The 56,137-nt window shown below is 53.3% G+C and carries 59 protein-coding genes and 4 pseudogenes (2 of these 63 cut by a window edge); 24 read left to right on the top strand and 39 right to left on the bottom strand.

Going from position 1 to position 56,137, the window contains the following annotated elements; genetic code table 11:
- The 4 genes and pseudogenes from KTE_RS50420 to KTE_RS46820 form a co-directional block, all read right to left on the bottom strand.
- Window positions 1-314, bottom strand: a pseudogene (locus KTE_RS50420) (GNAT family N-acetyltransferase); it reaches 126 nt to the left of the window's first position.
- A gap of 81 nt (window positions 315-395) precedes the next feature.
- Window positions 396-1,256, bottom strand: a complete 861-nt coding sequence (locus KTE_RS46830; protein ID WP_201394390.1) for an NmrA family NAD(P)-binding protein — start codon at window positions 1,254-1,256, stop codon at window positions 396-398.
- A gap of 14 nt (window positions 1,257-1,270) precedes the next feature.
- On the bottom strand, window positions 1,271-1,441 hold the full coding sequence (locus KTE_RS46825; protein ID WP_201394388.1) for a zinc-binding alcohol dehydrogenase family protein: 171 nt from the start codon (window positions 1,439-1,441) through the stop codon (window positions 1,271-1,273).
- 238 nt (window positions 1,442-1,679) lie between these two features.
- Window positions 1,680-3,194 (bottom strand): PLP-dependent aminotransferase family protein, encoded by a 1,515-nt coding sequence (locus tag KTE_RS46820; RefSeq protein ID WP_201394386.1) that lies wholly within the window; start codon window positions 3,192-3,194, stop codon window positions 1,680-1,682.
- Window positions 3,195-3,544: 350 nt separating this feature from the next.
- Here KTE_RS46820 and KTE_RS46815 point away from each other — a divergent pair, with 350 nt between their 5' ends.
- From KTE_RS46815 to KTE_RS46805, 3 genes are all read left to right on the top strand, one after another.
- Window positions 3,545-4,492, top strand: a complete 948-nt coding sequence (locus KTE_RS46815; protein ID WP_201394384.1) for an NADP-dependent oxidoreductase — start codon at window positions 3,545-3,547, stop codon at window positions 4,490-4,492.
- A gap of 321 nt (window positions 4,493-4,813) precedes the next feature.
- A complete protein-coding gene (locus KTE_RS46810; protein WP_201394382.1) occupies window positions 4,814-5,308 on the top strand; it encodes a cupin domain-containing protein in 495 nt (164 codons plus the stop codon).
- A gap of 144 nt (window positions 5,309-5,452) precedes the next feature.
- Window positions 5,453-6,169 carry an alpha/beta fold hydrolase gene (locus KTE_RS46805; protein WP_201394381.1) on the top strand — a complete coding sequence of 239 codons (717 nt, stop codon included), beginning with the start codon at window positions 5,453-5,455 and terminating at the stop codon, window positions 6,167-6,169.
- 224 nt (window positions 6,170-6,393) lie between these two features.
- On the opposite strand, the gene KTE_RS46800 is transcribed toward KTE_RS46805, so the two are convergent.
- A complete protein-coding gene (locus tag KTE_RS46800; protein ID WP_236601071.1) occupies window positions 6,394-6,924 on the bottom strand; it encodes an IS3 family transposase in 531 nt (176 codons plus the stop codon).
- A gap of 11 nt (window positions 6,925-6,935) precedes the next feature.
- Complete coding sequence (locus KTE_RS46795) at window positions 6,936-7,232, bottom strand: transposase (protein WP_201394378.1); 297 nt, start codon at window positions 7,230-7,232, stop codon at window positions 6,936-6,938.
- A gap of 228 nt (window positions 7,233-7,460) precedes the next feature.
- Here KTE_RS46795 and KTE_RS46790 point away from each other — a divergent pair, with 228 nt between their 5' ends.
- The 3 genes from KTE_RS46790 to KTE_RS46780 all read left to right on the top strand — a co-directional run bounded on the left by KTE_RS46790 (window position 7,461) and on the right by KTE_RS46780 (window position 10,400).
- Complete coding sequence (locus tag KTE_RS46790) at window positions 7,461-7,646, top strand: IS3 family transposase (RefSeq protein ID WP_255553099.1); 186 nt, start codon at window positions 7,461-7,463, stop codon at window positions 7,644-7,646.
- A 469-nt stretch (window positions 7,647-8,115) separates the two neighbouring features.
- Window positions 8,116-8,832 carry an alpha/beta hydrolase gene (locus KTE_RS46785; protein ID WP_201394374.1) on the top strand — a complete coding sequence of 239 codons (717 nt, stop codon included), beginning with the start codon at window positions 8,116-8,118 and terminating at the stop codon, window positions 8,830-8,832.
- A gap of 1,322 nt (window positions 8,833-10,154) precedes the next feature.
- The gene (locus KTE_RS46780) at window positions 10,155-10,400 is read left to right on the top strand and encodes a DUF2071 domain-containing protein (protein WP_236601039.1); all 246 of its coding nucleotides are present in this window, start codon (window positions 10,155-10,157) and stop codon (window positions 10,398-10,400) included.
- Between the two features lie 342 nt (window positions 10,401-10,742).
- On the opposite strand, the gene KTE_RS46775 is transcribed toward KTE_RS46780, so the two are convergent.
- The gene (locus KTE_RS46775; RefSeq protein ID WP_201394372.1) at window positions 10,743-11,249 is read right to left on the bottom strand and encodes a ClbS/DfsB family four-helix bundle protein; all 507 of its coding nucleotides are present in this window, start codon (window positions 11,247-11,249) and stop codon (window positions 10,743-10,745) included.
- Window positions 11,250-11,583: 334 nt separating this feature from the next.
- Between KTE_RS46775 and KTE_RS50415 the strand changes: the two genes are divergently transcribed.
- Both KTE_RS50415 and KTE_RS46765 read left to right on the top strand, forming a co-directional pair.
- On the top strand, window positions 11,584-11,889 hold the full coding sequence (locus KTE_RS50415; RefSeq protein WP_201394639.1) for a DUF5372 family protein: 306 nt from the start codon (window positions 11,584-11,586) through the stop codon (window positions 11,887-11,889).
- A 1-nt stretch (window position 11,890) separates the two neighbouring features.
- Window positions 11,891-13,903, top strand: coding sequence for a recombinase family protein (locus tag KTE_RS46765; protein ID WP_201391430.1), 2,013 nt, complete (start codon window positions 11,891-11,893; stop codon window positions 13,901-13,903).
- A 24-nt stretch (window positions 13,904-13,927) separates the two neighbouring features.
- On the opposite strand, the gene KTE_RS46760 is transcribed toward KTE_RS46765, so the two are convergent.
- Together KTE_RS46760 and KTE_RS46755 are read right to left on the bottom strand one after the other, a co-directional pair.
- Window positions 13,928-14,089 (bottom strand): hypothetical protein, encoded by a 162-nt coding sequence (locus KTE_RS46760; RefSeq protein WP_236601038.1) that lies wholly within the window; start codon window positions 14,087-14,089, stop codon window positions 13,928-13,930.
- Window positions 14,090-14,123: 34 nt separating this feature from the next.
- Window positions 14,124-14,615 (bottom strand): hypothetical protein, encoded by a 492-nt coding sequence (locus tag KTE_RS46755; protein ID WP_201394368.1) that lies wholly within the window; start codon window positions 14,613-14,615, stop codon window positions 14,124-14,126.
- Window positions 14,616-14,955: 340 nt separating this feature from the next.
- Here KTE_RS46755 and KTE_RS46750 point away from each other — a divergent pair, with 340 nt between their 5' ends.
- The 8 genes and pseudogenes from KTE_RS46750 to KTE_RS46715 all read left to right on the top strand — a co-directional run bounded on the left by KTE_RS46750 (window position 14,956) and on the right by KTE_RS46715 (window position 19,974).
- Complete coding sequence (locus KTE_RS46750) at window positions 14,956-15,465, top strand: MarR family winged helix-turn-helix transcriptional regulator (protein WP_201394366.1); 510 nt, start codon at window positions 14,956-14,958, stop codon at window positions 15,463-15,465.
- A gap of 114 nt (window positions 15,466-15,579) precedes the next feature.
- Window positions 15,580-15,954, top strand: coding sequence for a DoxX family protein (locus KTE_RS46745; RefSeq protein ID WP_201394364.1), 375 nt, complete (start codon window positions 15,580-15,582; stop codon window positions 15,952-15,954).
- Window positions 15,955-16,074: 120 nt separating this feature from the next.
- Entirely contained in the window at window positions 16,075-16,548 is a 474-nt protein-coding gene (locus tag KTE_RS46740) for a hypothetical protein (protein WP_201394362.1), read from the top strand.
- Between the two features lie 210 nt (window positions 16,549-16,758).
- The gene (locus KTE_RS46735) at window positions 16,759-17,199 is read left to right on the top strand and encodes a nuclear transport factor 2 family protein (protein ID WP_201394361.1); all 441 of its coding nucleotides are present in this window, start codon (window positions 16,759-16,761) and stop codon (window positions 17,197-17,199) included.
- 16 nt (window positions 17,200-17,215) lie between these two features.
- Window positions 17,216-17,485, top strand: a complete 270-nt coding sequence (locus tag KTE_RS46730; protein WP_307812084.1) for a helix-turn-helix domain-containing protein — start codon at window positions 17,216-17,218, stop codon at window positions 17,483-17,485.
- Window positions 17,437-17,835: pseudogene (locus tag KTE_RS46725) on the top strand (IS630 family transposase); the annotation flags it as partial. The gene KTE_RS46730 and the pseudogene KTE_RS46725, both read left to right, overlap by 49 nt.
- A 126-nt stretch (window positions 17,836-17,961) precedes the next feature.
- The gene (locus KTE_RS46720) at window positions 17,962-18,672 is read left to right on the top strand and encodes an IS6 family transposase (protein WP_201394637.1); all 711 of its coding nucleotides are present in this window, start codon (window positions 17,962-17,964) and stop codon (window positions 18,670-18,672) included.
- Between the two features lie 75 nt (window positions 18,673-18,747).
- Entirely contained in the window at window positions 18,748-19,974 is a 1,227-nt protein-coding gene (locus KTE_RS46715; RefSeq protein ID WP_201394357.1) for a macrolide family glycosyltransferase, read from the top strand.
- A gap of 429 nt (window positions 19,975-20,403) precedes the next feature.
- Here KTE_RS46715 and KTE_RS46710 read toward each other — a convergent pair whose 3' ends face one another.
- From KTE_RS46710 to KTE_RS46665, 11 genes are all read right to left on the bottom strand, one after another.
- Complete coding sequence (locus KTE_RS46710; RefSeq protein ID WP_201394355.1) at window positions 20,404-21,120, bottom strand: IS6 family transposase; 717 nt, start codon at window positions 21,118-21,120, stop codon at window positions 20,404-20,406.
- A gap of 95 nt (window positions 21,121-21,215) precedes the next feature.
- Window positions 21,216-21,677 (bottom strand): helix-turn-helix domain-containing protein, encoded by a 462-nt coding sequence (locus tag KTE_RS46705; protein WP_201394353.1) that lies wholly within the window; start codon window positions 21,675-21,677, stop codon window positions 21,216-21,218.
- Window positions 21,678-21,779: 102 nt separating this feature from the next.
- A complete protein-coding gene (locus KTE_RS46700) occupies window positions 21,780-22,526 on the bottom strand; it encodes a hypothetical protein (RefSeq protein WP_201394351.1) in 747 nt (248 codons plus the stop codon).
- A gap of 18 nt (window positions 22,527-22,544) precedes the next feature.
- On the bottom strand, window positions 22,545-23,354 hold the full coding sequence (locus tag KTE_RS46695) for an ABC transporter permease (RefSeq protein ID WP_201394349.1): 810 nt from the start codon (window positions 23,352-23,354) through the stop codon (window positions 22,545-22,547).
- Window positions 23,351-24,331: an ATP-binding cassette domain-containing protein gene (locus tag KTE_RS46690; protein ID WP_201394347.1), complete on the bottom strand. Its 981-nt coding sequence runs from the start codon at window positions 24,329-24,331 to the stop codon at window positions 23,351-23,353. The genes KTE_RS46695 and KTE_RS46690 overlap by 4 nt, the downstream gene beginning before the upstream one ends.
- Before the next feature lie 165 nt (window positions 24,332-24,496).
- The gene (locus tag KTE_RS46685) at window positions 24,497-25,108 is read right to left on the bottom strand and encodes a TetR/AcrR family transcriptional regulator (RefSeq protein ID WP_201394343.1); all 612 of its coding nucleotides are present in this window, start codon (window positions 25,106-25,108) and stop codon (window positions 24,497-24,499) included.
- 521 nt (window positions 25,109-25,629) lie between these two features.
- Entirely contained in the window at window positions 25,630-25,764 is a 135-nt protein-coding gene (locus KTE_RS49215; RefSeq protein WP_255553082.1) for a hypothetical protein, read from the bottom strand.
- 56 nt (window positions 25,765-25,820) lie between these two features.
- The gene (locus KTE_RS49210) at window positions 25,821-25,952 is read right to left on the bottom strand and encodes a hypothetical protein (protein WP_255553081.1); all 132 of its coding nucleotides are present in this window, start codon (window positions 25,950-25,952) and stop codon (window positions 25,821-25,823) included.
- 207 nt (window positions 25,953-26,159) lie between these two features.
- Window positions 26,160-27,434 (bottom strand): CynX/NimT family MFS transporter, encoded by a 1,275-nt coding sequence (locus KTE_RS46675; protein WP_201394342.1) that lies wholly within the window; start codon window positions 27,432-27,434, stop codon window positions 26,160-26,162.
- Window positions 27,435-27,680: 246 nt separating this feature from the next.
- Window positions 27,681-27,869 carry a hypothetical protein gene (locus tag KTE_RS46670; protein ID WP_201394340.1) on the bottom strand — a complete coding sequence of 63 codons (189 nt, stop codon included), beginning with the start codon at window positions 27,867-27,869 and terminating at the stop codon, window positions 27,681-27,683.
- A 290-nt stretch (window positions 27,870-28,159) separates the two neighbouring features.
- On the bottom strand, window positions 28,160-30,142 hold the full coding sequence (locus KTE_RS46665) for a serine hydrolase (RefSeq protein ID WP_201394339.1): 1,983 nt from the start codon (window positions 30,140-30,142) through the stop codon (window positions 28,160-28,162).
- A 332-nt stretch (window positions 30,143-30,474) separates the two neighbouring features.
- On the opposite strand from KTE_RS46665, the gene KTE_RS46660 reads away from it, so the two are divergent.
- Both KTE_RS46660 and KTE_RS46655 read left to right on the top strand, forming a co-directional pair.
- Window positions 30,475-31,203, top strand: a complete 729-nt coding sequence (locus KTE_RS46660; RefSeq protein ID WP_201394338.1) for a helix-turn-helix domain-containing protein — start codon at window positions 30,475-30,477, stop codon at window positions 31,201-31,203.
- A 278-nt stretch (window positions 31,204-31,481) separates the two neighbouring features.
- Window positions 31,482-31,778, top strand: a pseudogene (locus tag KTE_RS46655) (IS6 family transposase); the annotation flags it as partial.
- Window positions 31,779-32,028: 250 nt separating this feature from the next.
- Here KTE_RS46655 and KTE_RS46650 read toward each other — a convergent pair.
- The 7 genes from KTE_RS46650 to KTE_RS46620 form a co-directional block, all read right to left on the bottom strand.
- Window positions 32,029-33,183 carry a hypothetical protein gene (locus KTE_RS46650; protein WP_201394337.1) on the bottom strand — a complete coding sequence of 385 codons (1,155 nt, stop codon included), beginning with the start codon at window positions 33,181-33,183 and terminating at the stop codon, window positions 32,029-32,031.
- A gap of 104 nt (window positions 33,184-33,287) precedes the next feature.
- Window positions 33,288-34,205, bottom strand: a complete 918-nt coding sequence (locus KTE_RS46645) for an ABC transporter permease (protein ID WP_201394336.1) — start codon at window positions 34,203-34,205, stop codon at window positions 33,288-33,290.
- A 2-nt stretch (window positions 34,206-34,207) separates the two neighbouring features.
- Complete coding sequence (locus KTE_RS46640; protein WP_201394335.1) at window positions 34,208-35,179, bottom strand: ABC transporter ATP-binding protein; 972 nt, start codon at window positions 35,177-35,179, stop codon at window positions 34,208-34,210.
- 130 nt (window positions 35,180-35,309) lie between these two features.
- On the bottom strand, window positions 35,310-36,026 hold the full coding sequence (locus KTE_RS46635; RefSeq protein ID WP_201394334.1) for a hypothetical protein: 717 nt from the start codon (window positions 36,024-36,026) through the stop codon (window positions 35,310-35,312).
- A gap of 194 nt (window positions 36,027-36,220) precedes the next feature.
- Window positions 36,221-36,535, bottom strand: coding sequence for a PadR family transcriptional regulator (locus KTE_RS46630; RefSeq protein WP_201394332.1), 315 nt, complete (start codon window positions 36,533-36,535; stop codon window positions 36,221-36,223).
- A 405-nt stretch (window positions 36,536-36,940) separates the two neighbouring features.
- Complete coding sequence (locus KTE_RS46625) at window positions 36,941-37,360, bottom strand: VOC family protein (protein WP_201394330.1); 420 nt, start codon at window positions 37,358-37,360, stop codon at window positions 36,941-36,943.
- Between the two features lie 155 nt (window positions 37,361-37,515).
- Complete coding sequence (locus tag KTE_RS46620; RefSeq protein WP_201394328.1) at window positions 37,516-37,950, bottom strand: CU044_2847 family protein; 435 nt, start codon at window positions 37,948-37,950, stop codon at window positions 37,516-37,518.
- A 178-nt stretch (window positions 37,951-38,128) separates the two neighbouring features.
- On the opposite strand from KTE_RS46620, the gene KTE_RS46615 reads away from it, so the two are divergent.
- The 4 genes from KTE_RS46615 (at window position 38,129) to KTE_RS46600 (ending at window position 43,760) form a co-directional block, all read left to right on the top strand.
- The gene (locus KTE_RS46615) at window positions 38,129-38,938 is read left to right on the top strand and encodes an FAD-dependent oxidoreductase (RefSeq protein ID WP_307812083.1); all 810 of its coding nucleotides are present in this window, start codon (window positions 38,129-38,131) and stop codon (window positions 38,936-38,938) included.
- 311 nt (window positions 38,939-39,249) lie between these two features.
- On the top strand, window positions 39,250-41,526 hold the full coding sequence (locus tag KTE_RS46610) for a PAS domain S-box protein (protein WP_201394326.1): 2,277 nt from the start codon (window positions 39,250-39,252) through the stop codon (window positions 41,524-41,526).
- 598 nt (window positions 41,527-42,124) lie between these two features.
- Entirely contained in the window at window positions 42,125-42,601 is a 477-nt protein-coding gene (locus tag KTE_RS46605; protein ID WP_201394324.1) for a peroxiredoxin family protein, read from the top strand.
- 391 nt (window positions 42,602-42,992) lie between these two features.
- Window positions 42,993-43,760, top strand: coding sequence for a cold shock domain-containing protein (locus KTE_RS46600; protein WP_236601070.1), 768 nt, complete (start codon window positions 42,993-42,995; stop codon window positions 43,758-43,760).
- 1,631 nt (window positions 43,761-45,391) lie between these two features.
- On the opposite strand, the gene KTE_RS46595 is transcribed toward KTE_RS46600, so the two are convergent.
- The 4 genes from KTE_RS46595 to KTE_RS46580 form a co-directional block, all read right to left on the bottom strand.
- Window positions 45,392-46,789: a mercuric reductase gene (locus KTE_RS46595; RefSeq protein WP_201394319.1), complete on the bottom strand. Its 1,398-nt coding sequence runs from the start codon at window positions 46,787-46,789 to the stop codon at window positions 45,392-45,394.
- Between the two features lie 109 nt (window positions 46,790-46,898).
- Window positions 46,899-47,240 carry an IS1 family transposase gene (locus KTE_RS50410; RefSeq protein WP_374226895.1) on the bottom strand — a complete coding sequence of 114 codons (342 nt, stop codon included), beginning with the start codon at window positions 47,238-47,240 and terminating at the stop codon, window positions 46,899-46,901.
- 8 nt (window positions 47,241-47,248) lie between these two features.
- The gene (locus tag KTE_RS46585) at window positions 47,249-47,404 is read right to left on the bottom strand and encodes a hypothetical protein (protein WP_201394316.1); all 156 of its coding nucleotides are present in this window, start codon (window positions 47,402-47,404) and stop codon (window positions 47,249-47,251) included.
- Window positions 47,405-47,947: 543 nt separating this feature from the next.
- Window positions 47,948-48,886: an NADP-dependent oxidoreductase gene (locus tag KTE_RS46580; protein WP_201394314.1), complete on the bottom strand. Its 939-nt coding sequence runs from the start codon at window positions 48,884-48,886 to the stop codon at window positions 47,948-47,950.
- 501 nt (window positions 48,887-49,387) lie between these two features.
- On the opposite strand from KTE_RS46580, the gene KTE_RS46575 reads away from it, so the two are divergent.
- A complete protein-coding gene (locus KTE_RS46575; RefSeq protein ID WP_201394312.1) occupies window positions 49,388-49,738 on the top strand; it encodes a transposase in 351 nt (116 codons plus the stop codon).
- A gap of 22 nt (window positions 49,739-49,760) precedes the next feature.
- Here the strand turns inward: KTE_RS46575 and KTE_RS50405 are convergent.
- The 4 genes and pseudogenes from KTE_RS50405 to KTE_RS46555 form a co-directional block, all read right to left on the bottom strand.
- A pseudogene (locus KTE_RS50405) lies at window positions 49,761-49,901 on the bottom strand (hypothetical protein); the annotation flags it as partial.
- Between the two features lie 284 nt (window positions 49,902-50,185).
- On the bottom strand, window positions 50,186-50,839 hold the full coding sequence (locus KTE_RS46565; RefSeq protein ID WP_201394311.1) for a hypothetical protein: 654 nt from the start codon (window positions 50,837-50,839) through the stop codon (window positions 50,186-50,188).
- Window positions 50,840-51,129: 290 nt separating this feature from the next.
- Entirely contained in the window at window positions 51,130-51,813 is a 684-nt protein-coding gene (locus KTE_RS46560) for a PadR family transcriptional regulator (RefSeq protein WP_201394310.1), read from the bottom strand.
- A 29-nt stretch (window positions 51,814-51,842) separates the two neighbouring features.
- Window positions 51,843-52,166: a PadR family transcriptional regulator gene (locus KTE_RS46555; RefSeq protein ID WP_201394309.1), complete on the bottom strand. Its 324-nt coding sequence runs from the start codon at window positions 52,164-52,166 to the stop codon at window positions 51,843-51,845.
- A gap of 263 nt (window positions 52,167-52,429) precedes the next feature.
- On the opposite strand from KTE_RS46555, the gene KTE_RS46550 reads away from it, so the two are divergent.
- On the top strand, window positions 52,430-53,248 hold the full coding sequence (locus KTE_RS46550; RefSeq protein ID WP_201394308.1) for an IS6 family transposase: 819 nt from the start codon (window positions 52,430-52,432) through the stop codon (window positions 53,246-53,248).
- Window positions 53,249-53,447: 199 nt separating this feature from the next.
- Here the strand turns inward: KTE_RS46550 and KTE_RS46545 are convergent, their stop codons facing one another.
- The 4 genes from KTE_RS46545 to KTE_RS46530 all read right to left on the bottom strand — a co-directional run.
- Complete coding sequence (locus KTE_RS46545; protein ID WP_201394307.1) at window positions 53,448-54,287, bottom strand: class I SAM-dependent methyltransferase; 840 nt, start codon at window positions 54,285-54,287, stop codon at window positions 53,448-53,450.
- Window positions 54,288-54,425: 138 nt separating this feature from the next.
- Window positions 54,426-55,610, bottom strand: a complete 1,185-nt coding sequence (locus KTE_RS46540) for a sigma-70 family RNA polymerase sigma factor (protein WP_201394306.1) — start codon at window positions 55,608-55,610, stop codon at window positions 54,426-54,428.
- 247 nt (window positions 55,611-55,857) lie between these two features.
- Window positions 55,858-56,028, bottom strand: a complete 171-nt coding sequence (locus KTE_RS46535) for a hypothetical protein (protein WP_201394305.1) — start codon at window positions 56,026-56,028, stop codon at window positions 55,858-55,860.
- A protein-coding gene (locus tag KTE_RS46530) for a hypothetical protein (protein WP_201394303.1) crosses the window boundary here: on the bottom strand, window positions 56,025-56,137 show its final stretch. Its footprint extends 1,060 nt past the window's final position; only the last 113 of its 1,173 coding nucleotides appear in the window; the start codon falls outside the window, past its right edge; the stop codon is at window positions 56,025-56,027. The genes KTE_RS46535 and KTE_RS46530 overlap by 4 nt, the downstream gene beginning before the upstream one ends.

Genomic DNA, 56,137 nt, shown 5'->3' with positions numbered 1-56,137 from the left:
GCCCACTCTGTAACAGCCGCAATCAATGCGCGGGCGATGCCCTTACCACGTGCTTCCTGGGCGGTGAAGAGGTCCTGAAGATAGCAAACATCCGGCCCCGACGTATTGGGATGGATGAAGAAGTGTGTGATGCCAACAAGTCTGCCATCCAGCCTCGCCCCGAAGGCGTGCAGACGCGTATCCTCCTGAAACTCACACCACGCTCGTTCGTACATCTCGGGCGGCACAACCCACTGGTAAAAGTCGATATATGCGCGGAACAAGTCTTCCCAGACAGCCCTGTCGGAGGGCTCTAGCTTACCGATACTGATCATAGAGTGCTCTCCAAGTTATATGATGATACAATCATCCTAGCGCGCTTTCTTCTCCTGCACAAGCATCCAAATATGCTCTCTTCAGGCAGTCTGGAAGCTCTGTATGTGCTCAGAAATGAACGCGGCGGCCGTACAAGGCTTGTGGCCTGTAACCTCATCCACAACCGGGGTAACAAGGTCCCCACCACCCTGACGATAAAACTGTAGCAACGTCACAACCGCGTGCGCCGTCCAGGGGGAGTAAAGCCCCAGGAGTGCTTTTTCTGCCTCCTCGTCAGAGATGGTTGCGTAGCAAACCGGGGTATGCAATAACGAAGAGAATATCTCCGCCAGTTGTGTGCACGTGATCGCCTCTGGACCGGTCACATCATATTCCTTGTACTGATATTTCTCCTCGCCGAGCAGATGTGCCGCAACAACGCCGATATCACGTGCATCAACGTAGCTCATACGCGCATCCGCCAGCGGAGCATACATCATCCCCTGAGTGATAATTGGCCGGGCATACATTAGCTCAAAGTTTTGCATCAGAAAAAGTGTACGTAGAATAGTGTACGGTACCCCTGAGGCACGAATTGCGTCCTCAGCTTTCCCATGATATTGCAGTAATGGGCTCAACGATTGAGGGTCCGCCCCTATTTCAGATTGTTTGACGAGGTGACGTATACTGGCTTTTTTACTTTCCTGCGCCCATAGCACCTCGGTTTCTAAGAGATGCTCTGCGACCGGAGTAATGAGATAAACACTCTCGATTCCTTGGAGCGCCTGCGCAACGCTTACTTTCTTCGTCATATCACCTAAAAAAGCTTCCACCCCCTGAGCTTGTAGTTTCGCAGCATCAACAGGTTTACGCACGAAGGCACGTACTGAAACCTTCCTTGCCAGAAGCTCTTTGATAACGGCCTTCCCAACAGCACTTGTCGCACCTGTCACAAGAATCATCGCTCATATTCCTCCTATCCTTCATTCGGTGTTTTCCAGGTTTCCGACCAGGTAGGTTCCTGCCACATCACACTTGTCGCATGGACACGAATCAGAACTTCTCTCATTCCTGGCTGAAGTTGTGGTGCATCTTCGAACACCATTTGATCAGGACCACGCTGAGCATACAGGCGAATAGCTTTCATCGCTCACATGTCCCCTTGTTATTCCTCATTTCTCCAGCGCATTTCCAGACGGATCTCTCCAGCAGGACCGACACATGACCCAACGAAATGCCGCAGACGCTGAAAAGCCTTGAGCTAAAGGGGAGCTTCTGAATGGATATGTGCCTGCATGTGGCGCTGAAATACTTTACATGGCAAAACTGTAGCATGATGATGGCCCTCCTACAAGGGCTATTTTTGGTAAAAGTATGGGGCCATTTTATAAGTGAAGCACGTGTGCCAGTTGATGAACGCCAGCCTGAATCTCCTGCTCATTCACTGCCCCATAGCCAAGCACGAGACCACCTCGCTGAGGTGATCCCAGCGCCAACCTGGAAAGAGACATGACTTCAAGTCCACGTACTCTTGCTCGTTGTGACATCCGCTGGTCATCCATTTCTGGTGGGAACCAGCACAGAAGATGCAAGCCTGCCTGAGGCGGCTGTACTTCCACCAGGTCTCCAAGTTCCTGCTGAAGCAATTCGATGAGTATGGCTCTTCTGGCCGCATAGATCTCTCGCATATGCCGGATGTGACGCAGAAAATGCCCTTTGGTGATAAATGCTTCCAGGATCAGCTGCTCAAGAATAGGCACATGGGTGTGCGTACAACTGCACAGATTGGTAAAAGGTGATACCAGTTGAGGCGGCACGATCAGATACCCTATGCGTAATGCCGGAAAAAGAACTTTGCTGAATGTTCCAATGTAGATTACTCGCTGAGCGGTATCGAGCCCCTGTAACACATCGAGGGGTCGACCGCTGAAGCGGTAATCACTGTCATAGTCATCTTCGAGAATCCAGGCATTGGCCTGGTTCGCCCATTGGAGGAGGGCAACGCGTTGCGACAGATGCATGGTGACACTCGAAGGAAATTGATGGGATGGAGTGACGAAGGCCAGGCGAGCTTGTGGATAGCGCTCTTGTCCGACTTCGACATTCATCCCTTCTGACGTCACAGGGATAGGAGCCAGTTGTGCGCCAGCATTACGTAGGGCTTGTTGCGCTCCTGGATATCCTGAATCTTCAATCCAGGCAAGCTCCCCCGGATTGAGGAGGAGGCGGGCTGCCATATCTAACGCTGATTGCGCGCCTGGCACAAGAAGAACTTGCTCTGCCAGGCAATGCGCGCCTCGCGTGATGCTCGCATGAGAGGCGATCGCTTCGCGCAATGGAGAGTAACCCGCAACCTCCTGATAATCGGCCACGTTTCTGAGCGTCGATCGTGCGCAGTGGGCAGCAATCTGGCTCCACTGCTGAAAGGGAAATGCGCGTAGCTCCGGGACGCCCTCGCGAAAAGCGCGTGGAGTATTCGGTCGAGGATAGGTCAGCGGAGAGCGGACAGGTGCCTGGCGCGTCAAATCCTCTCCCAGGTGAGATAAGGAGAAGGGAGCGTGTATGCTCTCGTCAGGAGCTGTTTTCTTCTGGGGAGCTGCGCCGGGAATGAAAAAGGTCTCAGGAAGGTCACATGCCACCCTGGTCCCCTGGCCGACCATTCTCTCAAGATATCCTTCAGCACAGAGTTGTTCATAGGCATTACTTGCTGTATTACGAGAAATACCTAATTCACTCGCTAAAACCCGTGTTGATGGGAGGCGTTGACTTGGTTGTAATTGACCGCTGAGAATAGCATGGCGTAGTCGATCATACAACTGGCGGTGCAACAGCATGCTTAATGCCCGATTCAGTGCAATATCTGCCGCAATTTGCGGTACGCGGTGGTGTCTCTTCACCATGACGAAAGAAGCTACCTTTCCCAAAATGGATCCATACTCCCTACAAAAATGACCCTGGAAGATATCCCCTTTCTAGAGTATGCTTCTCTCACAAACCATAGGTGTAGCACATACTCAGGAGGTTTCACAGCATGAAAGCGATGTGGTTTGACAATCGGGAGGGGCAGCAGGTGGTAGTAAGCGTGAAGAGTGGTTCTTCCCACGGGATGCGCAACGAGCTGTAAGCAAGCTAGTAAAGTAAAAAAAAGAAGACCTCTCATGAGAGAGCAATTCACTCTCATTATGACTAGAATGACTATCCAGCAAGCTCGTATTTGTTTGATATGTTCAGGTAAAGGAGCCGAGAGAGAATGAAAGCAGCATATATTACTGCTCAGCAAGGTGGTCCAGAAGTGATCGAGTATGGGGATGTGGGGCAACCTCACGTTGGAGTCGGTGAAATTTTACTTCAAGTGCATGCTGTTGGTATTTCTCCGCAGGAGCTCGAATGGGTTCCAACGTGGAAGACTGCCGATGGGCAAGAGCGTGCGAAGCCCATCATCATGGGTCATGAGATTTCTGGTTCAGTTGTTGCATTAGGTGAGAGTGTCACAGCATTTCACGTAGGTGACGACGTCTATGGACTGAGCAGTTTCTGGAGAAATGGTGCCCAGGCTGAATATACCATTGTCAAACCAGCTGAAATTGCCCAGAAGCCTCGTCGTCGTAGCCATATTGAGGCAGCGACGTTACCGCTTTCGGCACTGACTGCCTGGCAAGCATTCTTTGAGCAGGGATCGCTGAAGCGGGGACAGAAAGTCTTGATTCAAGGCGCTGCTGGTGGTGTAGGAAACTATGCTGTGCAGATCGCGCATTGGGTTGGCGCGCAGGTGATCGCAGTCGCATCAGCACGGCAACATGAGTTTTTGCGTGAACTTGGTGCAGATCAGCTTATCGATTACACAACGATGCGTTTTGAAGATGTTGTCAACGATGTTGACTTTGTGTTGGATACCATTGGTGACGATACCCAGAAACGGTCATTTAAGGTACTGAAAAAAGGCGGTATCCTGGTTGGTATTGCTGGCGAGCAGGAGAATAGGATCTTTGAGTGGGCGAAGCAATATGAACGGGATGCGAAGTGGTTTATTGTTCGCCCTAACCATGAGCAACTAGCACGCATTGCCGAGTTCGTTGATGAAGGTCATATGAAACCTGTTGTGAATAGCGTCTATCCATTAGCTGAAACGCGTCAGGCATATGAGCATAGTTTGAGTGGCCATATGCGTGGCAAAGTTGTCATCCAGGTGGTGGAGTAGCCTTACTCTTCCTTAGCGTGGTTTTTCGTTCTATTCATACTCAGGGGCCTCACATGACTGTCATTGTAAGGCCTCAAAGGATGCTGTACCCTATTGCGTATGAGCTATCAGATCAGATTACTCTCGCTTGCAGAACCTCATCATGGCTTCTCAATGGGTGATTGTGTCCATCTACATCGTTGTGCTTCCAGCTTGAGAAATTCCTTGGCAAGCAGGTTTGTGCTGACAGGAGCTACAGGCAACCTATGTGGTGTGCTGGCCGCTAGAGGATGATGAGTACGGATAACCGTCACGATTAAAGAATAATACAAGGAGATAGATATGACCACGGCAAGTACCGAAAAAAATCCCTCGACTGGCCTGACCGTCGAAGTATTTGGACCCACTGTCGAGTTTCTGACAACGGAAAGTGGCTTCAGCGTGTTGAAAGGGGTTGTCCCACCAGGCGTCTTTGTTCCCATGCATAGTCACCCTGATGTGGAGGACTTTATCGTTATTTCTGGTGAAATGCAGTGTCTTAAACAAGAGACAGAAAGCCACGAGTGGATCACAGCGAATGTAGGGGATTATATCCACGTGCCTGGGAATGCACGGCACGCATGGCGCAATGCCTCCAATGAGCCAGCAATCCTGCTCATCATCACAACCAATAAGATGGAACAATTCTTTAGAGAGTCGGGAAGATCGATAGATGGTACGCTTCAGCTACCCACACCGGAGGAACTGGGGAAGTTTGCGGCTATCAGTGCCAAATATGGTTATTGGATTGCTACCCCAGAAGAAAATGCAGCAGTCGGAATACACTTTAGTTTCTAGTCTATCGCGTAGACATGTGGTAGAGCTATATTAAATGGTGACGGCATCCTTGTTCGAGTTCATTTTCACAAGTTTTTCTGCGTTCTTCACCAGATCGTGTGGCTCTACCAGTTTCTGGAGTCAACAGGTAAAAGGAAAAATTTCATGAGTACATATATACTGATTCATGGAGCTTGGCATGGTGTATGGGCCTGGTACCATATCGCTCCGTTACTTCGAAAACAAGGTCATAAGGTGATTGTTCCTGATCTGCCCGGATTTGGCCGAGATCGTAGTATATCTCCATCTACTGGAACGTTGCGTATCTATACCGACCATCTCAGTCACATCATTAAGGAACAAAACGAACCTGTTATTCTTGTGGGTCACTCGATGGGTGGCATTGTTATCAGCCAAACAGCAGAAGAATGCTCGGAGTCGATTCAAAAGCTCATCTACCTCGCAGCATTCCTTGTTCCCAACGTCACGACCTTACACGAGCATGCACAAAAAGATAAAGATGCTATTATACTTCAGAACACGCATATTAATGAAACACAAGGCGTGAGCGAAATTCCTGTAGAGAGAGTAGCCGACCTCTTTTACCATGATTGTCCTGAAAGCGATATTACGCTGGTCCAAATGCTTATCGGGCCAACTCCCCTGGAACCTTTTTCTGCGATTGTCAAGACAACTGATCGCTTTGCTCGTATCCCGCGTTTCTATGTGGAAACTCTCCACGATCGGGCGAATAGCTTGTATATGCAACGGTATATGCAACGAAACCTTCCCTGTGAGCGCGTGTTCTCTTTATCAACTGGTCACTCTCCTTTTTTCGCAGCACCTAACAAATTGGCAGAGATACTCTTGTCGCTTGCATAGCGACAGGCGGGGAGACTTCTGACATTCTTGGGCTTTAACCTGCCGCAAGCCATAGGTTTAAACCCGTGGTCAGGCGCTTGTGGCTTGAGCCCTTGCGGTTTTCTCAAGGCAGAGGCATATTTGAGCACGGAAATCATTTAGCTTGCTCTTCAAGTGCTTACGTCGGAGGGCCAAACCTGCTCACTTGGTGGTTCTGGCTTACTCCTGGTGATACTGCTCATCTGCTACTGGCGACAGAAGAATGGGTTTTCATCTATGAGTTTGCCCTCTTCGCTATAACGCATGAAGAACAACCCCACTACCCGACGTGAGAAAAGATCCACAATCGCGGCTACATAGAGCCAACCCTCGACAGTGGAGACCGCTTTGGTATCGGTGACCCAACGCGTATTGGGCTGTTCCACTTCGAATTCCCGGTTGAGAAGATTGGGAGCAAAACGTCCCTTGGGGTCGCACTTGGTGGCGGGCTTGCACTTGCGCTTGACGTATGCACTGATCCCTAACTGCCGCATCAACCGCTGAACCCGCTTGCGGGAGGTTTGCACTCCTCGTTCTTTGAGGATAGCATGAATTCGTGGGCTGCCATAGACCCGCCGATGCTCCAGGAAAATCTGTTGAATGTCGGCGGCCAGTCTGGCATCTTCTCGGCAATGCTGGGAAGCCTCTCGGGTTTTCCACGCATAATAGCCACTCTCAGAGACGTCAAGTGCCTTGCAAAGCAACGTGATCGAGTAGGTGTGTTGGTGCTCTGCAATGAACTGAAACCTCAGAGTTGGGGGCGCGAAAAGATGCCTAGTGCTTTTTTTAGTATATCACGCTCCTGGCGCAAGAGGTCGTTTTCCCGCTTCAACTGGCGGATTTCTTCCTCCTGAGGGGTCTGGTGACCGCTGCCAGGAAAGGCTTGCTCTCTATGCTCGGAAAACTGCTTACACCAATGATGCAATGCACTGTCAGAAATGTCCAGGTCTCGTGCGATTTGGGCGAGTGGTTTCTGGCGAGATTGGACGAGTTTCACCGCTTCTCCCTTAAATTCTTTGGTGAATTTCCGCTGCGGTTTTCGCATGATCTTTCCCCTTCTCTCTGGGTTCACTTCTTGAAGTTTACTTTCCCCACTTTTTTGGGTCAAGACCAGGTGGGCAATGGATGCCGTCGAAGATGGCGCTCTGGTAGAACTGGCATTGCGCATGGCGATCGCTAGACGCCAGCCGGAGGTGGGGCTACTCCATCATTCAGATAGGGGAAGCGAGTTTACGTGTGAGCGTTATCAGACTGCCTTGCGTGAGCTGGGGGGATTGAGGTCAGTATGAGTCGCACTGCCAATTGTTGGGATAATGCGCCGATGGAGTCCTTCTTTGCGACCCTCGCCAAAGAGTGTACCAATCGAGTGCGTTTCCAGGCCAGGCAGCAGGCCCGCTCAGCCATTTTTGAGTACCTGGAATGCTTCTATAACCCCATCCGGTTGCACTCGACACTCTAGTATGTTAGTCCACTTGCTTTCGAGCAAGCACATCAGTCGAAGAGGAGTTGATCTCCACATTTCAAGCGTCCATTTTTCTGGGTCAATTCCAGATCGTTGTGCACCGTTTTTGTAAATTCACGGCAAAATGGTTCGTCTCATGTTGAGGGAGGGCCAGGATAGGTGGAAAAATCGCTCATAGTGATAGACCATATCCACGTATCCTACTCGTCCCTCGTGTATAGTAATAGTAAATGGTTCATAATGTAATCCAGCAGATAAGAGCTCGACGCAGAGCGAGTGGATGTGCCCTGCATGCGGATCAACGCCTGACTGGGGTGAGCGGGAGGGCAAGGTCAAGTGACTGACTCCCACCTCTACGATGGTTTTCCCTATGATAGCATGTGTGCTGACCAATAAAAGGGAATATCGTATGTGAAGGAGGCGACCAGCGGACCAGTCCTCACCTCTTGAAGGAATGGAAATCACCATGGCTGGAGTATCTCATCCGGCAGAAATAACAATCGCCCTTGTCCACGGTGCCTTCGTGGACGGGTCCGGTTGGGAGGGCGTCTATAAGATCCTGAAGAAGGACGGCTGCCCTGTCGCCATCGTCCAGAATCCAACGATCTCGCTGGCCGACGATGTCGCCGCAACCAAACGCATTGTTCACGCGCAGACCGGCCCGGTGATTCTCGTCGGCCACTCCTACGGAGGAGCGGTGATCACCGAAGCTGGCAACGATCCACAGGTCGTGGGGCTTGTGTATATCGCAGCCTTTGCCCCCGACACGGGCGAGTCCGTGTCCACACTTCTCAAAGATGCCCAGCCTGGCACGCCTGCATCCTCAATACTGCCACCCCAGGATGGCTATCTGTACCAAGACAAGGCCCGGTTCCCTGCCTCGTTTGGGGCTGACATGGACGAAGAAAAGGCCGTCTTCATGGCCGATTCGCAAGTCCCGTGGGGCGAGGAGGCGCTAAACGGCATGATCAGCGAGCCAGCGTGGAAGAGCAGGCCGAGCTGGTACCTGGTCGCCACAGATGACAAGATGATCCCACCGCCAGTCCAGCGTTTCATGTCCAAGCGCGCAGGTTCGACCGTCGTCGAGGTAGCGGGCAGTCACGCAATCTACATCTCGCAGCCACATGCGGTGGCTGAGCTCATCAAAAAAGCCGTGCAAGAATTTAAGGGGTCGGTGATCTAAGCTGCCATCGAATTTACAATATGGGTGTGCAACAGGTCGCTTCTGGCGCGACTTCACTTTGAAAGAGCCGGTTGATTCCTAACATTCTCACCGAATCCCCGTGTTTCGGCTCAAATATCGTCGAACATTCACGTTATTTACCACTTCTACCGTCTCTACAGGTAGTAGGAAACTTTCCTCTCTCGCCCTTTTTCACGCTCCTTCTCCTCCCTTCTCGCCGGATCACCGTTTGCTTTCCACCACCTTCTTGCCCGATGCTTTCCTTCCCTCTCATGCTCTGCAGTTATGGCCGCCTTCTCGCAACACGCAACGCCTTTTCCACTCCCTCCACACCCATGCTCATCCATACTCACACACGCGAAACAACACAGAGGGTCGCTTGGTCTCCACACGCACATGCACCTGATACCCTCCCTCTACAACGTAGAGAAGGGGAACAAGGGGCAGCAACGATCATGAGGGCCTCATGCTCCCAGGCTCTCCCAGGCTCACAGCGCACAAAAAACAGAGCACGCTCTCTGCCATGCTCTGTTCCTGGTGGACTTCTTCTTCTCGTGAACACTGATGCAACCTCGTCGATCGTTGCCGACGCGACTGCCCTTCTCTCTCCCCTCTCTGCTCTCACTCGAACAGACCTTTTCCTAAACCACAGAGGGAAAATCACGTTCTCGCCGGATCGCCGCTTGCTTCACGCCACCTTCTCGCCGGATTGAGCGTCTTTTTCTTTGGGATTTCTCCCCTCTTCCAGGCTCATCGCCTGTCATGTTCTTTGGGATCGGACAGTAATATATTATGTTACTTTTACTACAAATAGCATATTAAGTTACTGCTTCTATATAACATAATGTTGCCAATACATTAGTCATCAGGGTAGCAAAAAGAGAGGGAATCATCATCAAGAGGTCAGAGGCTATAGGAATTATAAAGAGAGAAGGAGCAAGCCAAGGAGCAGATTTCCTCTGGCTCGCACATTCTCTCTCTTGGCTGCCCAGGTCATGACTCCCCAACGGGTTGTTCGGCTCCTCGGCAATGTGGATCATCTCCGTGATGAGTTCGAGCTTTCGGTTAAAGGATGGAATCCAAGGAATGCGCCAGGGTGCTCCACATTGAGAAGATAGAGGCATCCTGGCACGGTTCTAGAGAAAAGGATTCAAAGATCTTGCTGCTCATCAATCTGCGCCCAAAATTCCTCTCCGCCAGGAGGAAGAGGATCCTATGGTAGAGAAAGGCATCGATGATAGACACAGCCTTCTGATTCATAGTAGGGTGAATCTCATTAAAGAGAGAAGTGAAAGCTGTTTTCCAAAGAGGTTAACGTACGTATGCAAACGCTACTCCAAAATACTGTCCATCGCCCCTATCCCTTGCCCGATACGTGCTGGATCATGACCCAGACCTGGAACGATCTGCTCTTTTCACACTGGCCAATTAAGCCTGCTCAGTTGCGATCTCTGATTCCGCCGGAGCTGGAAATGGACACCTACGATGGCGAATGCTGGGTTGGGGTAGTTCCCTTTAGCATGGCACATATTCGCCTGCGCACCCTCCCCGAGATTCCCGCAAACTAACTCAAGGGATGCTTTACCTCTATTGGTGGCTTTTATTACAACAAAATGGCTCAGACCAGATGTGGCATGTCCACATTTGGGTAAGTTCTCGATAACGGGTATGTGAACATCAACGATCTAAATCCTGATCTTCGTCCTCATCTGCCAACACGGACTCAAACTGTTGATTGCCAAATAAAACTTCGGTTTGACAGGCACACCGAATGTGTCCCAGAGCCGTATTCTGACAAACAACACGTGTCCAGATGCTTCAACACGTCTAGCAGATTGGTTAGTTGAAAATGCTATGGCACGAGGAAGCGCCGGGCCTCCTCGCGCCATAGCTAAATGCTCAGAAAGCGCCTACTCCTTTGCGCTGCTCTGCCTCGCCAGCCAGTCGCGAATATACTGCTCGTGCTCGTCGTAATGCCCGCTTGGCTCGCTTAGCCATGTGATGATCGTGTACCCTCCTAACCATTCGTATGGCGTCTTCAATTCCTCCTCGCTCAGCTTTTCGAGATACTCCATGACCTGCTGATGCGTTGCCTGAAATTCGGATAGCACGTCTGCTAGCGAACGGTCCTTGTTTTGCAGGTAGACCTGCTGGTTGGTCTTATCTCTCACTTCTTCGGTACTCTCAAGTCCTGGATTAGTCCAGCTCGTACCCTGCTGGATCGCTTTCAACATTTCAAGCAGGTTCACGCGCTCCCAGAACGTCAGATGGGCGATGTGATCCTTGACCGACCAGTCGCCATTCACCCCCGGCATTTGTATCTGCTGCTCACTCAGACCTGCGATCAGCGCATCGAAATGCATATAGAGCACACGTCTCATTTCTAAAAGTTCTGCTTTACTTTTCTGTTCCGTCATCGTTTTAGCTCCTTCTACATCTTTCAACTTCTTGCTTGAGTATAGCAGCGAATACGGTTATACCGCGTCCTAATTGAGACAAACATTTAGATACAAGGCCAATCCTTGGTCGAGAAACTGACGCATAAATTGGAACTCCGTCAACTTTGATGAATACCGTCTGCTTATTTAGAGATGGCTTTTTGCTGAGAGGAAAGAAGAAAAACTGAAGAATTTCTACACTGCTTGGGAGAGAAGCTGTTGGCGGAGGAGGGGAAGAAGGCTCGGCCATAGCCCTGACGTTTGATGAGTTTGAGCCGATGGACATGACCCTCGACGAGGCCATTTAAACGAACTGTCAACTACACCCAATAACACGAATGGTGAGCATTGCTTTACCGTTATCCATCCTTTCCATCCTCTCTGCGGCCACAGTTTTCCCCTGCTCTCGCAGAGCCGGGCCTGGGGAGAGGAGCGCGTCTTCTTTGCTGATCTGCAGACTCATCAGATCCGCTCGCTGCCCCTGGCCTGGACATCTCTCGCTCCTCCTGATCCCTTTCTGGTTGTTGCAGCTGGAAAAACGGTGCTTCGTTTTGAAGACATAGGACCTCTCAACCAGATGCTCAACGTTCTCCCGGCTCACCAGAAGGAGGATCAGTAAGATGAGGCAGCAGGTCACCGCTCACCACCTTCGTCGTCTAGCATGTCTGTATGTGCGGCAAAGTACACTCCAACACGTCTTTGAGAATACTGAAAGTACTGCTCGCCAGTATGCGCTCCGTGAACGTGCACTGGCACTCGGTTGGAGCGAGGAGCGGATCATGGTGATCGATCAAGATCTGGGTTATTCAGGTGCCTCAACCGTTGATCGCCTGGGGTTCCAGCGCCTGGTAGCTGAAGTCGGCCTCGGACAAGTCGGGCTGGTCTTGGGGCTGGAGGTCTCTCGGCTCGCGCGCAACTCCAGCGATTGGCATCATCTGTTAGAAATTTGCGCGCTTACCCAGACCTTGATCTTGGATGAAGAGGGTCTCTACGATCCCTCTACCTTCAATGATCGGCTTTTGCTCGGACTCAAGGGGACGATGAGTGAAGCAGAACTCTTTGTGCTGCGTGCCCGCCTACAAGGCGGCATTCTCAACAAAGCGAGGCGAGGTGCGCTCAAACTAACCTTACCCATTGGGTTTACCTACACCGAAACGGACGCTGTGGTGCTTGATCCCGACCTGCAAGTGCAGGCGAGCATTCGCGAGGTCTTTCGCAGTTTTGCGCACACCGGCTCCGCTTTTACGACGGTCCGTCACTTTCGCCAACAGCATTTGCTTTTCCCGCGCCGTCTGCGTCGTGGGGCGCATCGCGGAGAACTCGTCTGGGCAGAGATTGAGCACCATGATGTGTTGCGGCTCTTACATCATCCAGCCTATGCAGGAGCCTATGTCTACGGACGTACCCGCACCACCAAGACTGCCGATGGCAAGCTCCATATCCAGGATGTTCCCCGTGCCGACTGGATCGTCCTTGTGCATGACGCTCATGTGGGGTACATTAGGTGGGAAGACTTTGAGAGAAACGAGGCGCAACTTGCTTTGAACAGTCAAGCCTATTCACCCCAACGCTTCTCCCCACCACGGGAGGGGCCAGCACTCTTGCAGGGCCTTCTCCTCTGTGGGGGCTGCGGTGAGCGGATGACAGTGCGCTATCATCAGCGAGGAGGTCAGCGCATCATACCAGACTATCTCTGCCAGAGCCAAAGCATTGCTCAGGGCCGTGCCCCCTGCCAACGCATTCCTGGGCGAGATCTGGACAGGGCGATTGGGGCAGTGCTCCTGGAGCGCGTGACTCCTGAGGCGCTGGCCTTGACCCTGGCAGTGCAAGAGGAAGTCATCCAGCGCGCGGATGAAGCACGTCGCCTGCGACATTTGCAAGTGGAGCGTGCGCAATATGAAGCGGAGCTCGCCCAACGCCGCTATCTCAAAGTCGATCCTGACAACCGCCTGGTCGCAAGTGTCTTAGAAGCGGAATGGAACGCAAAACTGCGTGCGCTAGAGGAAGCACGGGCTATTGAAGAGCGCTACAACCAGAGTGATCAGCAGCGAGTGAGCGAGGAAGAACGTGCGGACATCGAGGAGGTACCCGAACGGTTTCACCAGTTCTGGAATGATCCCAAGACCACGGCGCGCCAACGCAAACGTGTAGTTCGCCTGCTGATTGAAGATGTCACTGTTCACAAAGCCGAGCAGATTGTCGCGCACATTCGCTTCAAAGGGGGAGCGACCCAGACCATCATGGTACCCCTGCCTCCTCCCTTTGCGCAATCCCGCTTGACACCACCAGAGACGCTGGCTGCCATGGATCGCCTGTTGGAGGAGTACACGGATGCAGAAGTCGCAGAGCAGCTCAATCAGCAAGGCTATCGCACATTCGATGGCCTCCTCTTTCAGAGGACGCATGTCTATCAGCTTCGTCGGCATCATGGTCTTTCTGATCGATACGCACGCTTGCAAGCACAGGGCTTGCTCACCGCAGAGGAACTAGCGCACTCCTACGGCGTCACAGCTCAAACAATCTGGCGCTGGTATCGCCAGGGGCGCATTGCTGGCGCACGATACAATGATCGGGGATCGTGCCTCTTTCTTCCCAAGGCTCGTCAACCACTCCTGACTGACGACTCAAAATGATACTGATCCAAGAGACGAGGTGCATTATGCAACGTGATCGTTACTGTAAGGGAGCGTAAGAGCGGCCTGAACAGGAGCTAGATCTCGTTCAATTCCTTTGCCAAATTGGATGAGTTCAGCAATATCGCTCTTGCGTACTTGCTCTAGCCAGACTTCTAGATGCGTTCCTGTACGTTCTCTTACCATCTTCACAAACGCCTGAACCAATTGATAGGCTGTTTCAAGGGCAGGGAACCTGTCGAATGAAGGCAACTTGTTCTTGCTCCTCTGGTTTCAATTCATCAGGAGAGCGGATAGACAACCAAACTGCCTGCTTGGCTTGACATTGATCAAATGGCCCTGGGGGAGGTGCTGTCTTTCTCGGTCGTCGCTTTCTCGGAGCAGGCTGGTCTTCCTCGCTTGGAGGGGGACGCCAGCGATCTAGATACCGGTAGAGCGCCCGAATGGAACCTGTGTATCCTTTTTCCTGAAGCTCCTGGTAGAGGTGCACTCCCTGTTGTTCTCCTTCTTCCCAGCGATGACGTAGGTAGGAGGCATAAGCATCAAGCGGGCTGGGACGTCTCCGCCTGGGGCTGGTGTTTACCCCATCGGCAAGCCATTGGCGAACGGTTCGCGCAAAGAGACCCACGCGAGGAGCAATCTCGGAGGAAGAAAGTCCCTGCGTTTGAAGCTGGAGCATCTGCTGAGAGAGATAGCTAAAAAATTGAGCCATATTTAGCTCTTCCTTTCTTGGCCGGGCAGGAGATAGCCGCAATGCTGGAACCATTCCTGTGTATCCTGAGCCGTGATAGTGAGTAATGCTTGCCCAATGGCTTCTTCCAGCGCTTCTCTGGTCCTGGCACTTGCTCGCCTCTCCGTCGCTCGAACACGGGAATCGGATCATGAGGGGAGCGGTGAGGGAAAAGAAACGCTGTCCTTGCTCTTGAGCACATCTCCAAAAATTCGCCTGCCAAAGCCTTGACAACCGACGAGAGATCCTGTATGCTGTTTTCATGTTAATAGTTAACATGGAAACATTTTATATAGAAAATATTTCCACAGAAAGGAGCTATATGGATTTACCTCTTGAAGAAAATCGTGGTCGGCTCACGTACTGGCTTTTCTATGCCGAACGCTGTGTCACCGCTGCTTACGCAGAAGTGCTGCGAGCTCATTGCGAGGAGCGTGGCAAACCGTATGTCGTCACTCCCCCACAGTGGGGTGCCTTAGCCTTGTTGCTCATGCAGGATGGCATGACTATTGGGACTATGAGTCAAAAGCGGGGTGTTGATGCTCCGGCAGCGACCGGGATTATCACGCGGCTGGAGCAGACCGGGTTGGTGGAGCGACGACATAATCGGGAAGACCGCCGGGTCGTCAAGGTCTATCTCACCGATGAGGGCCGAGACATCGCGCACACGCTCGTTTCTGCCGTGGAGGACTTCGAGCAACGTCTGAAACAAGGGTTTGCTGAGGGCGAACTGAATCATTTCCTGACACAGCTCCACCAGCTCATTCTGGATGCTGCCGAGATCGGAGGAGATGCGGGCGATCGCATCACGCTGCCAACCGCTGGAGGGTGATGCGACAAACGTGCCAGGGTAGACGTGTTCTCTCTCCTCGTACGAGGCGGGCTCTGCTGAAAATGACAACCGTATGAGCGGAGGACTGGTTGTCAGAGAAAGGAAGGGAAATCTATGAGTATCGCATTGTGGATTATTCGGGGCTTGCTGGCCCTGGCATTCCTCCTCACTGGATGGACGAAGACCTTTACCCCGATGGGGCGGTTGGGAAGCTATATGGTCTGGGTCACGGTCACGCCGACTGCTCTGGTCCGCTGGATTGGGATCGCCGAACTGGTGGGAGCGATCGGACTGATCCTGCCCGTGCTCACCGGAATGGTTCCCTGGCTCACCATCGCGGCGGCAATCGGGCTGGCTGTGGTGATGGTCAGCGCCGCAGTCTTTCATGCTGCACGCAAGGACTCTCGCGAAATGGGCCTGACGCTCGCGCTTCTGGTATTGATCCTCTTCGTGGTGGTTGGTCATGTCATCTGGGTACCGTTGGCTTGAAAGCGGACATCGAAGACGAATACCGGTCATGCTGAAAAAACGAGAGGTGCAGGTGTCTCGCGATTCCACTTGCGTGTGCTCTTCCTTCGTAATACATGACATGACATGAAAGAAAAAAGAATGACGACGCTTGCTCTTGTCCTTGATCTTGTGAATGTGTTCTTCGCTGGAATGCTGGCTGGCATCGAGTTCGTGATCCACTACGGGGTGCGCGAGCCCGTCGAGCAGCTTCCCGACCGCTCGCAGCTCCAGCTCCGTCAAGCACTGGTCAAGAAACTGCGTGTGCTTGTCCCTACCTTTTTTGCGCCCGCAGCAGTCTTAGGGATTGCTCTGACGTTTCTCAACACAGCCACGCCTGGCTTTGTGTTCCGGTGCGTGGCGGTAGTTGCCCTGTTCACCTGGATCGTGATCCGGGTCATTGGCACCGTCCCGATCAACAGTGCCACGGTCGACTGGCAGTTGGACGCGCCACCCCAGAATTGGAAGGCGCAAGTCACCCACGCGGAGCGCTTCCATATTGTGGGGGTCTGGGCCGCGGTCCTCACCTTTGCGTGCGCCTTGATTGCCGTGGCACTCAAGCTGACTGTTCATTGAGTGAGGAGCGTGCCGCTTCTCTGCGCGCGTCTGGGGGCCTTTCACTCTGGAAGCGGCACGCTTCTGCTGTGGCACACGGGGGACGGCCTCAGAATCCGAAGAATGGACCATCCGAGGGCGTGAGACGATGGGACCTCTCGTCTCACGTTCAACGAATATGGATGGATGAGAGGTCTTGAAGGATTTCCCTGCAACACAAAGGAGATATTGATGACAGAGGATACAAACACCGCTTTACACGATCTCGTGAGACGCACCTTCGCCACACTTGAGGCCAAGGATCTGGAGGCAATGATACACCTGTTCGCTGAAGACGCAGTCGTCATCGACCCTTATTTTCCGACGCTGCAGATGCAAGGGAAAGCGGCCATCAAGAGGGGCTTCCAGGGAGCGATGAGCGGTATGCGCACCTTCGGCTATACTATCGTCACCTATTGCGAGTCCGAGAACGGGCAGTGTGCGGCAGTCGAGACGGCAACGCACCATGTTCTCAAACAAGGAATGAAGCGGGACTTCCCCCAGGTTTTCATCTTTGAAGTGGCAAATGGGGCTATTACGAGACTGCAAGCCTACGAACCGTACGGGCCACATGGGATCTTGGGGATGTTTTTGTCGTTGGCACGCCTTGCCAACAGATTCGTGAACGGGTGATTTTCCAGAGCGGTCCATGGCATCCCTCGTAACCAAAAGCAAGAGGAGAAAGAAGCGAGAGGGAATGAAAGCATACTCACAAGATTTGCGCGAACGAGTCCTGCGAGCCGTCGATCGAGGCTGTCCCAGAACTGAGATTGTCCGGCTCTTTGGCATCTCGAGGGCCTCCATCAAGCGGTACATCAAGCAACGCCGAGAGAACGGGCCGCGTGGCGAGAAAAAGCCAACAGCCTTCCAACAGATGCGTTGGTTTTTATTGATGAAACTGGCTCCAACATTGCCTTGACGCCTGTGTACGCTCGTGCGCCCAAGGGGGAGCGAACGAGCGGAAAGGTGCCGCAGAACCGTGGCAAAAATACCCCCCTGATCGCGGCCCTTTCTCTTGCTGGTATGGGAGCCGCCATGCTCCTGGAAGGATCAGCCAACACGATCGCCTTTGAGGTGTATGTCGAACAGATTCTAGCTCCCAGCCTCCACGCAGGGCAAATCGTGGTCATGGATAACCTCCAAGCGCACAAAAGCGCACGGATCAAGCAGGCTATCGAAGCGAAAGGTTGTCAACTCCTCTTTTTACCAGGGTACTCACCTGATCTCTCTCCTATTGAAGAAGCGTTCTCGAAGCTCAAAACGGCCTTGCGACGAACAGGAGCCAGAACCAGAGAAGCGCTGGAAGAAGCCATTGGGCAAGCATTACGGCTGTGTTGCAAAGAGAAAGCTGATCTGGTAGAGTGGACCCAAAAGAAGGATCGAAGAGGATCTCTCATGACAGAACAACATCTCTTCAAATGGCGCCACTTCGAAACAGCGATCATTCTGTTGTGTGTGCGCTGGTATTTAAGGTACGCTTTAAGCTACCGCGATCTGGAAGAGATGATGCGCGAGCGGGGTCTGCAGGTTGATCATACCACCATCTACCGTTGGGTCCAGCGCTACGCTCCCGAGTTGGAGAAGCGCTGCCGTCCTCATCTGAAGATCACGAGCGATTCTTGGCGCGTTGACGAGACGTATGTGAACGTCAAGGGCGTCTGGATGTACTTGTATCGAGCGGTGGACTCCCAGGGGAATACGCTCGAGTTTCATCTGAGCACTACTCGTGATACGCAAGCCGCCAAGCGCTTTTTGGGGAAGACTTTGAATGCTTCCCACACAATCATCCCCCGCGTTATCACTGTAGACAAAAACGCTGCCTACCCAAAAGCGCTCAATGAACTGAATGCAGTCAGTGCTGTTCCGGCTTCTTGTGAACTCCGGCAGAGCAAATATCTCAATAATCTGGTCGAACAGGATCATCGGTTCATCAAACGACTTGTCAAGCCAGGCATGGGCTTCTTTTCGTTCGAGACCGCGTGGCGAACGCTACAGGGATACGAGGTGATGCACATGATGAGAAAAGGACAAGTGCAGAAGGTGGACAAAGGAGATAGCCTCAGTCAAGCAGCGTTCATCGCAAGGCTGTTTGGGGCAGTGGCCTAAGCTCAGCAAGATGGGAATACCTCTCAGAGGAAGGAATTAGAGATTCCAGCTTGAGAGAGTCTATAAGGAAATAGTATGAAATATATACTTGCGAATGTGCCGGGCTTCGGGCATATCAATCCAACATTGCCAGTGGTGGAAGAACTGGTGGCACGAGGTGAAGAGGTTGTCTATTACGTGCCGGACACGTTTAAGGAAGCGGTGGAGTCCGTCGGTGCGACATTCCATCCCTATGAACTGGATCTGAATAACATAATCCCCCCGACTGGTATGGGCCAGGGGGGGCCAATGCCAGGTTTCCAGATCCAGAATGCCTTGCCATTCCGTATGATCAAGGAGAGCCAGCGCATTCTGCCCCAGGTCTTAGAGCAACTGCGACAGGAACGTCCAGACGCGCTTTTGTATGATCCAATGTGCTTCTGGGCGCGGATTGCGGCCCAGGTGTTGCATATTCCAGCCATTCAGTTACGCCCATCCTACGCCATCAACGAGCATGTGAAGCTTTTCCCGATGGGGCAGGGAAACGGAGCAGGTGCACCGGTACCTCCTCCATTTATGCAGCAGATACGCGAGGATATTGCCGAGCTATGCAAGCAGTATCAACTCCCACCCTTTGATCTTCAGAGCATCTTGGGCCATGCTGAGTCTCTCAATATTGTCTTCATGCCAAGAGCCTTTCAGCCTGCGGGCAAGACCTTTGATGAGCGCTTTGTGTTTGTGGGCCCCTCGCTTCGTCCGCGTCACGAGAAGAGCGATTTCCCGCTGGAGGCGCTGGAGGGCGCGCCAGTGCTCTATATCTCCCTGGGAACGGTCTTTAATAACCAGCTTGAGTTCTTTAAGGGCTGTATTGATGCATTCGGGGACACAGAGCAGAAGGTGGTGCTCTCCTATGGCAAACGAATTCAGCCTGCCGAGCTGGGTCCACTGCCTGCCAACTTTATTGCCGCGGCCTACACCCCTCAGCTAGAGGTCCTGGCGCATACCGATGTTTTCGTTACACATGGTGGCATGAACAGTACCATGGAGAGCCTCTCCTATGGTGTACCGATGGTGGTTCTCCCCCAGATGATTGAGCAGCAGATGACGGCGCGCCGTGTCTCGGAATTGGGCATGGGCGTCATGCTAGAGTCTAGTCCTGACTCCGCTCAGGCGCTACGTGAGGCTGTCGAGCACGTCCGTCAGGATGCCAGTTTCCGTGCGCGTGCCCAGGAGATGCAGCGTGCCATTCAGCAAACAGGCGGCTATTGCGAGGCTGCCGACGCCATTATGGATTATACGCAGAAAACCTTGCAAAAGGCATAGCTTCAAAACCGAATGAGATAGAATGGTACATTTGGGAATTCCATGGAAGACCCGCGGAATCCTGGGATTTACACCTTACCTAATAAGTGTGAGCCACATCTTTCTTCGCGCTTAGTCCCTCTTCTGTCAGAAGGGGAGGGAGGCGTGAAAACCGTTCATGAAGGAAATGAGCGTGGCGAAGCCGGAGTGGAGATCAGGGATATCGAAGACCATCAGCCAAGGCAAGAGCAAGCAGGAGAAGACGTGGGGCTGGAGAATGAGCCTCACATTGTTCAGAAGGTTCTTCCATCCCTGCCTCCGATCCCACCAAATATGCTCGAGAAAATGCTCAGATGCAGGTATTGTCAACTTGACGGAGAATAGAAGAGTTTTGGGGGGAGAAAGGAGCAGAGCAGAAAAGAAGCCGGGATTTAGAGAGGGTGGTTGGGGTTAGGTGGCAGTTTTCCCGCTGGTTACTTCGTTCCATCCCAGAAACCGATCCTGCAGGAGAGCATGGTCATCTTCTGCGGTGAAACGGTGCCGTTTGGGCCGAAAGTGATCCAGGATCGGTCCAAATGCTGCGAGGAAACGTTGGGCCTGGCCAGATGATGTAAACCGCCGCATGGTTCGCTCTCGTTGTCGGGTAGGTTGATGGGAGTTTTCAGTCCGATTGTTCAAGCCTTTGTGTTGCCGATGCTCGACGCTTGGCATAATTTCTCTTTTTGCGGCGGCGTAGCTGGCCAGTTTGTCGGTAATGATCACTCGTGGGGCGTATTGCAAGCCTTTGAGCAGCTTACGAAAGAATTTCTTGGCCGCGTGCTTGTTGCGCCGACTCTGTACGAGGATATCCAGAATGTTGCCATCCTGATCAACAGCTCTCCACAAATAGGAGGTTTTGCCGTTGATTTTCACGTACACTTCATCCAGGTGCCACGTATCTCCCGTTTTCGGACGACGACGTTTCAACCCATTGGCATATGTCTGGCCACATTTCAGACACCATTGCCTGATGGTTTCGTAGGTCAGCACGACCCCACGCTCGGCCATCATCTCTTCAATATCACGGAAGCTTAAAGGGAAGCGAAAATACAGCCACACGCAGTGACTGATAATCTCGGCTGGAAAGCGGTATCCTCGATAAAGAGAGGCAAGTTTTTCTGTTTTCATCCCTATGAGTTTAGCAGAGATTTCTGCTTCTCCGCAAGTTGACAATACCCTTCCTCTGGCTCGCTCTCCCTTGGGCGCTCGCGCATACAGGGGCGTTAAGGCAATATTGGAACCGCACTCATCAAGAAAGACCAGTTCGTTTGTCGGAAGCTTTCGTGCGTTCTCGCACCACGTGGCGCGCTCCTCTGCATTGCGCTCCGTTGCCCCAATCGACTTTTTTTTCGCGTCCAGCCCAACCGTTTGATGGCTCGACTCATAGTCCACCGGCTCACCCGTTCCCCATGCGTCTGCTCCCACATGGCACAGTGTTGTTCAAGCGTCGCGTCGGCATGCGCCTGTAACTGGGGGAGCACGCCAGCTTCCACCTGTGTCCTGATCAATGGCGGGCGACCAGGAATGGCTTTGGGTCGAACATGTCCTTCCTCTCGTCGTTGCTTCTCATACCGTTTGAGCATGGAGAGAGAAATCCCAAACAGCCGAATAACCTCAACCCTGGGATAGCCGGAGTCCACCGCTTGCAACACATGCTCGCGGAAATCCTGAGAATATGCCTTCATCACCTGGCTCCTGCAAAGAAATGAGACGGAACAATAAGACAGCGATGGCGCGCCGAGTCTGCATCCTTTTGAGCAGACCCGACGCACTGAGAGCGCCCGTCCCTACGCCTCTTTCGCCACCTTCCCCCATCTCCATGGTCGGGTGAACAGTCCCACCAGAAGCGCTATCCCCATGCCGACGAGAAACGGACCTACGCCAATCACATTCGTCTGACTCCACGCAAACAACGGAGCTGCCGCTGGGAACAGAAGCACCGCAGCGACGACGCCGAGCAGCAAAGCTCCCAGGTTGATCGCAAGCCGCAGCCCACGTCCGCGCCTTGCGTGGAAGCCTCGTCGGGTGCTCCAATCGGCGGCGATGTGCCGGGGAACCTGCCAGAAGTGCGCAAGGCTATGGACTGCCGCCAGCGGGAGCCAGGCCAGTGCACTAAACACATGCACCAGCAGGAACAGCTGGATCGGGCCGAGCACGATGAGTCCGATCCCACTGCCAACCATAACCACTGTGGGAACGAGCAGCACCGGGCTGAGCACGCGCAAGACTGGGGGCGGTGGTCCCCGGTGCACGTAGGCAGGAGCTCTGGTATAGTAGCGCAGGAACCGCCAGCCCGTGCTGCCCATCTTCACCAGAAGCGGACCAGCCAACAGGATTCCGACAACGGTATGGGCCGGGAGCCAGAGGCGTAAGAACGCTGACGTCACCAGTTCCACAATGATCAGTACCAAGAGCACGAGGCTGGCCAGCGCAGTGAGCCGCTCATTGCCGATCACTCCCGCTCGCTGGTGCTCCATGTGCATTGATTCGGATGGATGCAAAGGCTGCTCGTTTCCAGGTGTGCATACAGGCATGACGCTTCCTCCCCGCTGTTACGCGTTGATGTCCTGCCGAGGAAAGACGAGGGCGCTGACCACGACAAAGCCAACAATCCACAGCACGCTCGCCAGCAGGGCCGCCAGATACCCCTGGGGAGGGGTGGGACCTACCATCGGCACAGTCGCTCCTACAATGGTATTGAACACCCGGCCAGGAAACCATTGGGACACCTGCGGCACGACGACGGCAATGATCCCCTCCAATACCAGGATGTAGGCCAGAGCGATCCCAACGGCGGCAACGACTGAACGGGTCAGCACTGCAATGAGCATGCCCAGAGCGCTGACGCCGATGAGACAGAGCACCTCGTTGCCGAAGAACTCCAGGAAGATGCGCAGCCCTTCCGCCGAGGTCCAGGCCGTGGTCTGGATGCCCTGCCCCTGCGCGAGAATGAGAATGAAAGTGCTACTAATCACGAGGGTGAGCAGCATCGAGAGCAGCACGAAGAGCACAACTGCGAGCATTTTGCCCGCCAGCCACCGCAGGCGATGCGGCTCACGCACCAGCAGGTTGCGCAGCGTCCCCTGGGTCCATTCCGCCGCGAGATTGGCGCTCACCAGAATGAGTGCAATGGCAATGATCAGGGATCGTGCCTGGCCAATGACAGAGACCAATCCTTGGGGGGTATGGAATGATGCAATGAGGTCGGTCATCTCCGGGCTGGTGGTTCCAGAGGCGATCTGGTGGAAGGTCAGATAGGCGATAAAGGTGCTCACTACCAGCATCACCCCGGCGCCCGCCAGGACACTCCAACGGCGGAACTTGAGCACTTCGCTGCGAAACGCACGGATCACCGAGATCATGAGCGGTCTCCTTTCACCAAAGCGAGAAACAACTGTTCGAGGCTGGCCTCTTTCACACGGATGGTCAGGTTCGTCGCGCCAGCTTCCCTGGCCTGCCGGTTCAAGGTCTCGGCAAAAGTGGCAGGACAGGCAATGTGCAGAGTCCGGTCCTCCCGTGTGACCACATAGTCGGCCTCGCTCACGATCCTGGCCACCAAGTCCAACTGCATGGCATCTCCGGCTTCGACCACCAGCTCGCCGCGTTGGGCCAGCAGGTCGCGGGTCGAACCACAAGTCAGCGCTTTCCCCTGGTGGAGCATGATCAGCCAGTCCGTGACCTGTTCCAACTCTCCAAGCAAGTGGCTGCTGAGCAAGATGGTCTTGCCCTGTTCGCGCACGCGGCGCAGCAGGTCGCGTATCCCGATGATGCCCAGGGGATCAAGGCCATTGGCTGGCTCGTCGAGGATGAGCAGGTCTGGATCAGGAAGTAGCGCCATGGCCACGCCAAGGCGTTGCTTCATACCCAGGGAATATGTGCCGACCCGATCACGCGCTCGATCGGAGAGTTCCACCACCTCCAGCAGTTCGCTCACACGGGAAGTGGGATAGCCACCAAGGCGAGCAAGCACCTCCAGATTGGTCCGCCCGGAGAGACTCGGATAGAAGGCTGGTGCTTCGATGAGCGCCCCCACACGCGGAAGATAGCTGGGCGATGCGGTGAGAGGATGGCCCAGAATCGTAGCGCTGCCTGCATTGGGCCGCACCAGTCCCAGGAGCAGACGGATGGTGGTTGTCTTGCCCGCGCCGTTGGGGCCGACAAAGCCCGCGATGGTTCCGGCAGGAATGCCGATGGTAAGTCCATCGACGGCGGTGCGGTTTCCAAACCGCTTGCTCAAGCCCTGCGTTGCAATGGCGAAAGCTCCTGAGGCACTGCCTGGAGCGGAACCTGTGACTGGTGCCGCCTCAGATGCCTGAGATCGATCAGGGGAGAAGGACATAGGCACCTCCTTGCGTTGGCCTCCCATCTGGGAGAATAGAGAAACCAGGAGATCTCATGATACAATCATTCCTTTCTAGAAGAAGAGGCTCTCTCGACAGATGCATCTGCCGAGAGATTACTGATCGTTTAGTAAGTTGCTGCGAGAAACAGATTAGGGCAGAGGCTACTCTGCCCGTCTCGCGATGCCATCGAACAGTACACTGACCAGGGAGGTTGCCGGACGCGTCCCTGGCAGGCTCTTCGCCTCCCGCAGCATACCCATATAGAGGCCAACCAGGACGTTGATCGGTAGGTCGGAGCGAATCGCTCCCGCATCGTAGGCTGTTTGGAAGAGACCCGTGACCTGCTGTCTGATCCGGTCAAGCAAGGACAGGATCACCTGCTGGTGTTCCGGGTCCTTGAGATGTTCTCTGGCATCGCGTAGCAGCATGCTCAAGCGCTCGTCAAGTGGAAGGGAGAGTAGCGTAGAGGTGAGCAGTATCAACCGTTCTCGGACATCCTGGGTAGCAGCAAGAGTCTGATCGATCCCTGCCACTCCCTCGTCCACAAACACGGTCTGGATCATCTTGGTGAAGAGATCTTCCTTGCCTTTAGGAAAATGGTAATACAAGGCGGCGGAGGTGACCTCGACGGCTTCGGCTATCTCTTTCATGGACACGCCTTTATAGCCTTTTGCCAGAAACAGATCTGCCGCTTTGGTCAAAATCTGCCGCCGCGTTTCCTGGTCCACAGAGGAGGAAGCATGCTCCACCTGTTGTTTCACCGGTTGTTCCATAATGGTACGACTCCTCGGCAAATTACTAAACGATCAGTAAGTTCTACCGAGAGAATAACACAGTCACAGAAATGCTGTCAAGGAGGAGAAGAATGGTTCAGCGATTCGGTTCAATCGTTTAGCACTCCGCTGTCCGGCGGCGAGGAGTCATGCTACCAGGAAACTTGAGTAGAAGCCAACTATGGACACCTACTCTCATGTATTGCCCTCAATGCAGAGAGAGGTTGTTGATAAAATGGAGCAGATGTTTAAAGCGAATTAGAAATGCTACCAACTTTATCATCAAGGAAGCTATGCTCAATTTTTGAGAGAGTAGTAGCTTCCTTGTTAATGAGTTGAAAGTATTAGATTCTCTTGCCTATTCGCCTCCAGATGACCCACATGATATTACTTGAGTCACTCCGGCACAAAAAAGAGGAAGAGAAGTTGTAGGGGTTTGCACACCTTTGTCAGAAACGTGACCCCCCACAAAGATGCACAAAAAATCATAGGCAAAATAGATTTGCGGAACGCGCTATCATTTACCGGGCTTGCTTGGTTACCTGCAATACCTGCTCGGCCATTGCCTCGAGGTCGTGTGAGAGTCCAGGGGCAAACTCTTCCGGCCTTGCTTCACCTGGAGAGAACGGTACTCCCTCAGGAGCCTGCATTGGCACCTGCAGTGTGCCTCCATTGTGGTCACTCGTAGTCGAACACGCTAGCGGAACTTCGCTTAGAGTTCTGTTCTCAGTTCTGACGCATCCGCCAGGATCGCTGCCGCTTGAATGGGGCCAATTCCAGGAATGGAGATGAGAATTTGCCCCTCGCGGGATTGCGCCACAATCTGACGGATCTCGGTATCCAATTGCTGGATATGTTCCTGGAGGAGCCGCAGTTCTCGAATTAATTGCCCTTGTTCGAGGATAAGGCCCGCTGTCGGATGAGATCCTTCGTGCCAATACTCTGGGCTGCCAGTTGCTGAGATGTGTTGGATCTGGTGTACTTGGGGCCGGCTCGGCCAATCGCTCAGAAATTCAGCAGCAATGTTGCTATTTCGATCTAAGGTATGCCTTCAGTCAATCCGCAGCTCGGGACTTTCGCCTCCAACTCGGTGAGAGGCCCTATGTGCGGGAGGTTGCTGTATAGGCAAGAGCACACCGAGCACGAGGACGACTCCTGATGCAAGAGCCAACGGAAGAAACGCAATCGCCGGAATATGAACCATATCCCAGAGCCAGCCTCCGATGAATGAGCCAAGAAACGAGAAGAGGTAGCCTACTGTCAGCATGGTACCCGTCCACTGCGCGACTTCCTCCTGTTTCGCCAGGAGCGCAGGTAAAGCAATGGCCAGTGTGTAGAGGAGGATGGTTGTGCCTCCAATGACCGCAGCCCAGAGAGGCTCGAGAATCACTGGTGTCCATATCCAGCATACCAGCGCGATCAGGCAAAGCGACGCACAGATAATGAAAGGGAGTTTCCGGCCCACCAGTTTGTGCGCAAACAGGGTCGCAAATAAACTGGCAGGGAACTGTGCTGCATTGAGTACGCCAAGTGCAAGCCACGTGAGGGCTGGAGCATGGACCGCCTGATTGTAGGAAGCGATCCACGCATTCGTCCCAAAGTAGATGAGCTGTGCGCCCCCAACGAACAAGCCAAGCGTCCAGGGATTGACGGGAACAAATCGGCGGGATGACCTATGAGGGGTGGGCCTAGCCTGTTTGAAGGTCCAACTCCTCTGGTTGACCGTATTTGCCGGAGCCAACCACAGCCAGAGGACGAGGGCGATCACGACGGGAACGCTCCAGAACACAAAGGTGCCGGTCCATGTGTCACGGCCAAACCAGTTGAGCATCACCGGGATGGTGAGCATCGCCCCCAATGTCTCGCCGATGACCAGCCCGTCGCTGTAGAGCGCGGTAGCCAAACCAATCCGGGTCGAGAACCATTGGCGAATCAGCGCGGGGATCGCTGTCTGGGAACAGGCACTTCCCAGGCTGAGGAGCGCTGTAAAGAAATAGAGTGGAAGGACGGCAGGCCAAAGGGCACGCAAGCTAGCACCGAGTGCGACCAGCAGGAGGCCAAACGCGACCATGATGCGCCCTCCCCACCTTCCGATAAGCAATCCTATTGGCAATGAGACGACTCCCATGACAAGCGTCGGCAGCGAAGTCAGCAGGCCCGTCTGGGTATAGGTGAGATGGAGATCATGACTGAGTAATGGTACGATGGGCGGGACCGCCAGAAGGGCCGTGCGCAAATTGATACCAACGAACACAATCAGGCCAAGCGTTCGTACGTGGAGCCAGGGGAATCTCTTTGTGGGGTCTTTCTCTCGCTTCTTGTCCATCAATTTCTCCATGTCTAGAGGAGGCGATTCCTTTTCTCAGAGATCGTGAATTCTTTCCTGAAAGGAGTGAGCATCATGCACACAAAATATATCACGTTCAACCTGGATATATCGGGCTCAAAACTCAGAGACAAACGCAACTTCAATCCCCAGTGTGCTCTTTCGAGAGTACGGTATCATCGGTAAGCACCATGCCAGTACGATAATGTTCCAGCGCCCGCGAGCTGGTAAGGACAGCCTGCCGATTTACTGAGGTTGGATAAGCGTGCGTACTCGGTGAGCCAGCGCGGTGCCGTCCAGATAGAGACGGTAGTGAAAATCTGGAGTTGGCGGACCAGGTTGCATTCGGCAGAGTAGCGCGATCAGGAGAGCCAGGAGAGAATAAAGCGAGATCGGACCTCGTAATGCGCACTGTGAAAGGAGCGGCGTACGCATCACACCATCACGCTCAGCACAGAGCGTCAGCCTATAAGCTCCCGAAGCAGACGCTCGGGCACCTGGGTACGACCGTACTCAGACGACCGCGCCTCCCCAATCTCTCATCCAATGGAGAGTGCCACCAGCATCCATTCCCTGAGCTGTGACTTTCCCTCCAATGGGAGGCATGACACCTTGAAATGAGGCAGAGGTCTGCAAAGCCTCCAAGTCCTCTGCCTTTCGTTGGCTGGTCGTGGACCTTGGAGAGGAAATGAGCCGAGTAGGTCCATTGACCAGGGTTTCACTCATCAGGGCAGCCACAACAGATGCCAGAAGCTCAGATCCATGCTAAAAACAACCCCAGCGAGAGCCTGGAATACAAAGAAGAGACGCTGTCGTTGGTTCCAGGAGGGCATCCTCCACACCAGGAAGCTACAGAAAACCAACCCCAGGGTGAGCAGAGCAGAAACGCTAGCCAACATCATCACAACTACAAGGGCAGGTGACATGGCAAATTGTACTGCATAGGGATCGTTGCTGGAAAAGAGCAGGAACAGCCCGATCAAAACAATCACGTTGAGTGTACTCACGGTCCATCCCAACCACCGGGGAAGTTCGGATCGGGATGCTCCAACCCTAGGCTTCAAACGTGCCTTCCTCCTGATCGCCCGCAAGAGATAGGCAAGCGCCGAAAGATCCACTCCCAAGAAAAGGGCCAGGCAGAGCAACAGGAGTCCCACCTGAAAAGCAGGTGTTTCTGCCCAGACTCTTTTCTGATAGGCTTGGTAGGGACGATTCCCGATAAACATGTTCATCTCAGTACCTGAGCTTTGGAAAATGACTGTATCAGAAAGCCCATCGGTCCGTTGAAAGATCCACGGCTGGACTTCTACCAGATTGATATCCTGGCTGCCTACCCCCTTGATAACAAGATGCCCACTACCAGAAGCACTCACCGTAATCGGGGATAGCAAATCGTATCCCACCTTTTGATAGGACGTTTCGTTGCGGCGAGTTGACCAATAGGTCCCCTCAATCTGGCGAGCACGTTCGGAAAAACCGGCCAGTGGCGCGATCGAGGTTGTTTGAGGGGCTGGATAATAGTGGTCCATGAAGGCTTGTAACAGGTTTTGGGAAGCCGTGCTTCCACCATGGCTGTTAAAAGCGACGAAGAGACCAACATGAGACGCTGGCAGGAGCATCAACAACGAATAAAACACCGTCGTGTCACCAGAATGTCCAATGAGGCGCTGTCCATCGATTTGTTGTTCATAAAAGCCATATGCCATCCCAGGAAGCCGGAAATCATTGGTAAAATGCTGCTGTTGCATCTCTCGCGCGGTCGTTTCCTCCAAGATACGAGCGTGACCAAAGCCCCCCAATTGTAACTGTGCGATCATAAAGTGGGCCATGTCGGTCGCCGTTGAACTGAGTGCTCCAGCTGGAACGGTTTCAATGGCCTCAAAAGAACCTGTGCGGTAGGTTCCGTTACCGTAGGTATAGCCATGGGAAAGCTGGCCCGAAAGGGCATCTGGCAACGGCTGACGAAAGGTGCTCTGGCGCATGTCTAGCGGTTGGAAGAGATGCTGTTCGATGTAGCGCTCAAAAGACATTCCTGAGACCTGCTTAACAATATAGCCTGCCAATGCCGCTCCATAATCGGAATAGGCAGTGACCGTTCCGGGAGGGAAGATGCGCGCGGGGATATGTTTGGGAAGCCATGTCCCCAGGGATTCCAGGTCCTGGATCTGGGGGACTAACTGCCCAATCGTGCCATCTTCAAATCCCGCTGTATGCGTCAGCAGATTCTCGATCGTAATTGGTTGAGAATAGGTAGCGGGGATACGAAATGTTTTGAGGTAGATGTTGACATCTGCATGGAGATCGACCTTCCCTTCCTCAACCAATTGCATAATCGCCGTCCACGTGAACAGCTTACTGACCGAGCCCAGGCGAAACACGGTCCTGTCGGCCTGGACCTTTTGGCCCTGCTGGATATCTGCATACCCGTAACCTTTGTCCAGGAGGATACGGCCATCCTTGATAATCGAGATCGTGGCGCCAGGGATGTGATTGTCAGCCAATTGCCTCGTCATAACACCGTTCAAAAATGTCTCTAGTTCCTGTGGATCTCCTAATGAGGTGGGAGGAGATGAACGTTCCACTGTCTGCGCCTCCGTTGGCGACACACACCCCAGCAAAAAGCCAAACCATAGACTCAACACAACAAGAGAGCGCACCATAAAACTCATATGTCGCGCCAACCCCTGATGAGGGTGACAAAACCACATACATGAAAACTCCTTCTAAAGATAAGGTGGTAAACACGGTTTTGAAAACCGAAAGACGAGAAACACGCAAAGGCGACCTGGGGAGCGTGCAGAAACGCCAGATCTCACGGTGGAATACGATGATCAAGGCCAGCATGTCTTCCGATTCGGTTTCCGACGCAAGCATACCTGGCGACAGCCTATGGTACAATGGAGAAGGCTGAGCATTTGCTAGGCACCCAGCTCACAAAAGGGAATGCCCAGATGAGCAGTATTTGGACCATACTCTTGCCCTGGTGCAGGCGATGGAGATATTTGTGAGCGCTTGAACAGCTTCAGGGCGAAGGAGAACAATGAAACCCAATGATCGCTTGAAAGAGGCGCGAAAGCAGCGAGGATGGTCCCAGGCACGAGTGGCCGAACAGATCGGGACTGATGCGGGCAATGTCAGTCGATGGGAACGCGGATACTCATCACCTTCTCCCTATTACCAAGAGAAACTCTCCCTCCTCTTTGGGAAAGAGGTTCACGACTTAGGCTTGCTCAGAGAAGATGAGACGCTGCCCCCACACCCGTCCACACCCGAACCAGCAACGGTTACTTCTCGTGAAGAGCAACGCGAAACCCTCGCGCGCGCTTCACGAATTCTGGCAGTCTTCAGCTATAGCGCATTCTGGTGGTCTGGTCTACTCATATCCCTCTTTGTTCGAAAAGATCGCTACGTTCGCTTTCATAGTCTACAATCACTGCTTCTGTTTGGAATCGTCACTCTGTGCAATATCGCTTTTATAGGGGTTGTCTCTGCTCTCTCCGGAACGGCGCTGCATTTCATGCCTGTTCAGACGCATCTCCTTTCCCAACCAGCCCCACAGAAACAGGCAACCTCCTTGGATTTCATCATTGTGCTCACTGTCCTTTGCGCCCTCGTCCTCAATAGTGGAGCGATAGTAGCCTGGGGAGTAGGAATGGTTATGGCTTGGAGAGGAAGATATTACAAATTGCCCTTGGTGGGCAATGTGAGTGAGAAAATTACGCTGCCATCTTCTCTCACGAAGCAAGCTCAGCCCCCTGGTGAGGCGTAGCATTTTCTTTGACTTCACTCCAAATACATGAACCTCTTTCTCGTTCTCACCGTGACACAGGGAACTCATACCATTCCGCGTTCTAACTGCTCACCTGAAGATGGGAATGTTCGTTCCTGCGGCGCCTGCTGGTCTAAAGCTTTTTCTTCAACGGGACCAAGTAATCACGTACCCTCTAGACAAGGCAAGCTTCTTGCCAGAGACACGTTGTGAGGTAGTGTTGCAAAGAAGAAAGCTGATCTGGTACAGTACGGGAAAACGAGCGAAAGAGAGACGTGATGACCGAACAGAATCCTTTTAAATGGCGCCATTTCCAGCCCGAAATTCTTCTCTTATGCGTGAGGTGGTATCTCCGCTATGCTTTGAGCTATCGTGACCTGGAAGAAATGATGGCGGAGCGAGGGTTGCGTGTCGATCATACCACGATCTATCGCTGGGTTCAGCACTATGCGCCTGCACTTGAACAGCGGTGCCGTCCTCAGTTGAAGATGACGTCTGACTCCTGGCGGGTTGATGAGACGTACATCAAAGTGAAAAAACAATGGCTGTATCTCTACCGTGCAGTTGACTCGCAAATCTTCGATTGCCGTCCATAATAATTCCCAGGTGATGAGGAACCCGCCAGTGCCCCTTCTCTGCCTCTAAACGTCTCAGGGAGAGCGAAGAGAAAGGATGCTTAAATGTATCATCAAGAAACGAGAACAACTGCACCATAGCGCCTCCAATCACTCATATTTGTGCATCCTTCATGCTACCTGGCCTTGGGTCTCCAGGCCAGGCTTTACGTGCATGAAATGCCGCACAGAAGTGCGTGTTCTCTAGGTCCTACGTTCTGAAACCCACTTCTGGATAGGTGCTCGCCGGCCCGCGTAGCAGCGGAGAGGGGGTATTATCCAGGTAGGCATCAAAGAAAGCACGTACATATGCCCGGGTAATCTGCACCCCGCGCACACCATCGATGGAGCCAAGCATGCCAAAGGCACGCAACATTGAGAAGTAGACAGCGTAATCGGAGAAGTTGAAGTGCTCGGTATCTTTGATGCTAATGTGATAACCCGCACCTCGTGGCACAGTACTCAGCACAGCCTGTATTCCCTGCTGAAATGTGTGGCAATCGGTATCTGAGCATGCTCCCTCGTCATGTTGGATCACCATGAACGGCTTATGTAGGCCTGCCTGCAACACGTCACCAAAGAGATCACCATCAATATCCATACTGGCTTTACAGCGTGCATCGATATGGCATACCTGAGCCGCGGTTGCACCACCAAAGGAATGTCCAAAGACGCCAAGCCTTGTGAGGTCGAGATGCTGGGTGAATACATTTCCAGACATCGTATTCAGCCTTATCAGCCGGTCCATGACGAACGTCACATCCTGCGCCCAGACAGACACAAGCTGATTACCAGCGTTCTGCAGACTTGTCGCATTATCCAGGTTTCCTGCAGACGTTGAGGCTGCAACGCGCCCGTCGGGAAAGACTACCGTATCAGAACTATAGGTAGGAGTGATCGCGAAGATAATATAGCCATGGCTTGCCAGATCTTCGAGTAGCGTCGTGTATTGGGTTGGAATCTTACCCATTCCAGGCTCAAAGATGAGCACTGGATAGCGCGTCGCATCAGTGGCAAGTGGTGCATCCTCAATACTATGCGTCTGGATAGAATCGCTGCTCTGTACGAGCTGATTGTCGCTCGCCTGCGCCCACTTTGATGGCAGGTAGGGAACGGATTGTGCTCCAGATACATGTGCAGCGGGATACCAGGACCAGACCACAAGCTCTCTTTTTGTGCCCACGTGTGGCGCGAGAGGATCATTTCGTGCCTGGTCAGTCCAATCATAAGCCGTCCTGCCCACAGCATAGGGGCCGGTGGGGGCCGGTAGCACGACCATATGGTGGCGCTGAATCTCAATATAGGACACGCAGCCAACAACAACAAGGATAAACACGAGCAGCAGGACCAGGAAGGCCCTGAGCAACCTTTTTATCCATATGCGATGAAAGAGACGAGAAAACATATAATTTACACTTGATCTTTCTATCGTTTTAGCATCATGCTTGGCACTAGAGATCAGTCAAACACTTATTCCTTGACATCGCGTTTCCAGGTCGGAACAAACGCCACTCCAATAAAGACAAGCGCGTAGATAGCGATGACCCAGAGGGCATGGGAGGCGTTCACGGGAAATAATGGTTCGGCACCAAAGGCTTCATAGCCACTGCGAGCCTTCACCGGCAGGAGCATATCAGGCAAACGGTTAAGCAGTGGCCCAAGCAGATACGTTGTCACCTTGCGCCAGAAGTCATTGCCCGTTACCTGTGCGAGTATGTTCATGGTCACAGCACCAATATTATCGATGGGGAACCACATGAGCGAGACGCTCAAGCCAAAGGTGAGCGAGCGCCCAATGGCATTCATGGCCGCAGCGAGCAGAATTGTGGCTCCCATACTGATCAGGACGGTCAGCAGATCAAGCCAAGCATTTGACCAGAAGGCAGAAGTGATCGCATTGAGCGCGTTGAGATTCCCAACCAGGAAGAGCATCTGTATACAGGTAAACAACACGGTCAGCAAGACAAACATCAGCAGGAGCGCCAGCGCAATCAAGAACAGCAGGGCCATCTTGGCAAGCAGCAGTTGTATGCGGCCAACCCCACGCGCCAACAAGATGCGAATGGTACCATACTGGTACTCACGCCCAATAATAAACGAGGTCAGCACCAGGAGAAAAATGCCGGAGAAGATGCGGAAGATCACCATATTGCTCTCCAGCGAGTAGTACAGAAAGTGCAAAGGGGTATGTTGCAGATCCGCTTTCAGTCCTTTCAATCCTGCCCCCAGCAGGAACCCAACAGTAAAGACGAGCGTGAGCAGAACCAGCATCAGCCAGAAGAGGCGAGCAACTTTCAAAAACTCGCCACGCATGATGCCTGTAAAGCTGGCATGGAGAGAAGGCTGAGAGGCTGCTTCAGGCCCGGTAGTAGCTATATGGGTACTCATGGTTATTTGTCTCCTTTGTGCGCATTAATCAGCGAGAAAAAGACTTCCTCCAGGTTCTGAGTCGCGGGCGCGAGACTCTCAGGTGGAAAGCCTGCCTGGGACAGAAAGGCATAGAGACCGCGCCCGCTTCCCTGGGGTGCAGGTGTCAGGAGCGCTCCGCTCTCATCCAGGCGCGCAGGTTTTCCCCATGGCTGTTGCTGAAGCAGGGCTAGAGCTTCCTGTGCCCGTTCAAGCCGAACCTCAAACTCTCCCTGTCCACGCGTCAACTCTTCGACGGTCTTATCCGCGATGAGCCTACCAGCATTCAGAAAGATGACACGCGAGCAGATCTGCTGGACCTCGCCCAGGAAGTGGCTTGAGAGGAAGACAGTTTTTCCCTCATCCGCCAGGCGGTGCATTAAATCGCGCATCTCAACGATCCCCGCAGGATCAAGCCCATTAGCAGGCTCATCGAGAATAAGCAGATCAGGATTATTGAGCAGAGCAATCCCGACACCCAGGCGCTGCTTCATACCCAGTGAGTAGGTGCGTACGCGATCCCTCTGGCGCTCATGCAGTCCAACCTGTGTAAGGACCTCCTCGATCCGTTGGCGCGACAGGCCACCAAGCACTGAGCCTACCGCGTGCAGGTTATCTCTTCCGTTTAGGTGTAAGTAGAGTGCGGGTGCCTCTACCAGCGCGCCGATGCGTGGCAGCACAGAGTCCCTCCTGTTTGCGAGATCGTGCCCAAACAGTTCCACGCGCCCGGAGGTAGGAGCGATCAGGCCCAAAAGCATGCGGATTGAAGTGGTTTTCCCCGCGCCATTTGGACCGAGAAAGCCCACAATCTCACCACGTCGCACCTCCAGATTCAGCTGATTAACAGCCATGCGTGTACCATACCGTTTGGTTAAATCGTGAGTACGCAGGACGGTTTCGCCTGCTTGCGCTGATGCAGTGGTCGTAACGGCCAGCGAAATCTGGTTTTCTTGCATAGATTGCTACCTTTCTATTTTTGGGCATAAGGCCCTAAGACATGACGACGTGTTGACAGGACGTATGTCTTGAATATGTTGTAGCTTGACTATGAGGGGACAAGCCATCTCATAGATGAGTTGTGCTCGTTCAGGCTGTAGCTTTGCGCAAAGTGACGCGAGCCGAGAGCGCGCGCATGAGCGAGATCACAGCCAGAGTGGTCGCCAGGGCCATCGCTATCACAATGCCCAACCAGGTGCCAAGGGTACTCGATCCAACAATTCCGTCGTTACCAGTGAAGAGCTTCGGCGCGCTCTCTTGCAGGCCGAGTCCCCAGATAAAGGTTGATACCGACATCAGCGCCATCGAGAGCGTAGCCAGGATGGATGGAGGCAGCGCGAAGCGCAGCAGTTTTTCAGAGATCTCACTACGAGCAACTGCAAAGCAGATCGAGCCAACACTGATGATAGCTGTGGTAAGCAGTGTCCCCAGAAAGAGGCCTCTCCCCAGCAGAACATGTTGATTGCCTGGATGAAAGACCGCTTTTAGAAGAGGCAGTATGCCAAAGAAAGTCCCAAAAGCCAGGACAGGCATAGCCAGCGCGAATAGGGGAGTAAGTCGCCTCCGTACCAGCGCGGACTTGATCACAGTAACAACAATAGGCAAACCACCAACTACCACAGCCAGGAGCGCTACCACAGACTCAATCACGACGAGGTTAAAGGAGAAACCTACCAGGCTATGCGTTCGCGCAACCTCTTGAAAGTCAGCATATTCGGTCATCTTCTGAAAACCCATGCCAGCAAGGATAAAGCCTCCATAGGCGCAGAATATCGTGAGCAATGAACGACGCAGGATCGAGAGCATATAGCGTATCCTTTCAGACCATTCCATGACACTTGTGCCAAGGTATGGGTGGAGATGAGCATCAAGCGCACCCCGCATAACATCAAGTCCTTCAAACAGAGAAAAAGAATGGGATGCTAGCACGACGAGAAATTCCTCTTCATAGCGTGCGCGCCAAGCTCGAGGGTAAAGGCATAGCAGCAGTTTCTGGATATTCATAGTGTTGCCAACCTCCGCAAGCCGAGCGACGCAAAGGTCTCCATACTCGTGAGCTGTTCGCGGAGGAAGGCAATCCCCGCAGAGGTCAGGCGATATGGGCGCCGTCCACGCTCCTCGGAGGGCAGCGCCTCAATCAAACCATACTCCTCCAGCCGGGCGATGGCTCCATATAAGGTCCCGGTTCCCAGTCGAACGCGAGCCATAGCCTCAACATCTTCCATAATGGCATAACCATGCTTTTTCCCACCAGCCAGGCTGGCTAAAATCAGAATGGACGGATCAGAAAATCGTCCCAGGTCGGGCGTGCTCATAGCGCGCTCCTCCTTGCTATCTATATTGCGTCTCATGACATGTCGTTTGCTGACATATCGTTAGACGTAATATAGATGAAAGAAGACAAATCTGTCAATGTTCCTGAGTGCACAAAAACTGCTTCCCGTGTGTATATGGGGAGATACTTAAGTGTAGAATATGCGCTTGTTAATAAACCCCATATATGAGTTATTTCAGGTTTTGTGGTGTGAAGTATGCTGGCAGCCACAGGCTGCCAGCATACTTCACACCACAAAACCCAGGCGAGCGCCGCAGGCGTGAGGCGCATTGCCAAAAACGTGCACATGGGATTAATTACACAAAAAGGAAGGGTCCTGACCTGACTCGCTGTAGGACACAGCGAGTCAGGTCAGGACCCTTCCTTTTTATTACACGCCCACCAATTAATTTGTTGGCTGTTTGATCTGCATCAAGACGACACGCCAGCCGTCGGGATCTTCCACGGTTACGCTGCGGTCGGGACTCCAGTAGGGATTCTCAGGCGGGACCGAGCTATATCCCATCACCGTCAGCCGCTCGACCACGCGATCCATCGCTACTCTATCGTACATATACAGCACCAGCAGATTATCCCGCGAGGGAGCGGGGCAGGGACTGCCATCGACATGCTGAGTAAACTCCAGGTGATAATCCGTGCCTGGCAATCCAAGGAGGACGCCGGTGTAGCCCGCGCCCTCAAAGCGCTCGATAAAAGGGAGGCCCAGGCCATCCCGGTAGAAAGCAACTGTCTTGTCCAGGCGATCCGTTGGGCGCGCCACGCGCACACGGACGACAGGTAGATCAGAAGGCCATTGCTCACTCAAGAAAAATTCCTCGTTTTCCGCAGAAAGTATGCCTACTAGTGCTGATGTCAGGCCAGTTCCAGCAAGCACCTTGAGTATAGAGCAAACGCTAAAGACCTTCTCTGTTCATTGGGACAGAAAGGGCCTGCGCTGCCTCCTGTCCTAATGAACAGGCTCTACTCCTTCGGATTCGTCACCGGGTTTACCATGGGGTTCAGCATGGCATTACAAAAGGCGCCGTCATGCATGATTTGCTGCCACCTGAGAGTAACCTGGAGTTGCGCCTCGCCCTGCGATTTCGCCAGGATGGCGTTTAACTCGGAGTTAAACTTGATGCCGATCTGGACCTCCCACTCGGTTGGGCGTGTTTTCTCCGTCATCTTCAACACAGCTTCGCTTACATTCGAGGCACAGGCTCCGATCAAATCCCGGGCGCTGGCAAAGGCGTTCTTCACCTGGTGGACACCCCCTTGCGCCGCGCCCAATGGATCAGGAGGGAATGCCCCATCATGCCTCGACAGAAGGGTCTGTGTATCCACCAGGTCTCCCACCTCGATAAAGACCTCAACCTCCTGCCCATTATATTGCACCGTATCACGAATAATAGCCATACGTCCTCCACCCAACATTTCACTTGTACCCGCGCCGATATTGTCAACTTAAGGATTTTGGTTGATGAGCTTTCACCACTTCGATGCTACTTTCCCCAAAATTCTTTAGAAAACACTGTCCGAATTAGGGCATCATCCCCACTTTAAGGTATGTTTCTCCTATATAATCTCTACAATTTTGCTTAAGTTGACAATACCCACCATCATTCAGCGCGGCCCATGCTTGCTGATGGAAGAGGATGAGGACGTGAGTGACGAGATTGCGAAAATCTTGCGCGAGGAGGGGATCACGGTCCTGGCCGGCATCACACCGCAACAGGTGGAACAGCTCAGTGACGGGCGTATCCAGTTGACCGTGCGCATCCCTCAAGGTGATCAGCAACTGACTGGCTCACATCTGCTGGCAGCCGCCGGCCGCGTTCCCAATACCGAAGCGCTTACCCCCGAAGCGGCTGGTATCCACTTGGACCAGGAGGGCTGCATCCAGGTTAATGAGCGACTGGAAACGAACGTTGATGGCGTCTATGCCATGGGTGATGTGAGAGGGGGGCCAGCGTTCACCCACGCCTCGTACGATGACTTCCGCATTGTGCGCACCAACCTGCTAGAGCAGGGCAGTGCCAGCACACAGGATCGCCTGGTTCCCCGTACCATCTTCATCGATCCCCAGCTTGGGTATGTTGGTCTGACCGAAAACCAGGCCAGAAAACAGGGGCGCACTATCCGTGTGGCGAAAGTGCCCATGACTGTCGTGCCCCGTGCCCTGGAAACCGGGGAGACGCGCGGCTTCATGAAGGCCATCGTCGATGCCGAGACTCAGCATATTCTAGGCTGCGCCATCCTGAGCATCGAAGGGGGTGAGATTATGACCATCATCCAGGTGGCGATGATGGGGCAGTTGCCCTACACTGCCTTAAAGGAAGGGATCTTCACCCATCCCACTCTGGCGGAAGGGCTCAACACGCTGTTTATGGCACTCGATTCTTAGGGAGATGTTGCTACAGATGAAACTGACAGGAAAGTCGAGTCGTGCACTAGAACTTTCGTACCAGGTCTCAGTTGTCACTTCTCCCAACAATAGCTCTTTCGACCCATGACGTCCTCTCTCCTCTTCCAGTATACTTCAAGAGTCAGAGATCATCCGCTGTATAGGATGAGCGATTTCACTGATATCTACATTGTATAGCTCGCTTGTTTCTTGAAGCTATCACATCATTTCAAGAGACTGCTTGAGGTTTGAGCAGGTATATATCTTCGCTATCAGGGATGGGGACACGTGAAAGGGAGGTTGACCGCACGATGATAAAGACAACGCAGACCAAGTATCTCACTCAGCGCAGGAATGAGACGCTCCTCACAACACTTCTTGAGACGCTTCCTGGGGCTTTGTTTGTCATGGATGACGACGCGACCATTGTGTATGCCAATGCCAGCGCGCAGACCATGCTCGGCACCACACAAGAGGCGCTTGTTGGAAACAGCTTCTGGTGCTTCGCTCCCCACCTGGTGAGCACCGCGCTCTATCAGGCGGTGCTCAAGGCCAGGCAGACGCGGAAACTGACCGACGTGGAATATCGTTCCCCGGTGACCCAGACCTGGTTCCATGCACAGATCTCGCCCACCGAAGTGGGCCTCGCGGTCGTGTTCCAGGAAAACACGGAACCAACGCAATGCCAGGACGCCCTTCGCCAAAGTGAACAGCGGTATCGGGATCTCCTGGAGCACAGTGCTGAGCGGGTCGCGATGTTGACACCGGAGGGACTGATCCTGGAGATCAGTCAGCGTCCCTTGACGGACGCGCAGGTCCAGCTCGAGGAGGTGATTGGCAAACCGCTCACCGCTGTTTCCTGGTGGTCGTCTGTCCCGCATGCCCAAAGGCAATTATGTGCGGCGATCGAACAGGCCAGACAGGGAGTGACGGTACGCTTTGAAGCCCGCATAGACCCACACCCAGGAAGGTGCCTCGACCTTGCCGTGACGCTGACACCTCAGAGCGGGACGAATCAGCAGGTCGAGTATCTGATCTGTACGGGATTCGATATTACCCAGTACAAGCGCGCGGAAGAGGAGCTTCATATGGTGCTCGATACTGTGCCCCAATTTATCTGGGTCAGGCAGCCTGATGGTTCCATCGCCTACTGTAATCGACGCTCGCACGATTACGCCCACGAGATGGCCGAGCAATGCACAGAGGATGAATGGCTCCAGCAACTGCCTCCCGCTGACCGGCAGTGCATCCAGGGTATGTGGCACACAGCCCCCCGAACGAACATCACGTCTGATGAAGCGGCCTCGCTTCAGTTTGTACATCCTGAGGATCGAGAGCGGGTCCTGGCTCTTCAGCGCCAGGGTTTGGAGGCAGGGGAACCCTATGAGTTTGAATATCGTCTCAGAGAGAGACAGCCGGGCGCCTATCGCTGGTTTTTATCACGAGGTGTGCCTCTGCGAAACGAGGCGGGGCAGATCGTCCAATGGTTTGGCACCTGCACCGATATCCAGAGGCAGAAACAAACCGAGGAAGCCTTGCGTCAGAGCCAGGAACGCGTGAACCATCTCATGAATTCCAGCGTGATCGGGATCTTTTTCGCTGAAGGCGACGTGGTGGTGGAAGGGAACAACACCTTCCTGAGGATGACGGGCTATAGCCAGAACGACCTGAGCCAGCGGCGCCTCACCTGGGGCAGGCTCGCCCTGCCAGGCTTGAAGACCTCGCTGACCCAGCAGGCGCACCAGGAACTGGTCGTGCAGCAATATACCACGCCCTTTGAAGCCGAACTCGTGTGTAAGGATGGCAGCCGCCTGGACGTGCTGATGGGTGGCGTGGCCTTTCATGGGGAGGTGCTCCAGGGCATCGGCTTTGTGCTGGACAATTCCGCGCACAAAGAACTGGAACGGCGCAAGGATGACTTTCTGTGCATGGCCAGCCACGAGCTCAGAACGCCGCTGACAGCGGTCAAGCTCCAGACCCAACTGCTGAAAAAGCGCCTGGTCAGGCAGAGCCTGCACGAGGCAGCGGCAGCGCTTGCACGCCTGGAGGAGCCGCTTCACCTGCTGGAACGGCTGGTCGGAGAGCTACTGGATATTACCAGGATTCAGGAGGGGAGACTCGAGTACCTTCAGGAGCCAGTGGATCTGGATACCCTGCTCCAGGAAGTGGCGGACACCATGCAGCAGATGGACCCAACCCATACCATTGCGGTGCGTGGCACCGTTTCGCGCCTGCTTCTCGGGGATAAAGGCCGCTTAGCACAAGTCTTTCTCAATCTGATCAGTAATGCGATCAAGTATGCTCCTGATGCCCCGCTGATCGACATTGAGGCGAGCGCATCGGCGGAAGCCGCCACGATAGCCGTGCGCGATCACGGTATCGGCATCCCACAGGAGCAGTGCGAGAAAATCTTTGAGCGCTTCTATCGGGTAAGTAATCCGAGCCAGCTCATGGTCCCCGGCCTGGGGATGGGGCTGTCCATTGCGATGGAGATTGTCAAGCGGCACGGCGGAACCATCACTGTGGACAGCGAAGTGGGCAAAGGATCAACCTTTCGCGTGACACTTCTACTCACCAGGGAGAACTGACCAGGGAAGGGATGGCACAATGGGATCGAAGGCGGGTTGCCCAGTTGTCAGGCGCTCATCCGGGAGCAGCAAGGGGATGTGGGCGTCACCAGCACCAGGGGAGAGAGTTCAACCTTTCGGTTTCCCTTCCCCCTGGTCAAGGAGAGCAAACATCCACAGAAAAACACCAGCGCTGGCTCATCAGCAGAAACAGGCGACAATCCATATTCTCGCCTATTTCCTTTCCTTCGGGGTCTTCATGGGAAAGTTTGGATCTCCCGCTGCCTTGGTGAAATAAACTCATCAGCAAAAGATTAGAGGAATACCCTGGTGCATCAGTAGCTCTTTCCCGACGCAGTGGAGCGTCTCCGCAATTGCCGATTCACTAAAGTAAAGGAAATACAACTATGCGTTTACAAAGAGAAACGGCGTTGGTCACCGGTGGCACATCGGGAATTAGGCAAGCGCTTGCCTAATTCTTTGCCCGTGAGAGGGCACGTGTGGTGATCAATCACCCTCCAACGATTGGAAACATGGGTTCGCACTTTGTAACATGTAGCACAAACCACTTTTTATCATCGTAAAAGTTAGTTGACTAACTTTAATGCAGGAGAACACGATGCGATTGACAAACGGTCAGCACTTTCCGACGATTACGGCTTCGCGTGTTGGTGGTGGTGAAATGACGCTTCCCCAGAGTACAGCGGGCAAATGGACGGTGTTGCTGTTCTATCGCGGTCACTGGTGTCCGTATTGCCGACAGCAATTGATGGATTTTCAGCATGCTTTAGAGCAACTTCATGAAATAGGAGCCGAGGTCGTCGCCCTGTCTGTGGACCCGCTTGAAAAGGCCCAGGAGACGGTGACCAAGCACCATCTCACCTTTCCGGTCTTGTATGGCTTGGATGCTCACGACATCGCGCAGAAGATAGGAGCCTATATCAACGAAGACCCACTCTACTTGCAAGCCACTGGATTCGTCTTGCAACCCGATGGCACCATTGCTGTCTCTGTCTCTTCCAGTGGCGCGATTGGTCGTCTTGTTGCTGCCGACACCATCAATTTCATTAAATATATGCAGCACCAGAACCACTAACAACAGGGGGCCGCGCTCTCACATGGGCTCTGTTGCGAAAATAAAACTGATCTGTTAGAGTGGAAGAAAAAGAAGAGATAGAGGACTACCCATGACAAGGCAGCGCTCGTTCAAATGGCGTCATGCGCGAACCCGAAATCATTCTCCTCTGTGTTCGGTGGTAAAATTATTTGCAACAGAGCCTTTCAGATCGCTACAGGTTCAAACGCCCTGTCACCTTGCGTACGTCCGCAAGACCAGATAGGATGATAGGGAAGCTTTACGAGAGAGTGACGAAATCATCCCAACCGCTCCGGTATTGAGGGGAAAGGAGTAGACTGTTATGACCACCAATCTTCGGCTCGATGACCAGTTCCCCGATTTTGAACTGCCGAATCACCAGAACGAGCCCATGCGACTCTCCCACTTCACCAAGCCCAGTTTCCTCGACACCCACCTGGGGTTCCAGGACGGGTATCCGCTGATCCTGGTCTTCTTTCGCGGGTTCTTCTGCCCGCGCGACCAGCAGCAGATGCGGCAACTCGTGGAGTTCCAACGCGAACTGGCGGTGAATTATGGCAAGCTCGTGGCGGTAAGCGCGGATCCACCGCTCGTGCAGGCCGCGTTCCGAGCGGGCCTGGGGGCGCAGTGGACGTTCTTGTCGGATGAACAGCGGGTCGTCATCAAACAGATCAACATTCTCGACGAGACGGAAGGCGAGTATGCCTATCGTGCGCAGCCGTACACGTTTGTGCTGCGGCCAGACTTGCGCATCCACACCATCTATAATGGCTGGTACTTCGTGGGCCGCCCCACGACTGAAGAGCTGCGACGGGATCTGCGCGCGATCATGGAAACCCGTTCCGATTATCGCTACGAGGCGTATGACACGCCAGAGGTGCGGCGGATTCGCATTCCCCAGCAGGAGTGGCTCAAGGGAAGTCCTGCATTGGGGGAGAACGGCTTGCCGATAGCCCAAGGAGTCGTCCGCTGGTTTGACTCCAACGCGGGGATCGGTATCATCGTGAGAGAAGAAGCAGGCGAGGAGATCTTCTTCCACTTCACGGCGCTTCCTGGACAGGGCTACCGCACGATCAGAGCCGGCGTTCCAGTGCAATTCGAAATTGTCGAGGGGAGGGCCGGCCTGGCCGCACGGAATATTCAGCAAATCAATCTATGAGGAGGTGCTTCTTTCATCTAGCGCGCTCGTTCCTTTTTTCACGCCCATTCGACTTCACATTCCCCTCTCTCGCGGTCCTTTCTCCGCTTGTGAGATAGCCCAGGCTGCATTCACCCACGGGATGCGCAACGAGTTTTACCTCAGCCGTAAACTGGCTTGAAAGCGTCTCTCATTGCTTCGTTATTTCTCTAAGGCAGAAGTATTGTTGAGTCCTTACCAGCAAAAGTGAGAACATTAAATTGGCCTGCGAAGCCACCTCAGCTGAAGATCCACCTCGTTGCGCATCCCGTGGGAGCAGGTATTTCTTGGCTCTCACATGTCTCACTCGGCAATGAGTGTCGTTGATTGCGATACAGGACTATGTGGTGATGTAAAAGGTCGTCAAGGCGCACATCGTCGTCTCTAGAGCCATTCCATATAGAAGCTCAGCCTCAATTGGGATAGGTAGGTGCCTCACGGCACTTTCCCCCCGATGAACCGTGCGTGCGACTATTCACCGCACACGGCTCTGATAGCTTATGCCTCTTCTCTGGCTCTGGTCGTTAGCCTTTCGGCATCGTCTGGTTACAGTTAGCAGAGATATGTCTGCCATCTACCTTTTCCCAGATGATTCACTCCCTTTCCAGATTATCCGCAAGAGCCACCCGCCTCACGTCAGCCGCCTTTCAGCGTGAGTATTGCCCTATCTGTCCAGTTATGAATTCCTGTTGCCTTTCGGCTGACAGCCTTCGCTTCTTGAGGCATCTTTCTCCCACTGGGGCATTCTGCATCCCTTACGGTCTACTTACTCAGATTGCCCTGAGACCCCAATGGGGTTTCCAAGTTTCACATTGCAGAGATACGTTCGGGGTGGGTGCCTTCTTTACTCCGGGATCTAGGTGTCCACACATACCGTTATAACGACCAGTATGCCTATCGACCCAATCATCATCGTCACAACCGTTTTTCGATGACCCGTACTAACGAAGCCTCATCAAAGGTTCATTTGCATTCACCCGTCCGAACTTCCCCTGGCCCGGTTTGAGTCTACGGTTGACCCTCTCCTTAGACGTTAACGCGAGCTTCACACCCCACCGTTACCAGTGACGCATGTCGCGTTTGGGGATGAGCATTGGACACGTGCTCACATTTCTGACTCACGCAATGTGACTTCTTGTCGCACGTTATATGGTACGTCGTACTCTGGACTTTGCACATTTTTGGAAAACCCTGCCGACAGCCCCTCTGTCTCTTATCGATCTGGGACTCGTCAAAAAGGGCCCGAGAAGGCTGTCTCTCGGTTCTCTGACACACTGAGCACTCATAGAAGGAAGTTTTCTCGATTCTGGCGGAAATGGTGATGTCAAAAAACGTCTTTGTAGAGCCCAGCCCATGCACAAGATATTGGGCTCAAAGCTCTCCGCAAGCTATGTGAGTATACCTTCAATCTCGAAGAGCTGAGGCTTCGCCTCTAAAAAATGTGCAAAGTCCAGGTACTTTTTCGTCAGAAAAACACTGACAGGCCAGTTTAGCGTAGGAGGCTTTTTTGGCCTAGCATCCACTTTTTTTGAGTTCCTCATCACTCTGGTGGTTCTATGGGAAGCTCAAAAATCCGGGATGACTCATAACAAAAAGGTAGTATCAACGTAACCCTAAGAGTCGAGCGTCATAAACAGTGCTTTGAGCCCTTCAGCCAGGGTGGGATGCGTGAAAATGCCATCTCTCAAGGCGGTGTAGGGCAGCTTGCCCATCATCGCTACCTGGATGATGGTCATAATCTCGCCGCCTTCTGCTCCCAGGATGGCACAGCCCAAAATTTGTTGGGTATCGGCATCGACGATGGCCTTCATGAAGCCGCGCGTCTCGCCGGTTTCTACGGCACGGGACACGGCGTTCATGGGCAATTTGGCCACCCGGATGTTGCGACCCTGTTTTCTGGCCTTGTTTTCGGTCAGGCCAACTCGCCCAAGCTGGGGATCGATGAAGATGGTATGGGGGACCAGACGACCTCGTGTGCTGGCGTTGCCCTGCTCAAGCAGGTTGGTGCGCACAATGCGGAAATCATCTAAAGAGACGTGGGTGAAAGCAGGCCCACCTTTGACATCTCCCAGCGCGTAGATGCCAGGAACGTTCGTTTCCAGGCGCTCATTGACCTGGATGTAGCCATCTTTGTCGAGGCGTATGCCAGCAGCTTCAGGGGTGAGCGCTTCCGTGTTGGGGACACGACCGGTTGCCGCCAGCAGATGCGAGCCGGTAATCTGCTGTTCTCCCTGAGGCGTGCGTATGGTCAACCGCATGCGCCCACCGTCCAGTGGCTCAATCTGTTGCGGCATTGTTTCGGTCAAGACCGTGATCCCTTCCTCGCGCAAAATCTTCGTGATTTCGTTAGAGACATCTTCATCCTCGTTCATGAGTAAGCGTGGACGAGGCTGAATGATCGTGACCTGGCTGCTAAAGCGGCGAAACATCTGCCCGAACTCCAGCCCGATATAGCCGCCACCAGTGATGAGCAGGTGTTCGGGGAGCGTATCCAGTTCCATGATCGTGGTGGAATTGAGCACAGGGACACTCTCGGCGCCTTTGATCGTGAGTTGTTCTGGTCGGTCCCCGGTATCGATAAAAATCAGTGGCGCGGTGATCTCTCGCGTCTCGCCGTCCTTGAGAGAAATCTCAAGCGTCTTCGGAGCGATAAAATGGGCCTCGCCCATTAGCAGATCGAGACCCCGTCCTTGCAGCGCTGTCAGGCGGCTCTCGTGGCTGTTGCGAACACCCTCGACTATACCTTGTTTGCGCTGGCGGACGGTCCGCAGATCGACCGAAATGGGGCCGGCGTGAACACCGTACTCGGCCCCACGTCTTGCCTGATAGGCGAGGCGTGCGCTGGCGACCATCGTTTTTGTCGGGGTACAGCCGAAGTTCACACAGACACCGCCTATCTGGTCGCGCTCGATGAGCGCCACTTTCCGGCCTGCTTTTGCAAAATCGATTGGGAAGAATCTACCGCCCTTACTGGCGCCGATCACAATTACATCATAGTTTGTCGAAGTCATTTGTGTTCATCTCCTTCTGGTGAGGCTGCCAGAGCTAAGGATACATCGGCCCCGGTAGCCGTTCTTGTTAAGTTTGAGTCTGAGAGCGCCCTCGACGATACGGTAGTGGTTAGATGGTAAGTGATAAGCCCAAATTATACTGAACAATAAACCACTTGGTAATCATTTCATGAGATTCGTCAGATTTGGAAAAGGACAACGTTTGTCGAACGTAGCAGCCTACTCGTTGACGCAAGGTGTTGTTCCAGCGTTCCATATGCGCAGTCTTCCCAGTTTCCTTCCCAACACAATGATGGGTTTCAGTTGGGAACACGTACTGATAGGCATGCCAAAAATCACTGAAGGTATGGCAGTGTTTGTATTCATGCGGATGGCTTGCCAAAGCCGAAGACAGGTCGCTTTGCTTCGGTCTCCAATAGCAAAGGCAACGATTTGGCAGGTTCGGCGGCACATTGCCGTCTACAACCACCGCGCCTGGTCTTTTTTGCGCACAAAACTCCACATTTCATCGAGTTCGAGCACATCATCTGGGGTCGCAGGCGGAAGGGTTTCTTTGACATCAGGCGAGTTCTGGACGTGCGCTTTGAGCCACCCCGCAATGGTTGACCGTGCCATGGCAAAGATTCGTGCCACTCCACGTAGGCTATACCGTTCCAGATAAGCCCGCAGCACGGTTTGTTGCTCAGTTTATGAAGACGCTTGCTGGCGTGAGAACACGATAGGTGCCACAGTCCTTGCAGTGGTATTGAGCATTTCCACAACGATTGGCTCCATTTTTGACAATATTTGTACTTCTACAGACACGGCAAACGTGTATCATCGTTTCTTGAATCATAACCCCAATTCTATCTCATCACTTACCACCTAACCACTACCCACCTGAGCAGTTATTCCCGGGGACAGCGACGAAGAACGGTCTCAAGTCATATCACTGATGAGCTAAACCTCGTTGCACACCCCGTGAGACGCAGGCGTCCAAAGAGGTCTTGTCAACTTCCAAAATTGTTGATGAGCTCTCACAGCTCCGACGTTATTTTCGCCAGGGTTCTCCTGGCTATCAGGTCAGAGATAGAGAGCTCTCTCCACGTTACGGCCATTTTTGGCATGGAAGCTCTACAACTTTGGCTGAGTTGACAATACCGGAAGATGAGATTACGTTCACCCTTCCAGGCTAAGCACAATTTTTCCCTGGTGGTGCCGTGTCTCCAAGCGCTCGTGAGCCTGGCTGGCCTTTTCCAAAGGAAACACCTGGTCGAGGTGGACCGTCAACTGACCGGCATCGACGAGCTTCGTTAGTTCGGCCAATTGTTGCCCATCGGGGCGGTAGTAGAGCAATTGCGTATCAATGTGACGGGTAGGTGTTACCTGCTCAAGATCAACAATCGTGACGAACCGCCCACCATCACGCACAACCTTCAGACTTCTTGCCGCCGTCTCTCCACCAACACAGTCCAGAACTGCATTGATACCCTTGGGATGAGCCGCCTGGATCACGCTCGCGAAGTCCGTCTGTGCGTAATCAATGAGTTCACTGGCTCCAAGCTGCTGAAGGTATGGATGGTTCTTACTGCTCGCAGTGGCAATGACGTGGACTCCTAAATGAGCAGCAACCTGAACGGCAAGCGTGCCTGTTCCTCCAGCCGCACCGGTAATCAGGAGCGTTTCTCCTCTCTGCATCTTCAGCACTTCATAGATTGCCTGGTAAGCGGTAAGCCCGCCGATAGGAAGCGCTGCTGCGTGCAAGGCATCGAGAGAGGATGGAGCTGGCGCGACGAGATGCGCAGGAACAGCGACAGACTGGGCATAATGACCAATGCCGACCTGATACGTCGTAGAGATCACGCGGGTTCCTACGTTCAGCCCGGTCACCGCAGCCCCTACCTGTTCAATGATCCCTGCTGATTCCCAACCAAGAATGAGCGGAAACTGTTGTCCTTCCAGCGTCAGGCTCCCCTGCCGCGCCTTCACATCCCACATTCCAACACCTGCTGCCTGAACGTGAATAATAACCTGGTCCGGGCCACAGGTTGGCGCAGGCAGGTCCATGAGCGTGAGACGATCAGGCCCGCCAAAGGCGGTAATGGCGATAGCTTGCATATGTTGTCCCTTGTCCTTTCACAATTCTTTTTTTCTTTTCGTTCTACCAACGTTACATATGTCTCCTAGAGAAGTCAGGCGGATTCTTTCAAACGGAGAGACTTTCTCTCCGTACGCTGCTTTCTGCCAGGATATGATGAGACGAGTGTGAACAAATGAGGTCGTGTTGCAAAAAATTTAAAGCTCAGCACATTGGGTAGAGCCACATTACCTGCACCACTTTCTCAGCCCAATTTTTTTGCAACACGACTATTCATGCTCGCTCCCTCTGGACATCTCCTTTATCTGCTTCGTCAAGAAACTTTCTTTTCCTGACACGAGAAGCATACTCCAATAATGGTTTTGTCAAAAGAGCCATTTTCAGGTAGGCGAAAGGGGCCATTGAAGAAAGATTTCAATCCGTGTCAAGACGTTCAGGAACGCAGATACCGTATGCCGAAATATAATGACCCCATAGAATAAGACAAAAAAATTGGAGGTTTGAAGGTGGAAAGGGAAGAGATGGCACCAGTCAGAAAAACCTATACAACTGAGTTTAAAATCAAAGTCGTGAAAGAGATTTTGCGAGAAGAAAAATCTCTCTCGCAGATTGCTTCAGAATACGGGACGCATGTGAATGTGATCTCTCGTTGGCGAGATCAGGTCCTGGCGGGTTTCCCTGCACTCTTTGATGACCGTGTGGCACAGGATCAAGCCGCGAAAGAAGCGGAATGGGAACGAGAACGAGAAGGGTTATACGCAGAGATGTTAGCCGATAATCTCCCTCTTGTGCTGACTCATGTTGGCTTGCTGGAGCAGGCGCATCTGAGAACAGTCCCTGCAGCAGATTATGATACTGCTGAAGTTCTATGAGTGTATGCTTACATGATTCACACTGCGCTATATGACTGGCAATCTGTTGCTGTTCTTCAGGAGGCAACTCTCCCGTGGCATATGCATCCAGGAGTCCATCCCTTTCCTCAGCGGGAAGGAGACAGCCATTGGCTGGATAGAGTGGCTTTTGACCGAATGTCATGACCGGGTCTCCCTATCTAACTGGCGATAAATAGGGTATTGTCAACTTAAATTTTTTTGTTGATGAGCTTTCACCACTTCGATGCCATATCAGCCAGAATTCTCGAACAAACAAGGACAAGAAACAGGGCACAATCCCCACTTTGAGGCCTGTTTCTCTTCTATAAGCTCTACAATTGTAATTAAGTTGACAATACCCTCTTGAAGGGATTTTTGTCGGGATTCCAATGTGCCATCACGACTTCTCAGATGCTAGCACAACCAGTCATAAAGGTCGAACTGCCTCTATGACTGCTGTACCTGCATCATCTCCGGTGATTGCTGCTGTCCGTTATCCTGAGTGGGAGGCGATGAAAACGCGCGATAGCCCCGCTTGAGCATCGCTCCTATGCCCATGACCAGAAGTAGGGTGAAGAGCGACAGCGAAATGCAGAGCAGTTGCCCATTGTCTCCAAAGATGCCGCTTGTAGGCATCATGTGGAGAACAAAGTCCTGCAATTCATGAGCGTTCTCGCTGAAAAGCAGTTGTTGCCAGCTTGCTATGTTCCAGATAACGGTGGCGAGTAGGGAGACAATGAGTGGAACAGTAAGCACAGCAGCATAATGGAGGGAGCGGCGCAGAAACGGCTTTGGCAACTCATCGGTTCCGGTGGCAAGCAGCAAAGCGCCAAAGCCCAGGAAAGGAAGCAGGCTTGCCCCGAGGGCATAGAGAAGAATCTGAAATTGGGGGAGGGAATTGTCGTACCATGTTGGGTTAATGGTATCAGTAAAGAGACGACTCAGAAAGAAGCTCAGCGTCGGAAGCAGCACCACGACCCCAACCATCGTAAGCAGACCTTTCTGGCATGCTTTTATGGCCTGCCATCCTTTGATGAGACCAATGAACAACCCACTCCCAGCGATTTCAAGTACCATGAGAGTAGAAGGCAGGGAAGACAATGTGCTCTCCTGAAAGAAGGTTATATGGTCTGGAATCAAGAAAGAAATTGGCGCGGAAAAGAGGAATGGTAATGCCAGCAGAGGCAGACACAAACTCGCAAGCGCGAAAAGAAGAAGTGGTAAGCGTCTCGCAGATGGCGCGCGCTTCACAATGCGAGCAACAAAGAAGAGAAGTGCGACTAATAGGAGAAAGAATTCAATTTGCAGTGAGTAAGCCGCGATATGGTTACTGATAGAGCCTGGGTTATCCCATCCAGGGTTGATCTGGAGTTGAATAGCCTGCGAAACATTCAAGCCATTCGGGTCATTTCCGACGGGACCCCCTGTCGGGGGGACACTTCAGTGGTTATTATATTCATGTATGGCACTGAGAGCGATTGCCAGACGAACAGAGCGACGGTGAGGACGGTCAGGAGGACCACAAAGGCGGTGGCGGTAAGCTTGACATCACGTGGAGAGAAAGCACTGCGCTGGCTGCGGTAGTGCGGATCGAGCCGCGCGTCAATGGCTCCAAGCAGCAGGTCGAAGATGGTTGCGGGGGTAATGGTGTGCTGTTCGAGAACGGCGAGCATCTCCTCCTCATAGCGTTCGCGCCAGGCTCGCGGATAGAGGCGCAGGAGGGTTCGGTTCAATCTCATATGCGTTTCCTTACGTCGGTGATCGTGAGAGCATGCATCAATACGCTCATCATGGGTGTTTGCGGAGCGACGAAACCGCCTTAAGGTGTCCTCTCCGGCGGGCGTGAGAGCATAGGGACGTAGGTGGTTCTCTGGCGTGAGCGGCTCAATCCAGCCCTGGTGTTCCAGGGAAGCCAGGACGCGGTAGAGAGTGCCGGGTTCTGGGAGCGCTATGGTTGCCTGCTCAAGCTTCGCTAGCAGGTCTAAGGTGTGCCTGGGCGTATCCTCAAGGCAAGTAAGTATGCGTGAAGCAAGTTGGGCGTAGCCAATGGGTAACCGTGCCTGTTGAGACATCATCAGGATACCTCTTCTCTCTTCAGTGAGCGCTACGTGGTCGAGAGGCGCTGTGAACCAACGGCGACGATGCGGCTCATCGTCGCGATCTGCTCGCGCAGGGCGGTCACTCCGGCGGCGGTAATGCGATAGGGCCGCCGCCGCTCCTCGGCGAGAAGCGGCTCAATCCACCCCCGCCGTTCCAGGCGGGCCAGCGCACCATAGAGCGTGCCGGGTTCGAGCCTGGTTCCACTGAACTCCGCGATATCCTCCATCATGGCGTACCCATGTTTGGGACCGCTCGCCAGGCTGGAAAGGATTAGTAATGAGGGGTCTGAATAGCGCCCCAGGTCGAAGACATCTTTCTCTTTGGGCATCGTCAAGAACCTCATGAAAACTATAAAGTATCGCTTTATATTGCGGCACTTACTAATCGTCACTGAATAATACCATGCCAGCGTGCAGAACGCAAGGGAGAAGAAGACCAACATCTCTTCTTTGAGAGGGAGTCAGAAAGCAGATGAAAGATCCTTCATGAGCGCAAAAAGGTTCTGTCAGAACTCAAACTCCATCTTGGCAGAAAGGCCAGATTTCTGATATGCTGATCCTATCAAGAATATGGAACGAGGAATAGTGATGAATGAACTGTCCCCATTGTGCGGCCGCTACCACCAAAAAGCGCGCCAAGAAAACCAAACTTGGATACGCAACCTTTTTCTGCCCTCAGTGCCGATCAACGTTTAATGAACGAACTGGTACCCTCTTCAACTATCTTGAAGTCCCCACTGACATCGTCCTACTCGCAGTTTTGTGGCGACTGCGCTATACATTGAGCCTGCGGGATGTGGCTGAGGTGTTTTTAGAACGGGGGTTTGTCTTCACGCATGAAACGGTTCGAGACTGGGAAGAGCGTTTTACTCCCTTGATCGTGGACCAATTGCGGACAAAGCGCTTCGACCAAGCAGGAAAATCCTGGTATGTTGATGAAACGTATCTCAACGTGCATGGGAAATGGTGCTACCTCTATCGAGCTATCGACCACGATGGCAATCTGGTGGATTCCATGTTGAGCGAGAAGCGGAATATGGAGGCAGCCCAGCGATTTTTCACGCAGGCAGTTGCTGTGGTCGGCCATACTCCCGATCAAGTCACGACCGATGGGCATCGTTCTTATCCGCGAGCTATACGCGAGACAATAGGGGATCATGTCCAGCATCGAACGAACAAATATCTCAATAACCGGTTAGAGCAAGATCACCGCTCTATCAAGCAGCGCTATTACCCCATGCGTGGCTTTGGAAACGTTGCGTCAGCAGCTCACTTTTGTCGTGCATTTGATGAGATTCGTCAGTTCTTCCGCGTTCGGACCACTGTGAAGCAAAAGGTTTCCTTGGCTCAACAACGCGAGGCTTTCCGCCAGCGATTGGGCATGTTGAAGACGTTCGCTCTGGTGGTGTAGTGAGAAAAACATGCGGAAGAGCAGGGCCTGCGCACTTTCTTCACTCTTGTGTTCTCAGTTCTGACAGAACCGTACAGATGCATTCCAGGAAAACGCACGGCGTCGGAGGTCGCTCACTCCCGGCCTTCCGCACTTCGAGGTTTTGAGGGATGAGCTTGATCCCGGCATCGAGGGCGGCTCATCCCCAACCAATCAGATCTTATCTGGTTCCCACGCCAAGCAAGGTTTCAGCGGAGGTGACAAGACCCTGTGGCCCCTCAAACTGGCTCAACACCTCTCGTATCTCCTGCGTTAACTGCTGTTGGTCAGACTCACTCAGCTGCCCGATCATACTTGCCGTTAGCAGCCTTCTGCTCTCTAGATATGCTTCGACGGATGCGAAGTGGAGCTGGAGCGGGATGGCTTGAATTGCGACATCACGAAAACCAGCATCGGCAAGTGCCTGCTCGAAGCGCCTCTTGTCTGCCAGGGAAAAGGGACCAGGGGAAAAACAGGCGTTGGAAGGATCTACTCCGATGTATTTTGCGAGCAGGGCAAGCGGCAGCGCGTGCAAGGGATTGCGTTCAGGTACTGACCAGACCAGGGCTGCGAGCTTCCTGCTAGGTTTCAGCACGCGATGGATTTCGCTCAAGGCTTGTTGGAACCTGGGGCCTAACATCATCAACCCGTTGCGGCAGATGACCGCATCGAAGGTTTTATCGTCCAGATCAAGCTGCGCAGCATCCATCACCTGTGTACTGATATTGGTGAGTTTTTCCTGCTGGGCGCGACTGGCTGCCACCTGAAGCATGTCAGCAGAGATGTCGGTGGAGAGGACCCATCCGGTTGGTCCCACCAGACGCGCCGCGAGCAGGCTCTGCTCACCTGTCCCGGCTGCAATGTCGAGGACCCGATCTCCCGGCTTGAGCCCGGCGGACAAGAGCATGTGTCGCGTCGCTTCTTCCATACTTTGCTGTCGCTGTTCGGCTTCCTGCCGGAAGTCGTGAGCCACTTCTGGTGACTGCCACCGTGGTATTGGTTGATTCTGTTCCTGTGACATCTGTTTTCTCCTTATTTTTCTTATTTTGCCGTAATGCACATCTTTATCTCGTTCATGGGTGCGCCTGTGACGCCGTAGACCAGGGCGAGAGGCTCGATTGGGTGAGAGTATCGAGCTGGTCGTTGCGCAAGATGGAGGTTAAACAGTTCCAAGTATGGTGTAGAAACGTTTCACACAATGATCACAAATGAAGGTGCCAGGCTCGGGTGAACTCCTTTCCACAATTCCGACCTCTGCTGGGAAGAGGCGGGCGACCTCTTCACCGCTGCGCCCGCAGAAGGAGCAGATCTGAGAGGCCTCGGGAGGTACCAACGCCGCGCGCCCCTGCAAGAGACCGATGCCGAGCGTACGAAGCAGGCCCGCGCCAAGCCCCTCCCCTTCATTCAACAAGCCAAGCAGCAGATGCATCGGGCGTATGCTCTGCTCACCCTGGCTCTTCATCTCTTCTCCTGCCAGGAAGATCACCCGTTTGGCGCGGGGGGTGAGCAGTTTGAACGCATCGGATGAGACGTCCGCTAGTGGTGGAGAGCCCTGGACTGATTGGCCTTGATGCGTCTGGCGGTCGAAGATAAACACAATGCCAGCATGGATACGCTCAGGCGTTATCCCCTGTGGAGTGAGAAATGACGTGAGACTCTCATCGCTCGCCAAACCCCACAGCAAGTGTTCAGTGCCGATCCACCAGTGTTTCAGGGTGAGCATCTCCTCGCGGGCCAGATCGAGTACCCGGCGGCTCTCCGGGGCCATGCATTTGACGAAGGTGTCAAATGGTGATTCTTGTTCTTGCATACAGTATCTGTTCCTTTCCATGGTCTCCACTTGTGCTGCTCGCCTCAGAGCACGCAATTGCAGTACTCGAATATGGCCCGCGCTCGTTCCCAGGGCAGCGGCAATCTCAGGCGCGCTATACCCCTGGAGGTAGCGCAGGGTCAAAATGGTGCGATCACGTTCTGGCAAGAGGCTGAGAAGGTATTGCACGCGCATCTCGGTCTGCTGGGAAGCTGTTGCAGCGTCATCGCTGAAGAACAACTGCTCCTCCAGGCCGCTCAGCGAACGCACCTCGATCTCTCTCTGCGCCTGCCAGTAATCGACGATAGTGGTACGAGCCGTCGCGTAGAGCCAGCCATGTACGCTGCGCTGACTCTGATCCTCCCTGAGCCAGCGCAGCGCCTTGAGAAAGACCGTGCTGGTCAGGTCCTCGGCCACAGTGGGATCGCCGACCTTGTTGGAGATAAAGTGTTGGAGATCAGCGGTATACGCACGGTAAATCTCCGCCAGCCAGTTTAAGCGATCCTGGCGGCGCGAGTGGTTAGAGAACTGCATAGCGTTGCGATGGTTCCTTTCTGAGACGCTCCGGTTTTTCACTGTAGTATACAGAGAGGCGTTACAGCCAGAAATGAGGCAGTTGTTTTTTCGATGCGTGGCAGAGGATGCGTTTTCTCTCGCGGAAACCTCGTGTTGATGCTCCTAGCAAACAGGCTCTCTAAAAGATATGTTCTGTCAGTTTTTCCCTTCCTGTTCAACCATTGAATCTCGTTGCGCAACCCGTGGGATGACCCCCGAAACCTGCTCACTCTTGGCCCAAATTACCAGTAGCGGCATAATCGAGCGAGCCGTGCCCATCGTCATCAATCGCATGAAAAAACGAGGCATGCGTTGGTGTCGAACCAATGCCACCGCCATCGTTGCCTTGCGAGCGGATCTGCTCAACGATGATTGGATGGCACCGCACCAGACTCAAAGCCCGAACCATTGAAGTAGGAATGAAATAAATGAAACAATAAAAGGGAAAATCAGAGGTAAAATGACAGGTAGGATGACGGTTACTCCAGCACTACTTAATGTATGGG

Source organism: Ktedonobacter sp. SOSP1-85 (assembly GCF_016587415.1).
Taxonomy (GTDB): domain Bacteria; phylum Chloroflexota; class Ktedonobacteria; order Ktedonobacterales; family Ktedonobacteraceae; genus Ktedonobacter.
This window is presented reverse-complemented; position numbering and strand designations above follow the sequence as displayed.

What these genes read in the sequence shown, in the direction of transcription:
- KTE_RS46545 (WP_201394307.1), bottom strand. Translation starts at nt 54,287, where the DNA reads ATGTCACAGGAACAGAATCAACCAATACCACGGTGGCAGTCACCAGAA.
- KTE_RS46685 (WP_201394343.1), bottom strand. Translation starts at nt 25,108, where the DNA reads ATGGAACAACCGGTGAAACAACAGGTGGAGCATGCTTCCTCCTCTGTG.
- KTE_RS46700 (WP_201394351.1), bottom strand. Translation starts at nt 22,526, where the DNA reads ATGCCTGTATGCACACCTGGAAACGAGCAGCCTTTGCATCCATCCGAA.
- KTE_RS46760 (WP_236601038.1), bottom strand. Translation starts at nt 14,089, where the DNA reads ATGGTAAGAGAACGTACAGGAACGCATCTAGAAGTCTGGCTAGAGCAA.
- KTE_RS46715 (WP_201394357.1), top strand. Translation starts at nt 18,748, where the DNA reads ATGAAATATATACTTGCGAATGTGCCGGGCTTCGGGCATATCAATCCA.
- KTE_RS46735 (WP_201394361.1), top strand. Translation starts at nt 16,759, where the DNA reads ATGACAGAGGATACAAACACCGCTTTACACGATCTCGTGAGACGCACC.
- KTE_RS46540 (WP_201394306.1), bottom strand. Translation starts at nt 55,610, where the DNA reads ATGCAGTTCTCTAACCACTCGCGCCGCCAGGATCGCTTAAACTGGCTG.
- KTE_RS46710 (WP_201394355.1), bottom strand. Translation starts at nt 21,120, where the DNA reads ATGAAAACAGAAAAACTTGCCTCTCTTTATCGAGGATACCGCTTTCCA.
- KTE_RS46785 (WP_201394374.1), top strand. Translation starts at nt 8,116, where the DNA reads ATGGCTGGAGTATCTCATCCGGCAGAAATAACAATCGCCCTTGTCCAC.
- KTE_RS46665 (WP_201394339.1), bottom strand. Translation starts at nt 30,142, where the DNA reads ATGTGGTTTTGTCACCCTCATCAGGGGTTGGCGCGACATATGAGTTTT.
- KTE_RS46695 (WP_201394349.1), bottom strand. Translation starts at nt 23,354, where the DNA reads ATGATCTCGGTGATCCGTGCGTTTCGCAGCGAAGTGCTCAAGTTCCGC.
- KTE_RS46555 (WP_201394309.1), bottom strand. Translation starts at nt 52,166, where the DNA reads ATGCCCAAAGAGAAAGATGTCTTCGACCTGGGGCGCTATTCAGACCCC.
- KTE_RS46585 (WP_201394316.1), bottom strand. Translation starts at nt 47,404, where the DNA reads ATGGCACGGTCAACCATTGCGGGGTGGCTCAAAGCGCACGTCCAGAAC.
- KTE_RS46820 (WP_201394386.1), bottom strand. Translation starts at nt 3,194, where the DNA reads ATGGTGAAGAGACACCACCGCGTACCGCAAATTGCGGCAGATATTGCA.
- KTE_RS46745 (WP_201394364.1), top strand. Translation starts at nt 15,580, where the DNA reads ATGAGTATCGCATTGTGGATTATTCGGGGCTTGCTGGCCCTGGCATTC.
- KTE_RS46640 (WP_201394335.1), bottom strand. Translation starts at nt 35,179, where the DNA reads ATGCAAGAAAACCAGATTTCGCTGGCCGTTACGACCACTGCATCAGCG.
- KTE_RS46705 (WP_201394353.1), bottom strand. Translation starts at nt 21,677, where the DNA reads ATGAAGGCATATTCTCAGGATTTCCGCGAGCATGTGTTGCAAGCGGTG.
- KTE_RS46755 (WP_201394368.1), bottom strand. Translation starts at nt 14,615, where the DNA reads ATGGCTCAATTTTTTAGCTATCTCTCTCAGCAGATGCTCCAGCTTCAA.
- KTE_RS46720 (WP_201394637.1), top strand. Translation starts at nt 17,962, where the DNA reads ATGACAGAACAACATCTCTTCAAATGGCGCCACTTCGAAACAGCGATC.
- KTE_RS46635 (WP_201394334.1), bottom strand. Translation starts at nt 36,026, where the DNA reads ATGCTCTCGATCCTGCGTCGTTCATTGCTCACGATATTCTGCGCCTAT.
- KTE_RS46610 (WP_201394326.1), top strand. Translation starts at nt 39,250, where the DNA reads ATGATAAAGACAACGCAGACCAAGTATCTCACTCAGCGCAGGAATGAG.
- KTE_RS46675 (WP_201394342.1), bottom strand. Translation starts at nt 27,434, where the DNA reads ATGGACAAGAAGCGAGAGAAAGACCCCACAAAGAGATTCCCCTGGCTC.
- KTE_RS46575 (WP_201394312.1), top strand. Translation starts at nt 49,388, where the DNA reads ATGGCACCAGTCAGAAAAACCTATACAACTGAGTTTAAAATCAAAGTC.
- KTE_RS46550 (WP_201394308.1), top strand. Translation starts at nt 52,430, where the DNA reads ATGAACTGTCCCCATTGTGCGGCCGCTACCACCAAAAAGCGCGCCAAG.
- KTE_RS46595 (WP_201394319.1), bottom strand. Translation starts at nt 46,789, where the DNA reads ATGACTTCGACAAACTATGATGTAATTGTGATCGGCGCCAGTAAGGGC.
- KTE_RS46805 (WP_201394381.1), top strand. Translation starts at nt 5,453, where the DNA reads ATGAGTACATATATACTGATTCATGGAGCTTGGCATGGTGTATGGGCC.
- KTE_RS46730 (WP_307812084.1), top strand. Translation starts at nt 17,216, where the DNA reads ATGGCATCCCTCGTAACCAAAAGCAAGAGGAGAAAGAAGCGAGAGGGA.
- KTE_RS46795 (WP_201394378.1), bottom strand. Translation starts at nt 7,232, where the DNA reads ATGCGAAAACCGCAGCGGAAATTCACCAAAGAATTTAAGGGAGAAGCG.
- KTE_RS46775 (WP_201394372.1), bottom strand. Translation starts at nt 11,249, where the DNA reads ATGACGGAACAGAAAAGTAAAGCAGAACTTTTAGAAATGAGACGTGTG.
- KTE_RS46740 (WP_201394362.1), top strand. Translation starts at nt 16,075, where the DNA reads ATGACGACGCTTGCTCTTGTCCTTGATCTTGTGAATGTGTTCTTCGCT.
- KTE_RS46825 (WP_201394388.1), bottom strand. Translation starts at nt 1,441, where the DNA reads ATGAAAGCTATTCGCCTGTATGCTCAGCGTGGTCCTGATCAAATGGTG.
- KTE_RS46780 (WP_236601039.1), top strand. Translation starts at nt 10,155, where the DNA reads ATGCAAACGCTACTCCAAAATACTGTCCATCGCCCCTATCCCTTGCCC.
- KTE_RS46690 (WP_201394347.1), bottom strand. Translation starts at nt 24,331, where the DNA reads ATGTCCTTCTCCCCTGATCGATCTCAGGCATCTGAGGCGGCACCAGTC.
- KTE_RS46605 (WP_201394324.1), top strand. Translation starts at nt 42,125, where the DNA reads ATGCGATTGACAAACGGTCAGCACTTTCCGACGATTACGGCTTCGCGT.
- KTE_RS46750 (WP_201394366.1), top strand. Translation starts at nt 14,956, where the DNA reads ATGGATTTACCTCTTGAAGAAAATCGTGGTCGGCTCACGTACTGGCTT.
- KTE_RS46810 (WP_201394382.1), top strand. Translation starts at nt 4,814, where the DNA reads ATGACCACGGCAAGTACCGAAAAAAATCCCTCGACTGGCCTGACCGTC.
- KTE_RS46660 (WP_201394338.1), top strand. Translation starts at nt 30,475, where the DNA reads ATGAAACCCAATGATCGCTTGAAAGAGGCGCGAAAGCAGCGAGGATGG.
- KTE_RS46600 (WP_236601070.1), top strand. Translation starts at nt 42,993, where the DNA reads ATGCGACTCTCCCACTTCACCAAGCCCAGTTTCCTCGACACCCACCTG.
- KTE_RS46560 (WP_201394310.1), bottom strand. Translation starts at nt 51,813, where the DNA reads ATGATGTCTCAACAGGCACGGTTACCCATTGGCTACGCCCAACTTGCT.
- KTE_RS46815 (WP_201394384.1), top strand. Translation starts at nt 3,545, where the DNA reads ATGAAAGCAGCATATATTACTGCTCAGCAAGGTGGTCCAGAAGTGATC.
- KTE_RS46620 (WP_201394328.1), bottom strand. Translation starts at nt 37,950, where the DNA reads ATGGCTATTATTCGTGATACGGTGCAATATAATGGGCAGGAGGTTGAG.
- KTE_RS46830 (WP_201394390.1), bottom strand. Translation starts at nt 1,256, where the DNA reads ATGATTCTTGTGACAGGTGCGACAAGTGCTGTTGGGAAGGCCGTTATC.
- KTE_RS46765 (WP_201391430.1), top strand. Translation starts at nt 11,891, where the DNA reads ATGAGGCAGCAGGTCACCGCTCACCACCTTCGTCGTCTAGCATGTCTG.
- KTE_RS46670 (WP_201394340.1), bottom strand. Translation starts at nt 27,869, where the DNA reads ATGCGTACGCCGCTCCTTTCACAGTGCGCATTACGAGGTCCGATCTCG.
- KTE_RS46580 (WP_201394314.1), bottom strand. Translation starts at nt 48,886, where the DNA reads ATGCAAGCTATCGCCATTACCGCCTTTGGCGGGCCTGATCGTCTCACG.
- KTE_RS46630 (WP_201394332.1), bottom strand. Translation starts at nt 36,535, where the DNA reads ATGAGCACGCCCGACCTGGGACGATTTTCTGATCCGTCCATTCTGATT.
- KTE_RS46645 (WP_201394336.1), bottom strand. Translation starts at nt 34,205, where the DNA reads ATGAGTACCCATATAGCTACTACCGGGCCTGAAGCAGCCTCTCAGCCT.